At 45.1% G+C, this 57,671-nt stretch carries 44 protein-coding genes and 2 pseudogenes (2 of these 46 running past the window's edge); 8 read left to right on the top strand and 38 right to left on the bottom strand.

The features are described 5' to 3' along the window. The 7 genes from ACZ1GZ_RS01755 to ACZ1GZ_RS01785 form a co-directional block, all read right to left on the bottom strand. Positions 1-339, bottom strand: the 5' portion of a protein-coding gene (locus ACZ1GZ_RS01755) for a response regulator transcription factor (protein WP_472666705.1). The gene continues 144 nt to the left of window position 1, outside the view; the window shows 339 of its 483 coding nt (coding positions 1-339); the start codon lies at positions 337-339; the stop codon falls past the left edge of the window. 355 nt (positions 340-694) lie between these two features. Further along, positions 695-2,500, bottom strand: coding sequence for a serine aminopeptidase domain-containing protein (locus ACZ1GZ_RS01760; RefSeq protein ID WP_472666706.1), 1,806 nt, complete (start codon positions 2,498-2,500; stop codon positions 695-697). Between the two features lie 402 nt (positions 2,501-2,902). Further along, positions 2,903-3,541: an SH3 domain-containing protein gene (locus tag ACZ1GZ_RS01765; RefSeq protein WP_472666707.1), complete on the bottom strand. Its 639-nt coding sequence runs from the start codon at positions 3,539-3,541 to the stop codon at positions 2,903-2,905. A gap of 12 nt (positions 3,542-3,553) precedes the next feature. Then, positions 3,554-3,883, bottom strand: a complete 330-nt coding sequence (locus ACZ1GZ_RS01770) for a hypothetical protein (RefSeq protein WP_472666708.1) — start codon at positions 3,881-3,883, stop codon at positions 3,554-3,556. Next, complete coding sequence (locus ACZ1GZ_RS01775) at positions 3,880-5,283, bottom strand: hypothetical protein (RefSeq protein ID WP_472666709.1); 1,404 nt, start codon at positions 5,281-5,283, stop codon at positions 3,880-3,882. Before ACZ1GZ_RS01775 ends, ACZ1GZ_RS01770 begins: the two co-directional genes overlap by 4 nt. A 1-nt stretch (position 5,284) precedes the next feature. Continuing rightward, positions 5,285-5,875: a hypothetical protein gene (locus ACZ1GZ_RS01780; protein WP_472666710.1), complete on the bottom strand. Its 591-nt coding sequence runs from the start codon at positions 5,873-5,875 to the stop codon at positions 5,285-5,287. Beyond that, positions 5,872-8,889 (bottom strand): vWA domain-containing protein, encoded by a 3,018-nt coding sequence (locus ACZ1GZ_RS01785; RefSeq protein ID WP_472666711.1) that lies wholly within the window; start codon positions 8,887-8,889, stop codon positions 5,872-5,874. The genes ACZ1GZ_RS01780 and ACZ1GZ_RS01785 overlap by 4 nt, the downstream gene beginning before the upstream one ends. Positions 8,890-9,003: 114 nt before the next feature. Here ACZ1GZ_RS01785 and ACZ1GZ_RS01790 point away from each other — a divergent pair, with 114 nt between their 5' ends. Then, a complete protein-coding gene (locus tag ACZ1GZ_RS01790) occupies positions 9,004-9,534 on the top strand; it encodes a hypothetical protein (protein WP_472666712.1) in 531 nt (176 codons plus the stop codon). A 328-nt stretch (positions 9,535-9,862) separates the two neighbouring features. On the opposite strand, the gene ACZ1GZ_RS01795 is transcribed toward ACZ1GZ_RS01790, so the two are convergent. Next, the gene (locus tag ACZ1GZ_RS01795; RefSeq protein WP_472666713.1) at positions 9,863-16,150 is read right to left on the bottom strand and encodes a hypothetical protein; all 6,288 of its coding nucleotides are present in this window, start codon (positions 16,148-16,150) and stop codon (positions 9,863-9,865) included. 376 nt (positions 16,151-16,526) lie between these two features. On the opposite strand from ACZ1GZ_RS01795, the gene ACZ1GZ_RS01800 reads away from it, so the two are divergent. Together ACZ1GZ_RS01800 and ACZ1GZ_RS01805 are read left to right on the top strand one after the other, a co-directional pair. Further along, complete coding sequence (locus ACZ1GZ_RS01800) at positions 16,527-17,978, top strand: diguanylate cyclase domain-containing protein (RefSeq protein ID WP_472666714.1); 1,452 nt, start codon at positions 16,527-16,529, stop codon at positions 17,976-17,978. 606 nt (positions 17,979-18,584) lie between these two features. Continuing rightward, on the top strand, positions 18,585-19,247 hold the full coding sequence (locus ACZ1GZ_RS01805) for a response regulator (protein ID WP_472666715.1): 663 nt from the start codon (positions 18,585-18,587) through the stop codon (positions 19,245-19,247). Here ACZ1GZ_RS01805 and ACZ1GZ_RS01810 read toward each other — a convergent pair. Together ACZ1GZ_RS01810 and ACZ1GZ_RS01815 are read right to left on the bottom strand one after the other, a co-directional pair. Then, positions 19,233-20,969, bottom strand: a complete 1,737-nt coding sequence (locus ACZ1GZ_RS01810; RefSeq protein ID WP_472666716.1) for a sensor histidine kinase — start codon at positions 20,967-20,969, stop codon at positions 19,233-19,235. The genes ACZ1GZ_RS01805 and ACZ1GZ_RS01810 overlap by 15 nt on opposite strands. Next, positions 20,962-22,266, bottom strand: coding sequence for an MFS transporter (locus ACZ1GZ_RS01815; protein ID WP_472666717.1), 1,305 nt, complete (start codon positions 22,264-22,266; stop codon positions 20,962-20,964). Before ACZ1GZ_RS01815 ends, ACZ1GZ_RS01810 begins: the two co-directional genes overlap by 8 nt. Positions 22,267-22,432: 166 nt before the next feature. Here ACZ1GZ_RS01815 and ACZ1GZ_RS01820 point away from each other — a divergent pair, with 166 nt between their 5' ends. Then, entirely contained in the window at positions 22,433-24,874 is a 2,442-nt protein-coding gene (locus tag ACZ1GZ_RS01820) for an autotransporter outer membrane beta-barrel domain-containing protein (RefSeq protein ID WP_472666718.1), read from the top strand. Here the strand turns inward: ACZ1GZ_RS01820 and ACZ1GZ_RS01825 are convergent. Genes ACZ1GZ_RS01825 through ACZ1GZ_RS01845 form a run of 5 tightly spaced genes read right to left on the bottom strand, consistent with a single transcriptional unit; the run spans position 24,851 to position 27,308 of the window. Next, positions 24,851-25,150 carry an FAD-dependent oxidoreductase gene (locus tag ACZ1GZ_RS01825; protein ID WP_472666719.1) on the bottom strand — a complete coding sequence of 100 codons (300 nt, stop codon included), beginning with the start codon at positions 25,148-25,150 and terminating at the stop codon, positions 24,851-24,853. The two genes, ACZ1GZ_RS01820 and ACZ1GZ_RS01825, sit on opposite strands and share 24 nt — an antisense overlap. An 18-nt stretch (positions 25,151-25,168) precedes the next feature. Then, complete coding sequence (locus ACZ1GZ_RS01830; RefSeq protein ID WP_472666720.1) at positions 25,169-25,492, bottom strand: 2Fe-2S iron-sulfur cluster-binding protein; 324 nt, start codon at positions 25,490-25,492, stop codon at positions 25,169-25,171. A 24-nt stretch (positions 25,493-25,516) separates the two neighbouring features. After that, positions 25,517-26,317 (bottom strand): 3-methyl-2-oxobutanoate hydroxymethyltransferase, encoded by an 801-nt coding sequence (locus ACZ1GZ_RS01835; protein WP_472666721.1) that lies wholly within the window; start codon positions 26,315-26,317, stop codon positions 25,517-25,519. Continuing rightward, on the bottom strand, positions 26,314-26,952 hold the full coding sequence (locus tag ACZ1GZ_RS01840) for a sterol desaturase family protein (protein WP_472666722.1): 639 nt from the start codon (positions 26,950-26,952) through the stop codon (positions 26,314-26,316). The genes ACZ1GZ_RS01835 and ACZ1GZ_RS01840 overlap by 4 nt, the downstream gene beginning before the upstream one ends. Continuing rightward, positions 26,952-27,308, bottom strand: a complete 357-nt coding sequence (locus tag ACZ1GZ_RS01845) for a hypothetical protein (protein ID WP_472666723.1) — start codon at positions 27,306-27,308, stop codon at positions 26,952-26,954. The genes ACZ1GZ_RS01840 and ACZ1GZ_RS01845 overlap by 1 nt, the downstream gene beginning before the upstream one ends. A gap of 119 nt (positions 27,309-27,427) precedes the next feature. Here ACZ1GZ_RS01845 and ACZ1GZ_RS01850 point away from each other — a divergent pair, with 119 nt between their 5' ends. Beyond that, positions 27,428-28,351: a LysR family transcriptional regulator gene (locus ACZ1GZ_RS01850; RefSeq protein ID WP_472666724.1), complete on the top strand. Its 924-nt coding sequence runs from the start codon at positions 27,428-27,430 to the stop codon at positions 28,349-28,351. Positions 28,352-28,639: 288 nt separating this feature from the next. Continuing rightward, the gene (locus ACZ1GZ_RS01855) at positions 28,640-28,849 is read left to right on the top strand and encodes a response regulator (protein ID WP_472666725.1); all 210 of its coding nucleotides are present in this window, start codon (positions 28,640-28,642) and stop codon (positions 28,847-28,849) included. Between the two features lie 301 nt (positions 28,850-29,150). Here ACZ1GZ_RS01855 and ACZ1GZ_RS01860 read toward each other — a convergent pair whose 3' ends face one another. After that, on the bottom strand, positions 29,151-30,659 hold the full coding sequence (locus ACZ1GZ_RS01860; protein WP_472666726.1) for an aldehyde dehydrogenase (NADP(+)): 1,509 nt from the start codon (positions 30,657-30,659) through the stop codon (positions 29,151-29,153). Between the two features lie 147 nt (positions 30,660-30,806). Between ACZ1GZ_RS01860 and ACZ1GZ_RS01865 the strand changes: the two genes are divergently transcribed. Next, on the top strand, positions 30,807-31,106 hold the full coding sequence (locus ACZ1GZ_RS01865) for a Dabb family protein (RefSeq protein ID WP_472666727.1): 300 nt from the start codon (positions 30,807-30,809) through the stop codon (positions 31,104-31,106). Between the two features lie 14 nt (positions 31,107-31,120). Here the strand turns inward: ACZ1GZ_RS01865 and ACZ1GZ_RS01870 are convergent, their stop codons facing one another. The 22 genes and pseudogenes from ACZ1GZ_RS01870 to ACZ1GZ_RS01975 form a co-directional block, all read right to left on the bottom strand. After that, positions 31,121-32,287 (bottom strand): Gfo/Idh/MocA family protein, encoded by a 1,167-nt coding sequence (locus ACZ1GZ_RS01870; RefSeq protein ID WP_472666728.1) that lies wholly within the window; start codon positions 32,285-32,287, stop codon positions 31,121-31,123. Continuing rightward, positions 32,284-33,333, bottom strand: coding sequence for a sugar phosphate isomerase/epimerase family protein (locus ACZ1GZ_RS01875; protein ID WP_472668212.1), 1,050 nt, complete (start codon positions 33,331-33,333; stop codon positions 32,284-32,286). The genes ACZ1GZ_RS01870 and ACZ1GZ_RS01875 overlap by 4 nt, the downstream gene beginning before the upstream one ends. 8 nt (positions 33,334-33,341) lie before the next feature. Further along, entirely contained in the window at positions 33,342-34,931 is a 1,590-nt protein-coding gene (locus tag ACZ1GZ_RS01880; protein WP_472666729.1) for an isochorismatase family protein, read from the bottom strand. A 36-nt stretch (positions 34,932-34,967) separates the two neighbouring features. Continuing rightward, positions 34,968-35,816 (bottom strand): N-acyl homoserine lactonase family protein, encoded by an 849-nt coding sequence (locus ACZ1GZ_RS01885; protein WP_472666730.1) that lies wholly within the window; start codon positions 35,814-35,816, stop codon positions 34,968-34,970. Between the two features lie 21 nt (positions 35,817-35,837). After that, on the bottom strand, positions 35,838-36,722 hold the full coding sequence (locus ACZ1GZ_RS01890) for an amidohydrolase family protein (protein WP_472666731.1): 885 nt from the start codon (positions 36,720-36,722) through the stop codon (positions 35,838-35,840). Further along, a complete protein-coding gene (locus ACZ1GZ_RS01895) occupies positions 36,719-37,831 on the bottom strand; it encodes a vWA domain-containing protein (protein WP_472666732.1) in 1,113 nt (370 codons plus the stop codon). The genes ACZ1GZ_RS01890 and ACZ1GZ_RS01895 overlap by 4 nt, the downstream gene beginning before the upstream one ends. Further along, positions 37,828-38,709 (bottom strand): AAA family ATPase, encoded by an 882-nt coding sequence (locus ACZ1GZ_RS01900; RefSeq protein ID WP_472666733.1) that lies wholly within the window; start codon positions 38,707-38,709, stop codon positions 37,828-37,830. Before ACZ1GZ_RS01900 ends, ACZ1GZ_RS01895 begins: the two co-directional genes overlap by 4 nt. Positions 38,710-38,793: 84 nt before the next feature. Continuing rightward, a pseudogene (locus ACZ1GZ_RS01905) lies at positions 38,794-39,804 on the bottom strand (xanthine dehydrogenase family protein molybdopterin-binding subunit); the annotation flags it as partial. Between the two features lie 535 nt (positions 39,805-40,339). Further along, a pseudogene (locus ACZ1GZ_RS01910) lies at positions 40,340-41,752 on the bottom strand (xanthine dehydrogenase family protein molybdopterin-binding subunit); the annotation flags it as partial. Then, the gene (locus tag ACZ1GZ_RS01915) at positions 41,753-42,247 is read right to left on the bottom strand and encodes a (2Fe-2S)-binding protein (protein WP_472666734.1); all 495 of its coding nucleotides are present in this window, start codon (positions 42,245-42,247) and stop codon (positions 41,753-41,755) included. Positions 42,248-42,252: 5 nt separating this feature from the next. After that, complete coding sequence (locus tag ACZ1GZ_RS01920) at positions 42,253-43,053, bottom strand: FAD binding domain-containing protein (RefSeq protein WP_472666735.1); 801 nt, start codon at positions 43,051-43,053, stop codon at positions 42,253-42,255. A gap of 20 nt (positions 43,054-43,073) precedes the next feature. After that, positions 43,074-43,511, bottom strand: a complete 438-nt coding sequence (locus tag ACZ1GZ_RS01925) for an SRPBCC family protein (RefSeq protein ID WP_472666736.1) — start codon at positions 43,509-43,511, stop codon at positions 43,074-43,076. A gap of 6 nt (positions 43,512-43,517) precedes the next feature. Then, entirely contained in the window at positions 43,518-43,955 is a 438-nt protein-coding gene (locus ACZ1GZ_RS01930; protein ID WP_472666737.1) for an SRPBCC family protein, read from the bottom strand. Continuing rightward, positions 43,955-47,023, bottom strand: coding sequence for a flotillin family protein (locus ACZ1GZ_RS01935; RefSeq protein ID WP_472666738.1), 3,069 nt, complete (start codon positions 47,021-47,023; stop codon positions 43,955-43,957). The genes ACZ1GZ_RS01930 and ACZ1GZ_RS01935 overlap by 1 nt, the downstream gene beginning before the upstream one ends. A 34-nt stretch (positions 47,024-47,057) precedes the next feature. Beyond that, positions 47,058-47,882 (bottom strand): phosphoenolpyruvate hydrolase family protein, encoded by an 825-nt coding sequence (locus tag ACZ1GZ_RS01940; RefSeq protein WP_472666739.1) that lies wholly within the window; start codon positions 47,880-47,882, stop codon positions 47,058-47,060. A gap of 19 nt (positions 47,883-47,901) precedes the next feature. Continuing rightward, positions 47,902-50,094 (bottom strand): Tm-1-like ATP-binding domain-containing protein, encoded by a 2,193-nt coding sequence (locus ACZ1GZ_RS01945; RefSeq protein ID WP_472666740.1) that lies wholly within the window; start codon positions 50,092-50,094, stop codon positions 47,902-47,904. Next, entirely contained in the window at positions 50,087-50,905 is an 819-nt protein-coding gene (locus ACZ1GZ_RS01950) for an ABC transporter ATP-binding protein (protein WP_472666741.1), read from the bottom strand. Before ACZ1GZ_RS01950 ends, ACZ1GZ_RS01945 begins: the two co-directional genes overlap by 8 nt. Continuing rightward, positions 50,902-51,981: a branched-chain amino acid ABC transporter permease gene (locus ACZ1GZ_RS01955; RefSeq protein ID WP_472666742.1), complete on the bottom strand. Its 1,080-nt coding sequence runs from the start codon at positions 51,979-51,981 to the stop codon at positions 50,902-50,904. The genes ACZ1GZ_RS01950 and ACZ1GZ_RS01955 overlap by 4 nt, the downstream gene beginning before the upstream one ends. 4 nt (positions 51,982-51,985) lie before the next feature. Next, positions 51,986-52,999 carry a branched-chain amino acid ABC transporter permease gene (locus ACZ1GZ_RS01960; RefSeq protein WP_472666743.1) on the bottom strand — a complete coding sequence of 338 codons (1,014 nt, stop codon included), beginning with the start codon at positions 52,997-52,999 and terminating at the stop codon, positions 51,986-51,988. A 267-nt stretch (positions 53,000-53,266) separates the two neighbouring features. Further along, positions 53,267-54,094, bottom strand: a complete 828-nt coding sequence (locus ACZ1GZ_RS01965; RefSeq protein ID WP_472666744.1) for a helix-turn-helix domain-containing protein — start codon at positions 54,092-54,094, stop codon at positions 53,267-53,269. A 248-nt stretch (positions 54,095-54,342) separates the two neighbouring features. Beyond that, a complete protein-coding gene (locus ACZ1GZ_RS01970; RefSeq protein ID WP_472666745.1) occupies positions 54,343-55,476 on the bottom strand; it encodes an iron-containing alcohol dehydrogenase in 1,134 nt (377 codons plus the stop codon). A gap of 64 nt (positions 55,477-55,540) precedes the next feature. Beyond that, positions 55,541-56,806: an ABC transporter substrate-binding protein gene (locus ACZ1GZ_RS01975; RefSeq protein WP_472666746.1), complete on the bottom strand. Its 1,266-nt coding sequence runs from the start codon at positions 56,804-56,806 to the stop codon at positions 55,541-55,543. 330 nt (positions 56,807-57,136) lie between these two features. Here ACZ1GZ_RS01975 and speB point away from each other — a divergent pair, with 330 nt between their 5' ends. Then, positions 57,137-57,671 carry the 5' portion of an agmatinase gene (gene speB, locus ACZ1GZ_RS01980; RefSeq protein ID WP_472666747.1) on the top strand. The gene runs 440 nt beyond the window's last position, so only the first 535 of its 975 coding nucleotides appear in the window; its start codon is at positions 57,137-57,139; the stop codon falls past the right edge of the window.

Below are 57,671 nucleotides of genomic sequence, written 5' to 3' on the forward strand. Positions count from 1 at the left end.
GACAGCTAATTGTCCGATAACTTCGCTTTCTCGTGGACTGAGCTGATCCATAATTGAAGCTGGCTTTGGTATTTTACTCTCTCGAAAATTGAGATTATTTCCCAGCAACTCTTCAAAACGCCTATGGGTAACGAGGCAAAAAGAGCGCAAATTCTCAACCTGTGGCAAATGCTTTTCTTCAAATGCGTCTCTTTCCAGACCCGTGCCAAGATTAAATCCACCAAATTTGGGAGAGTGGCGCAACCGCATAGGTATGCCCAAACCAGATTTAAATCCAAGACGTTCTGCACCTTTAATTAGTTCCATTGCCGATTGTGGCAAATAAGGATAGTCAGGCAAATATGAAGCCCCGGTTTTGGTGACAGAATAGTTTTCGCAACAATAATGTAAGAAAGGGTCGTACGGATTTTCAGTATCTTGATGCAAATTCAAATTTGCATGTGCATATAAAACGTGCTTGGGAGAAGAGGCATACAGATAGATAAAATATTTAAACCCCATTTCCATTATGGATTGTTCAAATATCTTCCATACTGAATCCAAATCATCACATTTTTCAATTTTTTCAGACGCCGAGAGCAAAGAATACAATTTTTATAAACCTTTAAAACAAGCAGATGTAATCTATACGGATTATATCGGAAACCGTTCACTCCATTTACAACAAAATCTATATTAATTTTCCGATTAGCAACTAATTGCCATCTGATAAGAGACCGATTGGCCCTTTCAACAGGCGAGAGGTAAGTTCTGATTGGCCCTGGACACCGATTTTTTCATAAACTCGCTTGAGATGTGTGCGGGCCGTATTAATGGAAATTCCCAGTTGCGTCGCCATCTGATGAGGCGATAGACCATCAATAATACAACACGCAGCCTCCGCTTCCTTAATTGTTAAACCATAGGCAAATTGAATAAGCTCTTGGCGCAAATCATGATCTTCGTTCTTTTCCGATTCGGGTGGGCGAAGAATAAGGACGCCTGACGCACCGCCGCGCTTCAAAGAAGTTTGTTTCAATGCTTGCGGCCGAAAGTGAAACCCGACCGGTGTCTCATCTAGCACCAGCAGCGCTTCGCCCGCTTTTGTCTTACATTGACTTATAAATTGGCTACTGATTTGCGCCTTAAGCAGATTTGAGAGCTCGTCTAAATCAGCACTATTCTCCATGCCATCAGAGATAGCACTAAAGTTTTTGAAAAACTGATCATTGGCGTAAGATATGGTCATATCATCAGATACGATTGCCATTCCGATGCTTAATCGATTAATGACATTTTGCAGCACCGCCCCGAGGGCAGCAGATTGCATAACCTGTTTATTAAGCTGAAACGAACGTTCCCAATGGGGCATAATTGCAAGCAAAATTGCTTCAAGCTGTTTTTCATCCAACGACTCGTCGGTCGAAATCGCATAGGCAACCCGATAGAGGGTTTCTATCCAACGACTTTCATTATCAATGGCATCGTAACATAGCTCAACCAGTTCATCAGCACTGAGTTCAGCATCAAAACTTTGTAATCCAAGTTTATTTAAAACATTGGATGTGATTTCAGTTAAGTTACCTAAATCATCTTTAAATTCGGTATGAAGACAACCCGAGACCCACTGGTGAATAATGGTCGAAATTCCAAATCTTTCTTCTTCAATGACCAATCCTGATCGGCCATTTTCAACACAGTGAGCATCAACGTTAGATATGCCCATATCGATGAGATGTTCTCTCATCTTGGCAACAAATTTGCCATTTGCAGTCACCGGATCATCTCCGCCATATAAGATAAGTATAGATGTTCCATCTTTAACAGAAACCTTGTCTGGCCATTTCCACGCCTGATCAATACCCCGAAACATTTCATGAAAATAACCCGTGGTTGGCGTGGGCCATGCAAACTCATCATCAAGCAACATATCTGTAATCTTGCGATCACTTGAAACAACATCGATCAAGCGTTCTCTATCAGCCAATCTTGCACCAAAAAAAGAGTATAACTGATTGAGAATTAATTCATCCGGAGCATCAACCGGATGTAAATGCGATCTAGCTTTTGCAAAACTGCGCCCAAGCTTTAACAGCGCTGGCTGGTTGGCAGGAGGGGTTACAAACACAATATGTTTGGCAAGGTCTGTCCAGGTTTTTAATACCTCTATTGTCAACGGAGCACCAATATTTGGAGCCACTACTAAACGATCTTCCCAACTGGTTCCCGCAAAAGCGGTTTCATATCCAAGCCTTAAATCGTCAACTAATAAATCCCACCCGGAATTTAAGTCCATATGGGCGAGCGGCGCCCGTGGACCAGAGGAAAAACCATGGCCTCTTAAATCAGTGCCATGAACCGTCCAGCCTTTTTCACAAAGCCCGAGCATTGTTGGTTTCAAATTAAGCGTATGTTGGGCCTGAGAATGCGTAATAAATGCAACTTTTTCTGATTGATCACCCAAAAACATTCGGTGCATCAATGCAATTCCATCTTTTGTTACAACATTCTTAGTTTGCACATTATTCTCCTATTTGCGCAAAGCTTAGATTATCACCTATGAACCGCAGATGAATAGTACATTGATTTTTATTGCCATTTTTTTATTCAAACAAGTTGCAAGTAAACTAGTTTATTGAAAATCTGTTCTAATTTGAGCTTGTGAACCTAATACGCATTTAGGCAATATGATATTTTTGTAAGAAACCACACAAAAACTATGGAGACAAGCACGAGAATAACAAATCGATAGACGAGTGCAATTATCTTCACCCCAAAAGGTTTGGGCTGCTAGTGTTTAGCAGCCCATCAAAGAGTTCTCATATAAACAGTTTGCAAAATAATGGATAGTAGAATTTTCGAAGTTTTACAAAGCAATTAAGAGCCGAGCCGTCACACAAATTGGATGAGACCCCAGATAAATCTATTTCAAATATTGGGAAGATACCCAGCCAATTATCTTGTTTTGTCTGATCAAACACCAGCCACTGTTACAACTTCCAATTTTTTCAATGCCGCAGCTATTGGCAGTGAGGAATCCGACTTTTCCAGCCGCACTCGATGGTCGTGTGCGAACATTTAAAAAACTGTTCACGCCTGTAACGCACGTCCCTTTTGCCACAGGTGGCTGGGGTGCTGGCCCGCTCGAAATCCTTACAAAATTAAGATTGGCATTTGAACCATCATAAGTATTGTTCACAATCCGGCAACTCACATTTGAAACGACCGGAGCTGCGCCCTTCAGTTTAAAATCTCTTCCGGGGTACAAATCCCCATAGACATAGTAATCGACCTCACCACAATTTGCATTGAAGATGCGGGCCTGCCCATCAAAATATCCGTCTTGTATGCGTCCATTTACAAGCAAGGTTCCCGGCCTCACTCCCACGCCTTCAAGACCAGGTCGTGGTTTTTGATAAAATATCTGCACCTGATCACCATTGACTGAAAGTTTCATTTCTGAGCCATTGTGAAGGTAGTTATAGGTTTGAGCAAAACCCGTGCTAGTTACTATAAGTAAGAGAATATTGGCTAGAAAGCCTGCAAATAATTTACAACGCATTGGAAACTCCCACTATTCTGGAAATAAATATCGCCCGGGCACCCAGCCAGCGATCTGAGAATTTGTGATTTGGCACCAAACAGATGATAAAAGCCGGATGCGAGTATTTTGGTCTGCCTCTTGAAATCTGAGTGAATCGATATCTGGCGTACATGCCATCATGTCCAAACCAGCTGCATTTGTAGAAATTTCGCCACTCACACCTGAATTGCGGTTTGGTTCAAGTCGGAGCTTAATTGATCGGTTAGCTGGCACTTGGTGGAAACTATATTTAACCGAATATATCCCAATAGCTGGGACATCGCCCACATCTTTGGGATCAACACCTCTTATGGGTTTCACAAGCTCGATGAGGAATATTTCATTGTCAACAATAAGGGTGCCAGTTGCGTTACCCGCTGACACTTTTCCGGCAATTTCAAAGATAATTCGTCCGGACTTTGTTTCTCCTGATTGGCCTGCATAAATATCCAAATCGAATGCAAGCGCTTCATCTGTTTGCGAGACAAGAGTAAAGACTGTGTCATGATCTGTGCCAGTTTCAAAAAAACTCTTAACATGCCGCTGGCGGCAATATCGTTGCCATCTGGCGACAATATTATTGTTCCCAAATTTTCACTTGTTTCATCTAATATTACAAAGCTACCGCTCATGCTGGATGCATTTGGTAAAAGATGCGGAGGCATAGGTGCACAGCAATCTATATTTAGATTGTGGCTAACTTCAATATCATTTGGCAAGTTGATTGTTCTCACAATATATCCTTGGTCAACATTGCCGCGATATTTGTTTGGATTATTTTTGACATCCAAAAAAACAGCATCCTGACATTGTGCATTTACACACAAATGCGGGCGTCCATTTGCATAGGCAGAATAATCGTAGCCGCGATCTTTGTGATGAATTGATGCACCGAAGTAAGTGGCTTCACGGTTCAGCCGTAGAATACGATCATTGCGGTCACCCGGCAGGCGGAAAGTTGCCTCAATTGTCTCACCAATCTGGCCTCGATTTATGATTCTAGTACCGGTTGTTTGCACATCGATAAATCCTCGGTCATTAAACTTGCCAATAAGCTCTTCACAAAATTCAGCATGCATGACCGCGGGGCAATTATGTTCAGACCCACGATAAACTGAAATATCAACGCCTGCAGTGTTTGATCCTTCATAATGAATGACCTCAACTTCAATATCATAACTCTGACCAAGGCCGGACAGTGAATATCCACCATATAAAGCACTAAGACCTGAACGAGCGTTTTGGCTAACGCCTGTTCCAGAGCCTACAACCGCATCGATCCATCTTTGAACGTCTTTTTCGGTGAAGTTTGGATCGCCTGTGGGATAGACAACCACAGATGGCCGTGCAAATTTAAAAGCAGATGTGCGAGACCGTTCTCTGGCAGCCGTCCAAGCTTTGCCCGAACTTGCATTGGCCAACGCATCTTTAGACCAATTCCAGGAACCCTTTATTCTTTCGCCGGTTTTAATCCATTCAATTGTACCCCACCTGCCATCATTATAAACAAACACTGCACGCGCTTTGGAGCCATCTGCACTGACTTTGCCTTCAATAACACCTCGATTTTGATAATCTCCATAAAGGCGCTCACCAGTTTGTATAAGGCGCAACTGACCAAAATTTGAGTTCCAGTCGCCAGTCCAATCATTGGCAAGCGCAGATGTCATGAGCGAAATGATCAGACAAAAGGCCAGCATGATAGATTTATAAATATGCATTTTATCGTCCATATTGAATTGTTTCATTATCGATATATTGGGGCGCGGATGGCTCACCATTTGGATATGCCAAAATGGCTTCAATGACATTTGTCCCATTTGTTAATTGACGGTCGACGGTTAACTCTCCATCTGGGCTCACGCAGGCATAAAGCAATGAGCAAGTCTTACTATCGGGTAAGCAGGCTTTGAAATGCCCGTCCCCAATCGGGGAATAATCCATACCTCCTTGCGCTCCTATCGGGTTTGGCGTACCGGGAGCGCCCTCATGCATCACACAATTTTCAGGCTCACCATCCCACTTAGAACATTCCATCCAAGACTTGAATTGATACGGATTGCCATCTACCGGAGCGCCCAATTGCTTTAGCCAAATTTGTCCGCGCCCGGGAAAAACAACTGGCTGCATCAAACATAGGTTCTCACCAATATTGCCAACTGTTTCAAGACTTTCATGCCCCTCAATGAGCGCATAGATACCCAAGGGCCGTGGCAATTCAGATATTTTATATTGTTTCGTTGATCCTTCTTGTGCCTGCCCATAGGTACACGACAACATCAAGACAGTAGAAGCTAATAAATGTCGCATCATTTCAAACCGTCCTTATAGATATTGTTATTTTTGTCGTAACCAATCCCAATCTTGTTGCCATCGTCACGCGTGATCATGAGCTCATATAAGACTTTACCACCGGGCATAATCTGGTTTGCATCAAGCTCACCGTTGGGATGAAAGCAGGATGCAGCAATAGATTTTTTGCCGTCAGCCATGGTTAAGTCATAGTGATTGTCTCCCATGAGAATTGATGTGAAGGACATTGCATCTTTTTGCCCAGTCGCAAGGTCTTCAATGGAACAATCAAATGTTGAACCTGAAACCTGACAATTGCCAAGTGCCGCCGTTTTAAACGGATTTTCATTTTCACTCTTTGGCGCTTCAAATTTTTTAAAGGCAATCGTATGATCAGGATAAATTATAATCGGTGCGCGCTGGCAGGATTGCACATGTAAAAAATCACTTGTGATATCATCAATCGATGCTCCACTGCCATCAAATCGAAATATACCAAATACTCTATTGACCTTATCGGTGAGTGACACCTTTTCAGTTTTTTCGCTTGGAACAACTTGTGGCGAGGTCGGGGCAGGAATATCTGAGCCTTGACCGCCAAGCGTAAGCTTTTCAAGCAGATCAAAACGAACACGGCTGCTAGAATTCTCCGTCACCCAAAAGGTTTTATTGTCGCCAAAAGTTTCAAATTCCAATCTGTAACGCCCAGCACCAAACGAAGCTGATCGATAGCCCTCGAGAACCAAATTTTTGATTTTTTCCAAAGGCACGACGAAGCTATCGGGATAACAGCCCTCGCGGCCGCACCATCCATCTTCCAAAAGGATCGTGACATCGTCTAGCCCGTCCATCACAACAATTTCTACAAGTGGTCTTTTTTGCGCATCTCCGAATTTAAGAGATATGCCAGATCTCTTCTCAGGATCAGCCGGAGCAACCGGTTCTGGATCAGTCTGAGTTTTAGGTTTATCAAGTTTTATACGGTCAAAAAATGTGAGTTGCGTACGCGGATATCCACCACCACTTATGGTTACTTGTTTGTCATCTCCAAAGCTCGCAACATCCAGAGTAAATGCATTCAGACCTGCTCGTTTGGTAACAAAGCTGTTTTCCAACAAAAGATCCCAGAATTTTGCAGGCTCACGCCAAACATGTTCCTCGCAATCTGCTGTTCCACACCATTCATTGCGAAGAATAACATCAGCCATTCCTGATCCATCTTCATTCTCGAAAACAACAAACAGTTGCGGCTCTAAATCAGTATCTACGAAGACATAAGCCGTACCGCTAAGGCCATCCAAATCCTTTTCCCAATCAGAAACAATTGCAGGTGGCGTTATATCATCGTCCTGTTCATTTGCAGGCTTATCAGTATCAAGGCTTGAAAAATCAGCTTTTTCAACCAAGCATCCATTGCGCGTGACTTTCAAAATCTCAACACAGGGACTATTGTCAGGTTGGCTAAAATAGCCCTGATCATCCGCATCTAAAGCGAGACTTTCGCCCACCTCAACAATGAGATCTTCAAAATCACCAGGCACATTAACAACTACTTCACTACGACGCTTGCCATAACCCTCGCCACCGACATTGGTGATGAAACTACCTGTCGGGAGATAAAATGGCGTTAGCTGATCTTCTGATCGACCACCACCGCTGACCCAATAATTACGCCCCGAAGGCACCTTGTCATACCAATAAGTTGTTTGACGTTTCACCGGTTGCCCGCTTGTCTCACGTGCATCGATAAAAACCCGTGTGGCATCAAAGGAAAAATCAAACTCTGTCTGTCCACCAGCCGTTAAATTAAGAACCCGCTCGACAGAGGTACCACTATCAATATTGCCTCTTATTAAATAAGAACCAATCGATAAAGGTAGGGAAAGATCAGATGTTTCAGTGAGTTTAACAAGCGGGTCTTGTGATGTTTCACCGCCCTTAAGAGGAAAAATCTCTAAATTAAAACGCGGTCTTGATCTGCCAACAGCGGTGGGAAACGCATCGCCCTTCACCCACGCAAGTTTTGGGTTGATGAACAGATTAATCTTAACCGTTGAGCCCAAAATAGCCTCAACGACAAATTCTCCCTCACCTTCAGGGATATCAAAAGCATAGGTGATATCTGTTGCTGACGCATCATTACGATTAAGGCGTGCAACATAACTGCCCGGCTCAAGTAATCCAGTAGCTGAATTTCCGTTCGCTTCAGGATAGCTGAGTTGAAAATTTTCATTGGCAATATCCGTGCCATCATCACGTTCCAGATAACCAGACAACTGGCGGATACCAATCAGGTCTCCGCCCTCAACATCCCTAAATAGAAATCTAACATTACGCTCTGCGGCAATTTCAGGACCAAAATCATCATCACTATAAGGGATAGGTTGCACCTCAACAGTTTGCTGAAGAGCGTCTTTCAATTCATCGGCATTTTGTGCCGGCAGATAAAGCCCGCCCGTATTGTCGGCAAGGCATTGCACCTGACGGCCTTCTTCTTCCGTTAATCCAAAGCCAACCACATGGGCGGTAAAACCAACACCTGCACTTTCAAGTTCATTAGCTAACGCACAAGGGTCGGCGTTACAGGTTTCAATGCCATCGGTGACCAAAATCACAGTGGCTGCATTTTCGGTATATTTTAATTCTTCCGCAGCAATGCGCACAGCGTCAGACAATGGTGTCTTACCTTTGGGTAAGAGTGCGTTGGCAACGTTAATCATCTGAGGAACGGATTGATTGGCAGGACCAACAGGCACAACGGTTTCAATGTCCGCACAAACGCCTTTTTGCCGGTGACCATAGGCAATCATCCCAATTCGGTTTTGTGCAGGCACTTCGCTCAAAACACTTGAGAGAGTCTCACGAGCGATCTCAATCTTTGCCTTGCCCTGAATTTGCCCCCACATGGACCCAGAGCCGTCAAAAACAACTATTGTATCAGCAACACTACCAATATCTTGAGCATTGGCATTTGAAAAAGCATTTAGTGCTGCCGCTATAAAAAACGGCACAGCAAATCGCGCTGACGTTCGCATTTCTCATCTCCATGTTTTTGGTGATGCTTAGCAAGCAGTCAAAGCAGGCAAGTCACTCATATGGGTGACTGAAGCGAGAATTGGCGTTGTTATATTGGCCAAAAAGGAAAAACAATGAAAATTTTTAAATCAACTAGAACAATAATTGCGATTGGCTGCTTTATGACTGCACCTCTTGCTGCTCAAGATCTTTTAACACCACTTGGGCCAGGATCTAGTTTGCAAATCGGTGATATTTTGCCCGGGCATATTGCACAAAACAAAACTCTTCAAATAGAATTTTCCGAACTTGAGCAGAATTCATTTGTTCTTGAAGCCAGTTTCACTCAGTCAGGAGCTGAATTTGATCCAATCATGATCACAATCAGCAACAATGAGGCGTTTGTAATGCCTTCAAGTGATACAATCACAAACATGAAACAAGCTTTTGGCGAAAAATCTACTGGTCATTTGGATTTTGACTATGGCAATGACATGCTATGCATGGGCAGTAGGGAGGAGCTGTTATCAATGTGTATTGTAGATGAAATGCTCGTTTCTCTTCAATCTGACCAGCAAATCGGCACCCAAAACACTTATGATCAGATCAAAGAGTTCATGTTTGAATTCCAAAGCACGATAAACGATCATATGGAAAAGTCCTAATTTCTATTTTCCAACATCGATTTTCTAGCACAGTCCTAGCACAGTAAAAACAACCAATAGAAAACACAGAGCAAAAACGTAATCACCATATTTGCCAAGGTTAGGGTCGGGCGTTCGAATCGCCTCGCCCGCTCCATTTAATTATCTGATTTAATTGAATTTTTACCAAAAAACGTGTAAATTTTAATTGGCATAGCCAAATATTAAGCGATTTTTGCCACAAACCTCTCAAATACCGACCTTCTCCTAGAATTGATGCCATTCCCGATTTAGTTTTTGATCAAGCTAAACTGCTTTCAGGCACGCCCGATTTCCTAGAACTGGCTCTCTAGAAATTCATACTAAGTTTAAGACCGCCCTTGTGGCTGATTGTCGAACTTGAAAAAGCGCCTTCATAATCAAATCTGACATTGAAATTGTCCTCGGTGACAATGTGAAGTCCAGCTCCAATGATGGCGGACACGTCTTCGCGATCAATCTCCAATTCCATTTCGGTCGATGCTAGATTGCTATCAATCAGAAATGAAGCCTGCTTGTAATCATTGAGCGCAAACCTTGCACCAGCATGCAGATAGGGGCGCAGTGCGGTTCCATCATCGGTCTCAAATTGTGTTGATAAGCGGAGGGTTGGCGTTAAATCAAATAGGAAGATATCATTCTCAGGCACGTGTAGATTGGCCGTGCCTGCACCGGTTTCGGTATAGCCAAAGTCATGGATCCATTCTGCATCAAAATCAATGGTTGGTCGTACAAACAAACCACCAAGATCGAACTCCCGCGCCAGACGTGCGCGCGCAGACACGGAAAGTGCGCTTTGGTCAGAATCAGCTTGAACGAGATTGGAGAAAGAATTGACGTTGCGGATGCCATCAGCCCAATCATAAGCACCGGACAAAGACATGGATGCCAACCATTGGTCTTTATTGTACTTTAAAACAGCCCCAGCGTGAACACGGTGGCCATCACTAACTGATGTCGGAGCCTCAAAAAATGTTCTCTCATAGCCAAAACCGACGCCAAAACGTAGCCTGTCAGAGATTGCACGTTGGGCTCCGCCGACAACGCCAAATTGCCAGCTTTCGGTAGCATCGGAGGTGTCACGACGCCAATTGCTCACACCGCGAAACCAATTGCACTCGCCTTCAGCAATGACCGCCCAAACACCAGTCGATACGCCGCAGCTTTGCAGACTGTCCATCATGTATGATGTAGCCACTGAATGGGTGTTAACAACACTGTAGTGGCTGCTTGCATCAATCATGTGAAGCGCATCGGATAAGCCATCCAGCGAGTAGGTGTTGGCAGCTTCAATAAGCATGGACTGAAGATGGTCCTCCTCAGAATCATCGCCGGTCTTGACTTCACCATTTAGCCAAAGCTGCACATGTTTTTCAGCCGCCTCGGCCAATATACGATCATTTCCAGTCAGCCCCGCATCCAAGAAACTAACATCAACATCCGTGACCGATACGCTGTTTGCCACGTCATCTTGCATAAGTTTCATTGCCACCGCTAACGGTGTGACTAATTGATCATGGTCGATATCAAGCGCCTCTTTTGTCCTCAGCACTTCAATTGGCTTTGATAATTTGTCAAATGAGGATATTCCAAGCCGAACTTCGCCCTGACCAATATCCATGGTGCCAACGGAAATCGACTGGCCGGTGCCTTTGCCAGGATTAAGCATAAGGTAGTGCTTGCCCTCCTTGCCCAGCGTGTAATCATTAATCCCTGTCACATTCCCCCAGATATTACCCGCATTTTTCAGGTCGATATTATCAGCTGATATGCCGTGGATACCGCCATAGACATGGCCGGTTGCTGCAACATCAATGATGCCATAGGAAGCTGCGTTCATTGCGATGGCGTTGCTTTTGACGTCGAGATAGTCATCGATGGCAACGGTGCCAGAAATGGTCAATTCGGCAGCCCCCAAAGCATCATGAATATCGATGAGGGGCGTATCTTTATCTTCATGGTGGCCGAGCACTTTGCCGTTGTTTTCAACAACCACGGATGTCAGCACATTCGTTTTAGGGGCACCATGACCAGAGCCATCTGTGATGGCATTGAGTGTTTTGATGGCATGGGACTGCTCACCAAAAACTGATATGTTACCATCGACAATAATATCAATTCCTTTTGCACCAGTTTCCCGATTTGCCGACTGCGCTTCAATACCATGAGACATGGTTCCATAGGTTTTGATATCACCCATTTGGCGAATGGTCACAGTGCCCACATCCAAGACGTCATCTTCATCAATATAGGAACCACCCAAGACACCTTTGCCAGTATCCGTTTGATAAAGCACTGTCGCACCAAGGCCGGTGAAACCATAAATGCCATTGGCGAAATCGCCCTTTGTAACAAGATTTCCAGCCGACACGATGTCGATATCACCACCGCTTTCATTGGGATTAGGTTCACTATTGAACTCGGTAGAAAGATCAGTTGCGCCATCAAGCAACACCAAGCCGCCCCCGCCGCCAACTGATTGGGCGAATATGGCATGGGCGCCATCGCCGGCAGTGGTGACATCAAGTGCTGAAGGCATATCGTCTGATCCGATCGAAATACCCCCACCATGACCTCGCCCAGTGGCGTTTAATGACAATTGTACGGCTGTTTCATCGGATTGATGTGAATGGGTCACTAAACCGCCGCCACCACCAACTGATTGGGCTAATACACCGAAGGCATGATCGCCCTGAGTAGTAACTATTCCACTTGCCGACACAGTGATATCTCCACCATCAGCGGTGGGGTGATGACCGTCTGTCTCGAGTTCAATACCAAAAGCGATATCCAAATCAGCGCCGGTCGATTGCGTGTGACTGGTACCACCGCCCGCGCCCACCGATTGCGCGACAATCCCATGAGACAGAGCACTCTGAGTTTCAATTGACCCTGCACCACTGATCTCAACGGTGCCACCAGCACTGCCTAAAGACTGCGTGCCACCCAATAAGATATCGATCTGTCGATCATTCACAAACGTCTCTTGGGCCGCATAGCCGCCACCAGCTCCAACCGACTGAGCAAACAATCCAATAGACCCAATACCAAAGGTTTTAACAGCAGAATCATGATCGATCATAACCGCTCCACCATCACCAGATGACCCTGAGCTGCCAGCGAGTTCGGTTTTGGCGCTGAACGACACATCATAGTCAATCACTGGGATGCCAACTGTGAAAGGCAAAACGGCACCAGCTATACCACCGCCCCCGCCGACAGACTGCGCAAAAATACCCAAAGCCGCATCACCTGATGTCTGAATTGCTCCATTCCCGGCAAGGCTTGTTACAGAGACAGCGCCCCCATCCTGGCCATCACTACCTGAACCTCCCAACTCAATTGAATGTCCTTTGGTGATCGACGCATTGTCATATTCCCTTACCGATCCACCAATCCCACCACCGCCGGCAACAGACTGTGCTACAATGGCATGGGATTGATTGCCCGTTGTTGTGATAATTGCATTGCGTTTTACATCTACATCAACTTCACCAGCTTTGCCTCCGCTACCAGCGCTACCGCCGATACTCAGTATCAAATCATAGACGCCACCGGATTGTATTGTCGTGTCAGTAGCACTATCTTCACCATCATCATCATCGCCACCGCTCACACTGGCAGAACCATAACTCACAGCTGTCGAATTGCCACCTTCACCACCACCGCCACCAATCGACTGGGCGATCAGACCATAAGACAAATGGCCCGCAGTGTAGATGTTTGCGTCATTGTCTAAAGTAGCCGTAACTTGACCGCCATCACCGCCTTCGCCGCCGCTGCCACCCAAGGCCAAACTTCCTGTGAGACTAGTAGCAGAACCACCTTCACTGCTTTGAGCACGTGACAAGGACAGCGATACAACGCTGCCGCCCGAACCGCCACCGCCGCCAATCGACTGCAGCAAGACACCATGGGAATTGTCTCCGAGTGTCACCACCTGACCAGCCTGATTAAAAGTCACGGCCCCGCCATTGGATGCAGTGCCACCTGCCCCGCCCAGGGAAACATCCGCAGTGATCGAACGTGCGTCACCCTCATCTCCAGCATTGGCAAATGAAAAATTATAATCGTGAACGCTGCCGCCACTGCCTCCGCCTCCACCAACAGACTGGCCCACGACACCGTGGGCGCGCGCGCCGGTGGTACTGATGTGACCTGAATTATCCAAAGTCACTGTGCCCGCCAATCCACCATCACCACCATCACCGCCATGCCCCAGACCAACATTGATTGTTTGCTCACCATATACAGCTCCCAAACTGGTGGAGTTGCCACCATGGCCACCGCCACCGCCAATGGATTGCGCTAGAATACCCGTGGATTGCGCACCAAAAGTGGAAATATCACCTTCATTGGAAGTGGTGACATTCATGCCGACGCCACCACTGCCGCCATTCCCTCCTAAGGTGAGCTGAGCATTTGTGGATATACCTTTGCTGGCAGCACCTGCCAGCCCCCAAGCCGAGCCACCGCTTCCACCGCCGCCGCCCACCGATTGTGCAACAATACCGGCTGAATTGGTACCAAAGGTACTAAGGCTGCCAATATTCGAAACGTCTACCAAGCCGCCATCACCACCTTCTCCACCATCCCCACCGATGGTTGCTGTGATGCTAATGGCAGAACTTTCATCTGCCGATACAGCGACAGCGACACTATTGCCGCCGCTGCCACCGCCACCGCCGATGGATTGCGCCAAAATTGCTGCTGAATTGTGGCCTTGCCCAATGCCATCCTCATCGATTGTCCCTGTACTGATCGAGCTATTCGCATCGACACTGACCATGACAGCACGCCCATCCCCGCCATCACCACCTGAACCACCGATAGACAATGATGCGCTGACCTCGGATCCACCTGAAAAAGCGGCTGCTTGGCCACCGTGCCCACCGCCGCCGCCCACCGATTGGGCCATAAGCCCTGTCGAGTGATCCCCTTGGGTTGTAATATGGGAACTACTCAGGGCCGTGACATTAGAAGCACATTCTATGGTTGGCGTATCTAAGTTTAGGCATGGGTCAGCGGTAAAGAACGAATCTCCCACGTAAAAATAGTCATTTAAGCCTCCATCACCACCGCCACCGCCAGAACCACCAATAGCTCCTGAAAAACCCAAACCAACTGATGATGCATCACCACCTCGGCCACCACCACCACCAATGGTTTGATTGACGATCCCTGCAGCATGATGACCTGTCGTGCTAACGCTTGCATCAGTCAGATCGATATTAGTTTTACCGCCATCGCCGCCCGTACCGCCAGAACCACCAATGGAGAAAGCAAGCCCTGAAATACTACCACCATCCCCACCATTGCCACCTACACCGCTTGCACTAACACCAGCGGAATGATCACCCGATGTTTTTATGTGGCCGCCGTGCAAAACCTCTATCTCACCCGAATGGTTGCCATCTCCGCCATCACCGCCACTGGTCCCAATGCCATCTCCGCCACTTCCAACACCACCATCACCACCGGTGCTGGCAACATGAATACCATCACTTGCGTTGCCTGTGGTTTCAATGCGCCCCATGTTCTCGATAAAAACATCACCGCCATCACCACCAATACCACCATCCTGACCATCGTGTAATGTGCCAGCGTCCCCAGCATTGCCGCCTCGTCCGCCGATTGATTGGGCAAAAATACCGTCTGAATCAAAACCCGATGTGAGAATATTGGCAGCAGTACCATTGAAGATCGCTATAGAACCTGCCTTGCCGCCATGTCCGCCATCGCCAGGGCTACCATTATCACCACCATTGCCGCCACGCCCGCCGCGAGAGGTGGCCCAGATGCCATATCCAGATGCTTCCATCTGGTTATCAATGTTACCTTGATTGACGATGACAATATCACCGCCCAGACGGCCTTGGTAACCATCGTCCGCGTCTTTATCTAAAAAGTCATCACCATTTTTACCACTATCCCCATCGCTGCCGATCGAATAGGCGCGAATGCCTGCTGTCAGCGGTTCTGTAAATTCAGATGGACAACCTAGCTGACTGGTGGCGCATTCACTCTCCACACCCAGCGCTCCAGTGTTATAAACAGTGATCATTGGCGTGGGTGATGCATCGTCAGGATTAGAAAAATAATCGCGAATATTGTCAACCGGGTTGTTCTCTATAATGTTGGCTAGATCACTATCATTTTTCTGATCAATTTCGCTTTTTTCTGAAACCGTGTCGTCGGAGATGATGCCGCCAGTGGTAATATCGATCGGACCAAGAGCGTGCGGGAAAATATCAACTGGCACCGGAAGGGTATCATCCGTCACATTAGCAGCGATATAAGACGCCATTGGGATGCTAAATGTATTGTCTACATTATTGTTCACTTGTACAACTGGAATTGTCGTAAGCTGGTCTACATAGTCGTCGGGAGGGGTGTATGAATCGCTATATCTGAGGTGGTAAGCATAATTAACGAACATACTGGATGAGTCAAACACGTAAGTATCTTCATCGCTTGCCAAATGGTTTGGTGGAGTATCATCATAGGCCATAAGAGCAGTGGGCAAGAGGAGAGAGCTTGCGGCAACAGATGACAAAAGCGCGATGCGTGAGCACTTAATTGCAGTAAATATACCCAATTCAACCCCTCGTACCGTAAATATACGGAACACAACCCGAATCACAACCAAAAGTAACGTAGCTAAATCACCAAGCAATCACAATGGATGCCAGATCGCAATTCGATCATCAAATTCAAAGCTGAAATGAAAACAAAAAAGGGAAAGCCTCTCTACTTATTTAGGGTAAATCCACCTACCAGATATATCATTGTTACAATAGATTAAGTTCGAAGCTCGTATTATGCTTATGTAGCAGAAAACAAATTTCCTTGATCCATCACATTGTTTAAACGAACACAGACTTTGAGCTTATTAAAATTTTGCTAACCAACAGAATTATCCGATATTTCATTTCTTTGTTTTATCGTTGCTCCACTGAAAAAGGGGCAAAGTGATGCGTTTAACAAATTCAGGATCATATAAAAAAGCCATAATGCCGCTAATCGGCCTATCAATCGCAATTTTTGTTATATTTGTGGTCAGTAATCTTTTTGTACTTAATACGGCAAGCAAAGTTGCATCAGATATTCGATTGATATCAGAACAGAATTTGGTCAATGGTGAGCTTGAGCATCACATGGAAATTTTGGCGCATGATCAATCAAATATTTCTCATTGGGATGAGACGGTCAAAGCTATTCAACACAAACAACATGATAGTTTCATGCGGGAAAAAGTTGCAAGTTGGCTGTGGGAAGATTTTGGTGTTGAGTATTCCATCATTGTCTCGCCCGATAATAAATCAAGCGCATTCGCTTTTCAACACTCTGTACAGGATGCCTCCGATGGGCAAGCTATCGTAGATGAGAATTTGAATTTAATTACGCAAGCACAGGATAACTACCTCACAAACCGTGTTGCTGATGAGGCAGGCTTTCATTTGAATGCGCACCCAGTTCATTCTCAATCGTCCATTCATACAATTGGGATTAGGCAGGTAAATGGTGTTTTGGGCATGGTTGCTGTCCAGGCAATTGTTCCAGACAATGAGCTTAGACTGGCAGATGGAAAAGTATCCACGTTGTTGACTTTCAAGCCGATCACGTCGGCGATGATTAATGATATTGGTCAGAAACTGGAATTGAACGGCTTCAAAATTCATTCATCAAAACTCGGAGCATCGGATAGATCATATCTGGATCTGCATACGACTGATTTGAGTCCAGTTCTTGTTGCTAGTTGGACAACTAACTCACCTTGGTACAATATTTGGAGTAACACAATAAGTGTTGCATCAGGCTCACTGGCAATTATGACTTTAGTGTTGGTATTGATCTGCATCATGCATGGGAATGCGCATCTAAGATTACATAAGAGTGAAGAAAATAATAGGTTCTTAGCGCAACATGATCCTCTAACCTCTCTGCCTAACAGATTAAATTTTGACACCGTGTTGGCGAATATCATCAATAATCATAGGTATGATAGTTGCGCTGCACTTTGTATAGATCTGGACAAATTCAAATTTGTAAATGATACCTACGGTCACCAAGTTGGTGATCTGGTTTTAAAGACTGCGGCTAACCGTATTAAAAGCGTTGTCGAAGAAAAGGGCATTGCAGCTCGCGTGGGTGGCGACGAGTTTACGGTGTTGCTTCCAAATATTGATGATGCTGAGCAGATCAAACTCATTAGTGAAAAAATCATCGAAAGTGTTAGTAAGAAAATTCCATTTGAGGGTGGCGATGCATTGATTGGTGCTAGTGTTGGTGTTTCGCTCTGGCCCAGAGACGCGTCTACAATTGAAGGCTTGATGAAAGCCGCTGACGAAGCTCTTTATGAGGCAAAAGATAGTGGGCGCGGGAATTTCAAGATATATAACTTTGATTTAAAAAAATGCGCATAAGCATGGCTATTTAACAAGTGAGCAACGAAGCGCTTTTTGCTTGTTAATTTTATCGAGTTAAACATTGCGACAGAGCCCGTTTTTAAGGTCGGGATAAGTCAACGGTGCTCAGATGTGCGGCTACAATATAGTTTTCAAACTAATGGCTACGCCCCATAAATACACGATTTCTAGCACACCGGTAGCATAGTCACTGAACCTTGCACTTTTTAAGAGCGCGATATGTGGTTTGGTTTTCATTGTTTGGTTTCGGATCTTGCTTGTGTGCTTTTTCGTTCAATGCAGACTTATTGATTGCAAATGAAATGTCGCGCTCTTGCCAAAAGCAGAAACTGTACGACCAAAATCCCCCGATTGAATGTTCTCTTCAAGTCGCAAATAGCGTTGGTCGGCGTTCAAATTGCGAATTTAAACTCACACAAACGTGTATTCACTCATACTTTCGTGTGGTTGCAGAGCATTGCAAAAAACATTAGTGATCACCACGCGAGCAAGCTGGCTCGAATTAGGCCTATAAATACAATAAAATGATCGGTTTAAAATGAGGGAAATTTTTAGCATAAATCATTCAAGAATTCTGGTTCCCGATATATTGTGGTCGGTATGATGAGTGCCTCAACTAAAATTGCGATCATTGACGATCATGAGATTTTTGCCGAAGGTCTTTGCGACGTGGTGCGCAATATATCAAACACCTATCAGCCAATCAGCTTTACGAATGCGAAGGCTTTGATTGAAAAAATAAATTCTGGTCAAAAGTTTGACTTGATCATTTCTGATATGGCGATGAAAGGTATGAATGGGCTCGCGCTCATAACTGCATTACGGGCCAATGGTAACTTAACACCCGTAATTATCACGTCAGGAATTATCGAAGATAATTCATTATCTGAGGAAAATCTGGTTAAAATGGGAGCATCAGCATTTGTTCATAAAACGGCTGGGATTGAAAAATTTAGTTTAACCATCCGTACTTGCTTGCGCAGCATTAATTTTGACACCTTGGCAATTAATACAATTATTGCCCAAAAATGTCCTCATGAAACCTTAAACTTAAATTCATCTGCATTAAAAATTCCATCTCTGGGTATGCGCCAACTCGAAGTTTTAAAATTAACTGCAGAGGGGCTGAGTAATCGGGAAATTGCGCAATCATTATCGATTTCTGAGAACACTGTGAAATCCCATTTGCAGTCTATATTCAATGAATTTGGTGTTAAAAAAAGAACGGCATGCGTTAAGCGTGCAAGGGAACTAGGTATTATTTAAACCTGCCATAACTTCTTCGGTATATTTTTTGAATTCAGACACTGAATGATTAGCTGGTAAGTGGGTTACATTAAGATCAGTGATTTTTACTTCGTCATTATCGCTATCAAATATAATGATTGGGATGTCTTTTTTTGCCATCCCTTTTATATCCCTGATACTGCTAGGGTCAAAATTCTTATCAGCAAGATTGTCAATGACGATCAAATCGGGAACGAGGTTTATGGTCGATAAAAGCCCTTCGACTTCGCCCAGATTGTCAATCTTAAAACATCGCCATAGCCAAATTGAAGTGACGTTTTCCCAACCACCAAATTCTTTCCTTTCATTTTGCCCGATAACAAGGACCACAGGGGTTTTAACAGCAACTTCAGGCCGCATTTTTTCATAGCCTTGCGCAATTATATTTTGGTCCAATTTAAAGTAAAATCTTGTTCCTATCCCAGCTTCGGATTGTAATGAAATAGACCCATTTAAAATTTCAGCAAGTTTACGTACAATTGAAAGTCCCAAACCAAGCCCTGAAATATTTTCATGGTTTTCAAGTCTGAAATATTCCTTAAATATATCTTCTTGTTCATGCTCGGCAATTCCTGGCCCGTTGTCTGCGACCATAATTTGTATGCCATCGGGCTCAAGTTGGCAGGTCAGCATGATATGACCACCCACCGGGGTGTATTTCATCGCATTAGACAATAGATTTCGCACAATACGGGTTACCAAAAGTGGATCAGTATTTACTTCACAAGGCGTGAGTTCAATTTGAAAATTAAAAGCCTTTTCCGTTATTCGATTAGTAAATTCGTCAGCCAATTTTTCTAGGAGTAACGAGAGTTCAAATACTTCCTTTTTAACAATAATCTCTGAACGTTCCAATTGGCTATGTTCGACAAGTTGCCGCAACAGTTGCTCCTGGCTATCATGCACGTCCTCAAGCTTTGCGAGTAGCTGTTTTTGATCATTTGTCTTGGTTTTTGCACTTAAAGAATCTAGAAAATGTCGCTGAGCAATCAATGGCTGCGTCATGTCATGACTTATAGATGCCATGAGCCGAATTTTCTCCTCATTCAGGCGCTTAATTTCCTGCTGATGCTCAATAAGCTTTTGTGCAGCATCACGATTAATCTGTGCCACAACGCCGTCACGAACCACGCTATTCATCGGCCTGCTCATATAATAACCAAAGGCAAAATAGATAAAATATCCAAACCCTATGACCTTGGCGTGCGCGTCACCTTCCAACATTAGATAAAGCCCGAAGGGAATAAGTGCGGGAACCAATAAAACCACATATCCTGGCCTATAGACAGCACCACGCATCATACCGCCCAAGGTAATGCAGATAATTGAAAAACTGGAAATAAGAATATGAAACGGCGACATTGGGTCCGTGGTATATATAGCAAATGCGCCCCATACAGCCCCAGTTGTAAATGTTAGCATTAAGTGCCAACTCAGATAAGATCCAACATTTTGCCGATTGATGCCATCAACACACATAAATCGGGCGTAAAGAACTGTGATACCGATCATCGTAGATGCCGCACAAAACCATATCACAGCTTCTGGCCAGCGTTCAGATAGCAACAATAATATTGTCGTTGCGATCACGATATACATCACCATGTTTGCTGATCTTAATGCGCCACCCTTTAAAAGCCGAGCTTCTTCAACACGAACATCAGTTAAATCATAATTATCAAATGGGGTTGTTTCAGCCATTGTGTAATGTCAGTTCTGCCGCCGTAATTGGAGTTGCTTTGATGACCCATAGGGCTGATAACCTAAGAGCAATTGGGATAGCTGCAAAGAAGATAATTAACGTTAAAATTTGACCCGGATCATTTTGTTGCTCTTTTTGAAATCCAACATATTCGAGCATGGGAAATGCTAAACCCATGGGTACAATGAATGTAAGTTTAGATGTGGCGTTTTTGATGGCTAAAAATGTGCCGCCAAAACGGTTCTCTCCATCTCTTTCGGTTTCAGATACTATGTCTGCAAGGATAGATGTGGGCATGATTGCATCACACCCAAATGCTGCGCCGATAATGATGCAAAGGATCATAAAACCAATAGTGTCACCTGCACCTAAGAAAAAGGAAAAACCCAAGCCAAGTGAGCAGAAGATGATTGATATCATCCATGATGTCTTTTTGTTAAATCTCTTCGAGAGAACCACCCATAGAGGTAAAAACAAAGCTGTTGAAAGGAATAATAGCCCAAGAAATGCGCCAATCAATTCGGGTTTTTCAATAACATGTGTCACATATAAAACCATAAGGCCGGCGGTCAGAGCATTCGCGGATTGAATGACTACAAAAGAGCTAACCAAATATCGAAAAACACGGCGCTTGAGAACAAACTTACATCCATCAATGAAACCAATTCGAGGAGCTATAACAGAACGTTGATTTCGTGGGACAAAGAGCAAAAATACTAAAAGTCCCATGATTACAAGGACGATGATGATTTTTGCAATGAGGTCAAGTGACATAGGAATGGTAAGAGCTAAAGCAAATGGAATTGAGGCTGCAGCAATCGCCCCAATGACTTGAAAGACCGCTTTTGAACTCGCCAGAAGTGATCTCTCATGCACCTTTTTTGAGATTTCCAAGCCTATGGATGAGTATGGAACATCAACAATTGTATAGAAGAAAAAATAAGCAGCACTCACAAGAACAAGATAAAATAATCCGATGTCATTTGGAGGCGATAACAACAGCCATACAGATAGGCAAAAAAATGGTGCGCCAATGATCATCCATGGAATTCTAGGGCCTAGTTTTGATCGTGTTTGATCACTAAAATGCCCAATCATTGGGTCTGTCACAACATCAAATACCCGTCCAAAGACAAAAATTGCGCCAACCGCAGTAAGGCCAAGCCCCAAATCAATCGCATAAAATGTTGGGATGTAAATCACCAATGCCAGCCCGCCCATGGCTAACGGTGTGGTTAAAACACCAAAATATATGAGTTGCCAAAAAGACAGCTGTTCTAACTTTGAATTTTGCATAATTCCCCCGAAATTTATGCGCAAAACTATTAACCATATCCCCAATTGGCAATCACTTTATTAAAAAACTTATCTAACTCATACTTTCGGGCAATTGATGGCTGAGTTCGCACGCGATAATCCAACATTATTAATTTGTTAAGCTTATTTCGGGGGCGAAGGTATCGTGACTATAACAACAAAAAAAAGACAGATATTGCTCAAGGCATCAACAGCGGTTGCTCTTATAATATCGGCAAAAACAGTGTTTGCTGGAGATGTAACTGTTAATATGCCAAATGTCTCCATATCTTTAAACGATGGCGACAATCTGATTGTTACGTCTGGCGGAAGCATATCAAATGGCTCAGGTGACGCAGTTGGAGCTGGCACATCCGGGCCAACTGTTTCGATCAATAACAATGGCACAATTGAGTCAACATCTTCTGATCGCGAGCACGATGGCATTGATACCCGAGGTTCTACATTAAGCAGCTTAGTAAATTCGGGTTCAATAACATCGGTAGGGGGAAGTGGGGTCCATTCATATGCCATTGGTTCTTTCTCAAATTCCGGTACAATCAGCGCCGCAATAACTGGTGTAGCTGCCTTTGGTGGCGTGACTACTTTTGTCAATGAAGTCGGAGCAACAATTAGCGCAACTCAATATGAAGCAGTGCACTATTTAAACGGTGGTTCTAGTCCCGATAAAACGTTTACAAATCATGGAAATCTATTCGGTGGACTTGTTGGGTTTCAAGATAAATCTACAGGTACGTTTACTTCATTCAACAATAGTTCGACGGGTGTTATAACAGGAAAAACAGGTGTAATATTTGACGGCGGAGTGGTCGAAAATTTTGTAAATTCTGGGATTATTACTGGAACTGCAAATCACGGAATATATTTCGATGTAAACATAGGCAAAATCGTCAATAATGCCGGCGCTAAAATCGAAGCCGACGCAAAAGTATCTGACACACAATATGCCATATATGTGAATGGTGTTTTATCTACTTTGGAAAATGCTGGCACTATTACAGGTGGTGAGGATGTTGACTATGCCGCAGTGCGGGTAACAAAGGGTATTGGACAATTAACAAATACTGGTACTATTTCAGGTCACACTGGTGTGAGTAGTGGCAGCTATATTACGAGTTTAACCAATTCAGGGAAGATTGAAGGAACGACAGACTTCAGTATCAACGCGTCTTCAGAAATCAAATCTTTGACAAATGAAAAAAGCGGAGAAATTGTTTCTAACAATTTAGGTATCAGAACGTATAGCGGGGGTATTGAGAACCTAAACAATGCTGGAACAATTCAGGCTAAGACTCCAATTTTTATATCTCGTGCTACTGATGCGACGAACGCCACGATCACCAATTCGGGTGCAATAACATCCACAAAAGGTGCGTCCGGTACAGCCATCTACCTTGGCAATTCAGCTGCAGACACAATTAACATCGAAGCCGGATCAAGCATTATAGGTAAGATTGATTGGGATGGAACCAAAGACACTGTCAATTTTGCTGTAGGTTTGAGTAACACACTAGAATTTACCAATACGCCGGATAATATCAAATTTGCATCTGCCCTTGGTGCAGTTGTTGATAAAACAGTCGTTCAGGCTGACACATCGTCCATCAATATTATTGATGATGCTGTTGCTGATGTGGCTTCTGCGGCATCATCGCTGGTTGGTGCACAAGCGGGAAGCATTTTCCAAACACCTGAAAATGCAAGCGTTCAAACACCAGAAGACATTGATGGTTTTGGTTATGGTGTCATGAGTAATTTTGTTGATCGTAATGCTTGGGTTTCCTTGTGGGGTGCAGGTTCCTTTCAAGAAGAAACCTCAACGCTTGCTGAAACAACAGCCTATTCCGCTGGCGTTTTGGGCGGCATTGATTGGCGATCATCAGATGGTAATTTATTTGGTATCCATGCTGGCGCGGGCCTCGGTGAAATCACGGTCAATGTCACCGATGGTCAGACTATCGACTCCAGCTCATTATTCGGCGGTGTTTATGGCCGCTATCATCAAAATGAGATAGCTGTTGATTACAATATCACGGCCGGCATGATGCAATTTAATTCAGATCGATCAATTTCTGGTGGCAATGAAACTGCTAAAGCAGAATATAATGGTTATTTTATCCAGCCAGAAATAAAGTTCTCCAAAGAAACAGACATTGGCGACAAGACGTTCATCCCCAGTGTTGGCTTCGGTTATAAAGGTGTTTTTCTTGATGAATATTCTGAAACGGGATCTTCAAGCAACGTGTCGGTAAATGCGCGTTCTGTTCATTATGCACTCGCCAATGCGCAGATCGATTTGATTGCAGATTTTAATACAGTAAACGGTGATACAGTTATGTTTCGACCTTATGTCGGAGCAGAGGGCTCTTTTATAATGGGTAAAAATACCGCGACTGCATCGCTTTTGACAACAACGACAACGTTTGACACTGGTGGCGACAAAAATGTTGTTCGTGGATTTGTTGGCGCAAATTTTGCAAAAAATCTTGATAAAACAACAAAGTTATTTGGTGGCGGTGAAGTGAGTTATAATAGCGCTAAAAACACTGCATTTAATGTGCGCTTAGGTATTAGTAAATCCTTTTAAAGCACTTAAAATTTGATTTGAAAACTGTGCTATCTCAGATGCAATAGTATCTAGTATATGCAGTTGTCCGTCATCCCAATACTTAGAACTTCGCAAATACATGCGATTAACAGGCATCTGACCCAACAGATACGCTTTTGACAGTGGCGGACGTTGATAGGGTTCAGCGGATTCTTCGCCAATCAAAGTAATATTGTCTGCGTACCCCAAAGAACGCAGTTTACCAGCCAAGGATGAACCTGTTTGACCTGCACCAACTATTACAACTCCACCCACACTAAAGTCCTTTTCAAACTACATTTGAGTTTCAGGTAGATGGATGTCCATACCATCCATTTCGTCGACTACTTTAATCTGACAAGACAGGCGCGAACGTTGAGGATCGCGATCGATAGCAAAATCAAGCATATCTTGTTCAGCCTGATCCATTAATGGAACAATCTCTTGAAAAGTAACGTCAAGATAAATGTGACATGTTGCGCAAGCACATGCGCCACCACACTCCGCTTCAATTCCTTCAATGTTGTTCTGACGAGCTCCCTCCATAAGAGTGGACCCCACTGGTACATCGACAATTTTTGAGCGACCATCGTGCTCAATATATTTAATTTTTGGCATTTTTTATCCTAGATAAATTAACTGTCAGGATTGGCTATCGATAGCTTTTTGAAACAATTCAAGATCATCATTTTTCATAAATATTTGGTGTTTCTTCTCAGGAAACGATCCATTCTGGACATCCGAAATATACTCGCGATAAGCATCTATTCGCTCGTTTTGCAGACGCTCACGTTCTTTTGCAAAGTTACGATACGCTTTTGCATGACGCGGAAAATGTCCGGTATTTTCTCCCAGCAAGTCAGCAGAAAACAAATATTGAACATCACATTTTGCACCGGATCCAAGCGATATTGTTAACATCTTTGTACGTTGAGTGATTAGCTCGGCAAGATCCGAAGGCACGACTTCCATCTCAACTGCAAATGCACCTGCATTCTCAAATGCTTTGGTCTCAGTCCAAACCTGGATGGCTTGATCGTAGGTCTTTCCAACGGCTTTAAAACCACCGGTCCACGTGGCTTTTGGAGGAACTAAGCCGACATGTGCAATTACCGGCACCCCCTCACGCGCAAGGACTTCAATTATTTGAGGGCTCATGGCACAATAGATAGATTGCGCACCAGCTTCCATCGCCTCCATTGCGCCTCTTAAGGCTTCAGATTCATTGGAATGTTGTCCCCATTTCAAACCATATTGAAAATGAGAATTAGGAACAGCGCGGGCAAACTCACTTGTTTCGGGACGAAAACCCGTACCAATCATATCAATACCAGCAGTGCTGGCAGCAATGGCCTCTTCAATACGCGCAACCTGAACGAAAGAGATTTGTTGAACACCTTTTAACGCCTTTAAATCGTATACTGTTAATGCCTTGGAACTCATTTGCCCATAATCCTTATTCGACGTTCTTTCATTTTTTCATTGGCTTCTTTTGTTCCATCATGAAACGAGCCAAACACAGCATCCCACGGCACTTCCAAACTGCCATAGTTACACTCAAAATAGCGGTGGTGCATTTGATGATGAAACGTTCCAAGATTAAGGCGATTTTGATCCTTAACCACTAGTCCTTCAAACCCTGTATGCGTTGATGCGGCTGTTAACACGATATATTGCAGATGATACAAAATATGGACAGGATTTGCGGGTATGAAAAAGTGGATCATCACAGAGCCGTAATAAATGATTTGCTCGATCGGGTGCATGGAATTACCTGACCATGGACCCACATTAATGTTGCGATGATGGACAGAATGCACACGCTTATAAAGAGGTGGCCAATGCAATAAGCGATGAATCCAATAAAAATAAAAACTTTCCCAAAGCGGTATCAAAGCAAATAAAGCGACAAACCAAAATGGGTTGGCTGCCCATGTAAGAACAGGTGCATATCCATTGCTCATCGACCAGAACATCAGTACTTCATAAGCTGTCCAGATCGTGACACCACTACCCAAAGACCAGAACATATTATCTCTGATTTGCCCACCCAACGAGAACTGTTTCCCGTTCACCATCAATGGGCGCTGGTCATATTTAAGTTTTTTCCCTGTGCGTTCCATTTGTAAAAATAAACGTGAAGACCACCAGCCACAAGTGTCAACAAAATGATATTTCGTGCCCAAAGCCCTACAATCCAGCCAATTTCCAGTTCTTGTGTTGTTTCCAATGTCGGCTGAAACCACAACAAGCTGATAAATGCCACAGCAACCAAAATTAGGCGTTCAGAGATTAAAAACCAACTATCCCAGATCCACCTTATGATCGCCAGTGGGCGCCATGGCCATTGAAATAAAGGTGAAATTGAAAGCGGCACTTTAGGAGTATAATTCCAACCTGGAAGTGACGGTTTTTGTTCGCTTGCATCAGACATTTAAATCTCCCTGAATGGTTTTCTATACATTGACAAAAATTCCTATCTTTGAAAAACAGTTTTAAATGACCAATTAAATCTGTTTATTAGTTGAATGATAGTTGTAAGGAATTTGAGCTATGAGTATTTCAATCAAGGCAATGAAATATGTGAGCACAGCTATGCGTTATAAAAACATAGCTGCTGCTGCTAAAGAGCTGAATGTAGCTGCTTCTGCTGTAGCGAGTGCAATAGATCACGCTGAATCTGTATTTGGCATAAAATTGGTAACAAGGACTCGCTCTCGTGGCATCATAACGACTAGCGCTGGTCGCGAGGTTCTTCAAAGTATGGAAAAGTTACTCGAACACTACGAAGCGGTTCTAGCGACAAATAGCAAAAAGCATACTCAACTTGGCGGGTTCTTGAAAATTGGTTATTACGCACCAATTTCTCCGGCTTTTATACCGGCGATTTTAAAGCCAATCTTAGAAAAAAATCCACAATTAAAAGTAATCCTTGATGAGTGTGATAATGATCAGGCACAATCTGAATTACTTAACGGAAACTATGATGCAATCTTGTTTGTTTCTGACGTGCCATCGCCTCAGATTAAAGTCACAGAACTTATTCAAGCACCTGCATATTGCCTTTGCTCAACATCCCACCCGTTCGCAAGTAGAAAATCTGTGACACTGGAGGATGTCAAAAAAGAACCTTTAATTATTCTAAATCGTCCCACAGCATCTGATTACTACCGCCAATTGCTTGAAACTACAGAGCAAACAAAACTTAATATTGTCGCATCCGTTACCCAAACTGAAATGGTGCGTTCTATGGTTGGTGAAAACTTGGGATGTGCAATACTAAACATGCGGCCACTTATAGATGAAACATATGCAAATGGACGTCTCGCATGTGTACCTATTTCATGTAACATACCCAATTTGTCTCTTTCGGTAGGTGTAATATCCGGACCTTCGAAACAGATTGTGGACTTCTTCACAGAAGCTTGTATCAATTATTTCAACAATTCCTCAAGTTCAGCAATTATTATGGCATGAACATTATCTTTACAAAGATATCAATACGCCCAATCATTTGGTACAAATAGCTTAAAGAGTATTGGATGACTTATTGTCTAACCAATCGAAATTCTCTTATACTTCTAGCACAGTCACTGACCCTTGCACTTTTTGGAGCAGGGTGTTGGGTTGGTGCCAAGAGCAGATGTTGATTGACAAACCTAGGTATTTTCCTAAGGTGCAGTTACTGAGAATTCGCGTTGAAAATAAAAGAAAACATACGTGTATGCTCGCGGACCTTTGGAGGCTTTTGAGTTGGATCAACGCGTGTATGATGAGAGTGTTGGAAACAAGGCTAATATTCTTGTTGTTGACGACAATCTAATCAATAGAAAAAAACTCAGCAGGGCGGTTCAAGCACTCGGGCACCAAGCAGAAGTAGCGGAAAACGGAACTCAAGCATTAACGATGCTATTTGAGGGCAATTTTGATGCAATTCTTCTCGATATCATCATGCCTGAAATGGATACGACGTGATTGGAGGCCAATGTCTTGCTAAGCTTCTTGCTCCTCGTCCTTACGCTGGGGATCGTATAGCACCAGCCTTGCCACCTATCACCTATGCTGAGAGAACGGATCAATAAGTATACAGCCAACCAAATTACCTTCATTCAGCTGATCACGCGACGCCTAATGCTCCGCATAGCTCGGCAACAAGATTAGTGTTTTGATTGTGACTTTACGCTCACCAACGACAGATCGTTAAGAGTTCTAATACTGGCTCAGACACATAACTATCCGCAACATCTTTTAGGTAGGATGAACTGATAGAAAATCATTATTGCAACTTAGTATATTCAATCATTGGCCAATCGAAATTTTGGTACGACACAGGGCGTAAAAAGCGCCGAATGGATAACGTTCCCACAGATGTCGCGCCAAAATTTGTTGACGCAGGATAGGGGCCGCCATGAACCATCGCATGGGACACTTCAACCCCCGTTGGAAACCCATTTGACAAAAGACGACCAGCTTTTTGCTCCAGTATTGGCAGCAACTTACGTACCAACGCTGCATCGCCATATTCATGGTGAATAGCGCAGGTCAATTGCCCGGTTATTTGACGCGCAAATTGCAGGACCTCACCCTCATCTTCCGCTAAAACAATTTGTGCAGTTGCGCCAAACACCTCCTCTTGAAGGCTTTTGTCATGTAGCCAATTCTTGACACTTGTACTAAAAATCGCCGGCGCACCATAGCGCCCCCCAGATAGACCTCGATAGAGCGTATCGACATGCGGATTATCAGCCAAACTTTGTTGCCCTTGCTGATATGAACGAGCAATTTGTGTCGTTAACATAATCTGCTCATCTTGCATGGTCACATTTGCAACAGCACTTTCAATAAACTTTTGGGTATCAGAATTTTTAATCGCAACAACGATCCCAGGATTGGTGCAAAACTGACCAGCACCCAAGATTAATGATTGAACCCATGTCGCAGCAATTTCTTCAGATTTAGAAATAAGCGTGTGCGGCAGAATAAAAACGGGATTAACAGACCCAAGCTCACCGAAAAACGGAATAGGTTCTGGGCGTGCAGCACATAAATTAAATAATGCACGACCACCAATTGTTGATCCGGTAAACCCGATAGCTTTGATATGGGGATGTTGCACAAGCGCTTCTCCAATTGAACGATCACTACCTTGGATTTGAGAAAACACTCCCGGATGTAAATTATGACGTTTGATTGCTTCAAGAATCGCCTGCGCAACCAAATCACAAACCCCTGCATGTGCTGCATGCGCTTTGACAACAACCGGGCACCCCGCGGCAAGAGCAGCAGCAGTATCCCCTCCAGCGGTTGAAAACGCGAGTGGGAAATTTGAGGCGCCAAATACGCCAACCGGCCCAATAGGACGCTGTACCAATTTCAAATCAGGTTTGGGAAGTGGCGATCTATGAGGGTCAGCTGTTTCATGTCGTAGATCTAAATAATCATCGTGCTCGATGTAGTCTGCAAACAATCTAAGTTGCATGCATGTTCGACCCATCTCACCTTCTAAACGCGTATGGGCATATCCCGTTTCCTTTGCGCCTTGCTTAATGATTTTATCCTTAAGGGATTCTATTTCATTCGCAATTGTTTTTAAAAATGCAGCGCGTTTGGATCGACTTGAAAAGCCATAACTTTGAAACGCGTCTTGCGCGGCATTTGCAGCATTATCGACGAGTTTTGAATTGCCTAATGAAAATTGATCTGGAATACCTTCAACAACCTCGTTTACAAAAGTTGAAGTCCCCTCCATCCATTCCCCCGCAACAAGGCTTTTACCGTTCAACATCGCAACACATCTCCTGTCAAAATCTCCCTGAACCTGACACAGGCAAATTGAAAAGACGAGAGGACTAGCGCTTTAATCAGACGCTGAGAAATGGTGTAAGCCTACCCATCAAAGTTAAAACAAATGGGATAATGAAGGATAGATTTCATGCATACTCATACTGTTTTCTTCTGGCTCTGGAAATCTTCATCGCAACAGGATCGCGAAACTTTTCGACAGGGTCTAAATCACTTGATGAAAGATCCAAATGTTCGCCAATTTATAATTGGTGAACCAGCTCGTACCGATCGAGATGTGGTCGACAACAGTTATGATTATGGCTGCGTCGTTAGTTTTGACAGCACTCAAGATCATAATCTTTATCAGATCGGGCAGCACCACGAGGAGTTCTTACAACGATGCAAACACTTGTGGTCCCGTGTGCAAGTCTTCGATATTGAAAACTAGCTCAAAGGTGGGTTCTATAATCGCACCCAGGATGTGTTTTGTTGATGAGAGCGTACACAAGCCTCTATAAACGAAACACCCATCACACCATCTTCTGACGTTGGAACGTGGGCAGCAGCTTCAGGGCTCTGCTTGTTTTGCATTGCACGAATTATTCGAGCTGCTTCCAAATAAATCGTCGCGAACCCTTCAAGATATCCTTCTGGATGCCCGGCAGGAATTCGGCTCACGCGCATGGCAGCATCCGAAAGAGATGGCCCACTTCGCGTTAACTTACGCATTGGCTCATTCAGCGGCGTATACCACAGTAAATTGGGCTCTTCCTGCATCCATTCGAGCGCACCTTTTTCACCATAGATGCGCAATCTAAGATCATTTTCTTTGCCAATCGCAACTTGGCTTGACCAAATCATTCCACGCGCGCCACCTTTATAGCGCAGTAGAATATGTGCATTATCGTCAAGTGCACGCCCAGGCACAAAGGTGGCCAGATCAGCAGCTAGGCTCTCTGGTTCCAATCCACTGACGTAGTTTGCCAAATGATACGCATGCGTTCCAATATCACCGATAGACCCGCCAGCTCCTGCACGCGTTGGATCAGTTCGCCACTCAGCTTGTTTTGCACCAGTTTCCTCCAACCGCTCAGACAGCCATCCTTGGGCATATTCTGCCTTTACAACACGGATGGCACCAAGTTCTCCAGATAATACCATGTCTCGCGCCTGACGAACCATCGGATAACCTGAATAATTGTGAGTGAGAATGAAAGCAGCACCTGAACGCTGCGCAATATCATGAAGGCGCTGCGCTTCAATGAGTGTATTCGTCATTGGCTTATCACAAATGACGGATATCCCTTTTTGCAGAAATGCTTCAGCGGCCGCAAAATGCATATGGTTTGGCGTTACAATTGACACGACATCAATTGTATCTTCGCGCAAAACCTCTTTCTCCGCCATCGTTTTATAATCGGGATAAATGCGATCTGGTTGCAACCCCAATTCTTGCCCAGAGACCAGCGATTTTTCAGCTGTTGATGAAAGTGCACCGGCAACGAATTCAAATTGATCGTCCAAACGTGCAGCATATCTATGCACACCTCCAATGAAGGCGCCTTGTCCACCGCCAACCATACCGAGACGAAGTTTACGCGGTGGCTGCTGTCCAACAAAACTGTTCATCGTTCGAGCCCCAACCATTTTTTGCGCATGTCACTATCAACACCCGCACCTGCAAAATCATCGAAGACATGTTCACTGGGTGGAATAATGTGATCAGATATAAATTTAGCACCTTCACGCGCGCCAACTTCTGGATGCTTAAGTGCACATTCCCACTCAAGAACAGCCCAACTCTTATAATCATACGTGGTCATTTTTGCGAATATCGATCTAAAATCTACTTGCCCGTCGCCCAAGGATCGAAAACGCCCTGCCCTATGTTTCCATGGCGCATAGCCAGAATAAACCCCTTGCGAAGGCGATGGGTTAAATTCAGCATCCTTGACGTGAAAGGCACCGATGCGCTCGTGATAAACGTCAATGAACCCAAGATAATCCATACACTGCAACAAGAAATGACTGGGATCATAATTGATCATACAACGTTTGTGACCGCCTAATTTGTCTAAAAAACGCTCAAATGTTTCACCATCAAAAACGTCTTCACCAGGATGAATTTCATAACAAACATCAACGCCTGCTGAATCAAATGCATCCAAAATTGGACGCCAACGTTTTGCAAGTTCAGTAAAGGCCTGGTCAAAAACATCATCACCCCGTGGCGGCCAAGGATAAGCAAAAGGCCATGCCAAAGCGCCTGAAAATGTAACATGCGATGTTAGCCCTAAACGTTGCGAGACCCGCGCTGCTTTGAGCAACTGATCCACTGCCCAGCGCTGACGTTCTTTTGGGTTTCCATGTAAATGCTCGGGCGCAAAGCTATCAAAGCCTGCATCATAAGCGGGATGAACCGCAATCAATTGACCCTGTAGGTGTGTGGATAGATCCGTGATCTCAACACCCGCATCAGCACATACACCTTTAACTTCATCACAATAAATGTGACTGTCAGCTGCTTTATCAAGATCAAATAGCCGCTTATCCCACGAAGGAATTTGCACACCGCGATATCCCAGATCAGCAGCCCATTTTGTGATTTCAACAAGTGAATTAAATGGTGCTTGATCGCCCGCAAATTGCGCAAGAAAAATCCCGGGCCCCTTCATCATCTCCATTAGCGTAGTGCTCCAATCACATCATCTACTCTCGTAACTTTTGCCACATTGCCCATCGCATAATTTATCGATGCATTGTGCCATTCGGCATTCATGGTCGAACAGGCATCCTCTGGCGTAATTACGAAGTAACCCTTATCGGCACCTGTCCGCGCGGTATGCTCAATCGACATATTTGTCCAAGCACCTGTATTAATAATCGTATCTCGCCCAGCACCCTTGATGTAGTTCTCCAATCGACCCGATTCCCAAGCACTCATCGTCATTTTTTCAACAACAAGATCTCCATTCCTTGGTTCAAGTCCCGAGACCGGCGCTCCACCCCATGTGCCGCGGACAAGCGCATTTGCACCAATTACCCCCTCAACCAAAGGTGAATTTTTCTTCATCGCCGGGTGCCCCACTTCGCAAATAAAATGCACGTGAATGACAAGCACGCCTTTGCTGCGACAAACATCTGCCAAACGTTGGATATTGGCGACGACATTTTGCTCTCTTGCATGCTGTGGCGAGCCACTATCAGCAAATGCACCCCCATCAATTACCACATCATTTTGCATGTCTTGGATGACAAGAACCGTTCGTGCCGCGTCAATCATCAACCCATCACCAGACAAATTGTCAGCCCCTTTTTGTGCTATTGCATCTGGAAACGCTGGCGGTGGGTTTTGACCAGCAAGCATAAACGGCTCCTGCCGCGGTAAAACCTTTGTCTCGACGGCATAAAGCGATGTTTCAGATGTCATGAAAAGCGTTTTCCAGTTCGAGCCACCCCAATGTAAATTAGCCACCATCTCGGGCACTTTGATCTTACCAATCAGCTCTCCATGAAATGAATAAATCCAAACCCCTCCGGGTGCTGTGACCCAGATATTCCCTTCCTGATCACACTTCATGCCGTCAGGCAGACCCTTGAGATTATAATCCGAAATCCCGCTTGCAAACACGCGTCCATTGATTAAGCGGCCATGCTCATCAATCTCAAAAAACCTAATATTGGCCTGTTCGGTATCATTAACCCAAATATATTTTTGACACGGCGAAAAACATAATCCATTTGGCTGGGTAAATGTGTAGCGATCAGAAACAAGTTCCGGCTCATCACCGGGGCGATGATGTGGTGACAGACGATATACACCTTGAAAACCCATCTGAGTTTCTCTGGGAACGCCAAAATATTCAAGCCGACCATATGTTGGATCCGTGAAGTAAATTGAGCCATCATTTCGCACAATCACATCATTAGGGGAATTAAGCTCCCGACCTTCAAAATGCGAACATAAAACTTCGCGTTTGCCATCAGGAGATAATTTAACCAATGACGAAGTTGAATGTTCACAAATGATCAAATTCAGATCCGCGTCAAAAGTCATGCCATTGGCTTTATTAGTGGATTGTAAAACTTCTTGAACACCAGAATGGTCCCAGCGTCTACGTTTATCCGCAGGCATATCAGAGAATAGCAAATATTGCTCCACAGGGTGCCAAATAGGCCCTTCTGTGAAGCTGAATCCAGTGCCCAACTTTGCAACTGGCGCATTAACATTCATCAAACTATTAAATGTTGTTTTTATCGCCTCATGAACCATAACTAAACTCCAAGATATCGCTTCAATATTTCAGACTTACATCGGGAACCAATTTCGTTTGGGAAGTGTTTCAATCAGTGGTCCTGGGACTTGCATACCCAGACGAGCAACAACCTGCTGGCTCTCTATTTTCGCAGGGCGATCATGTACCGGAAGCAGGAACTTATAATTTGTTAGAAGCTTCTTAATCGCTCCTTTTTCTTCACGTTTCGAACCAGAATGATTACCCGTAACGCGCGGTTCCATATAATTATTTGTAAAGACATGGTTCACAATCTGGTCGTTGAAATCATAGATTACGTCCCCACAAATACAGGCTAGTCCTTCTGCAGTTTCAACAATAACATTCATCGAACCTTCCGTGTGCGCACCAGCAGCCTCGCACCAAACGCCGGGGATAATTTCTTCCGCGCCCGTGATCTCCAAATCAAGGAAACGCATAGCTTCCTCTTCATAAATACGGTCAACCAAATGCTTGATATCTGGTTTTGGATACTGCGGATACATGATGCCAGAAACTGAGAATTCCATTTCACGACGATTGATCACAACCGTTGTATTCATCGGGAAGAGATCATCTTTACCTGCGTGATCAATGTGTAAATGCGTATGCAGTATGTAACGGATATCACCAAGTTTTAGACCATGTTTGGCAAGTTGATTTTCAATCATATTGTCATGAAATTGAAGACCGCGCATACCAAGCGATTCCATAATGGCGTTATCGCGATACCCTGTATCAACAAGAACCGGGTAAGCACCACCTAAAATTAAAAAGCCATAAACTGGAACGCGCCGTGCCCGCCCGCACTCGTGTCCTAAAACCAAAAAACTCGTTTCCAGTTCAATATCCCCATAATCAAGTACATGAATTTCTAATGCCATAATTTCCTCCGTACAAAATAACTATTTCAATTGATAAATTCGTTCAGCAGTGTCGTTAAACACCGACCTTTGATCTTCTTCGCTCAATGTGGACGCTGCTTTCTCAAAAGCTTTGAAGAGCTTCTTGTAGCTCGTCCAAAGCTTTTCAATCGGAAAGTTTGAACCATAAAGGCAACGCTCCGCGCCAAATATTTCCACCGTTGTCTGAAGCATGTCTGTGATAAATTTTTGATCGACTTTATGGTTGAATGTGCCGAAACCAGACACCTTCGAATTCACGTTTGGACATTGAGCTAAGCGTTTCATACCTCGCTCCCAGTTTCTGCGGTTGTCTTTCGTTTTATCGGTCAACATCCCCGCATGCTGGAGTACAAATTCAACATCAGGGCAAGTTTCTGCTAGTCCTGCAGCATCGATCATCTGTTGCTCAAAAACTTGCAAATCAAACGTCCAACCGTATTCGGCCAGATACTCGATATTTTTGCGTACCGTAGGGTCTGCAGGTAGTCCCCCGTGAGGAGCAAATCTGTATGATGGTTCAGCATGCCAATGAAATTGCTGACGAATACCGCGCACAAGTGGATAGGCGGCTAACTTATCCAACTGAGGGCGAACATCAGCTACTGTGAAATCAGCATAAGCAACGATTGCATGCGGCCAGCCCTGACCTTCATTATCTGAAACTTTTTGCACCCATGCGGCTTCATCTGCTGCCCAGTTAGGAGCCCAATTTGCCTGCACATAAACGGATTTTTCAATACCAGTTCCCGCAAGATCAGATTTGAATTCGTCGATCAAATAGTCCCGCTTGATATCTGCATAAGGCCCAAAAATACGTGGCTGTTCTGGACCGAGCAGCCATGGCAAATCTTTCTGAAGCCAAATATGATGATGCGCATCAATCATGCCGCTCTCCCAAGTGTAAGAAAATGCTCGCAGATTGAGGCAATAGAGCCTCCATCTGAAATGTTATTGATATAGCGGGAAGACAAAACCAAGGCCTCTGTCTGTGGAACAAAATTTCCATCACTTGCAAGAGGCGTTAGCCATTCCAAACGCCAGGATAGCTTTGACATACGATACAGACAATCGACCATCAGATCAGGGCTACCACGTTCAAGCCCATCAGAAAGCACCGCCACCACAGCGCCTCTCATAATGCCCTTATAACGAGGGACAGCTAAAAGCGCATCAAGTGCTTCTCCAATCCGCGTACCGCCATCAATATCAGCAACCAACCGACCAACTCGTTCCAGCGCTCGCTCGCGCGATTTCTCAGATAATGACTTTGTTATTCGGGTAAGCCTCGTACCAAAAGTAAAGACCTCAACGCGATCACCAACTTGTTTCAAGGCATGAGCAAATTGCAAAGATTCATCCAAGCGATCTTTCATAGATCCAGACACATCGATCAACAATACGATAGATCTTTGCCGCTGTTTGCGCTTGGTTTCGCGAAGGTCAAATATCTCGCCATCACGCTTAACTGCGTCGCGCAATGAACGGCGCATATCAAATTGCGTTCCGTTTCGTGTAGGTGTTCTACGGAGTGATTTTCGCTGCGGCCAAGAGTGACGCGCACGTCGTGAAAAATTATTAAGCGCATCTTCATCAGACATGGTTTGAATATCACGAATGGATAGTTTCTCGCCAATGCTTGCAAGATCGCCTGGCGGGTCTTCGTCCTCTTCAATCTCTACATCTATGGAACCATCTCGCTCTTCAAAAGCGTCGGTTTGCTCCTCATCGTCTGAGCTTTGGGCGGGTGCAGCAATCGTCTGACCCATAAAATACGCTCGAAATAGTGCATCATATTCTGCACGACGTTCTTTGGGGACAGCAAAAATAGCCAAACCAGCATGTTGGATTTGCAAAACATCCTTTGGTCCCAAAAGTCCAATAGCTTCGATAAATGATATGATTTGATCGGGTGAGACAACAAAACCATGCATGCGTAAAATTTGAGGAAATTCGACAAAAGGTCGTGCTGCTTGTGGCAAAGATAACATGTTCATGCAACGGCTCCTTCAATCAACGAATTCAATTGAGGCGCTACATGCTGCAAATCATCATGGTCTTTAAGAGCAACACCGATCGAGCGCTTAAACGCTTCTGGCCAATTTGCACCTTGCCCATTGAGTAGTGTCGCGGCCTCAGCCCATTCAATCGTTTCAGCCACACCCGGTGGCTTGGTCAGCATTTCTGAACGCAAGCCGCCAACCGCTGCAACAACAGAACGCGCTGTATGTTCAGCAACTGAGCTTGCACGCGCCATTACAATCTGAGCTTCAAGATCGGGATGCGGATAATCAATCCAATGATAAACACAGCGCCTGCGCAAAGCTTCATGCAGTTCACGGGTTCGGTTGGAGGTCAGCATAACCACAGGGCGAGAGTTCGCCCTTACAGTTCCTGTTTCCGGAATAGAGATTTGAAAATCTGATAAAAACTCTAACAAAAAAGCTTCAAATTCATGATCAGAACGATCGATCTCATCAATCAAAAGAACCGTATCTGATGGATTATTTAACGCTTCTAAAAGCGGACGCTCTAGAAGAAACTCATTTGCATAGATGTTTACATATTCCTCACCAGCTTGGCGAATAGCTAGCATCTGGCGTGGATAGTTCCATTCATAAAGTGCAGCGGATGCATCTATGCCTTCAAAACATTGTAGCCGTACCACTGACCTACCAAGAACAGACGCAATGGCTTTCGCCGCTTCTGTTTTACCCACGCCTGGTTCGCCTTCAAGCAATAATGGCTTACCCAAAGCCAAAGACAAATAACCTGCTGTAGCCAACTCATCATCAGCAATATATTGCGCACCATTGAGCGCATCCCGCAATTTTTGCGGTGAATCAATGCCAACTATGGAGCTGTTAACAACCATCGCTTACCAACTTCTCGACGTCTGGTTATAATTTTGGTTTTGCGAAGTTGTTGATATCCCCTGGCTAGATTGCCACGATGAACCTTGTGGCCGAGCACCTCCATTTGCCATTATTCCACGTAAGATTTTTTCAGGCGTTATTGGTAATTTATCGATGCGAACACCAATTGCGTTATAAACGGCATTTGCAATACCCGGCAAAAGCGGGTTGGCACACATCTCACCCGGGCCTTTACCGCCATAAGGCGCATCTTCCGCAGGACGTTCAAGCACCGCAATATTGTGAGGTACAATTTCACCCGGACCTGGCATCAAATATTGATTAAAATCAGTGGGACCATGATCACGGTTTGGATAATAAGGTTCTGTTGTTTCATATAGCGCATGACTAATGCCCATCCATGCACCACCAATAAGTTGTTGCTCCACCATTTTTGGGTTGAGTGCACGGCCAAGCTCATAGGCCGAATTTACTTCTAGAACTTCAACTTCACCGGTCTCATCATCTACCTGCAGATCAATAACCACCGCCGCGTGGGCAAAACACGATACTGGTGTCATCTCACCCGTATCGGGGTCAACATCTGACATTGGAATGAGAAAAATTCCACGGCCAGAAATCGTCCGGCCTTGCTTAAATTGGGCAGCAATTGCCGTGTCTGAAACAGCAATGGATCGTGATGGCGCACCTTTAACACGGATATTACCCTGACCATCAGTATCAAGATCGCCCGCATTAACCTCCAGCTCTTCAGCTGCCGCTTCAAGCATAACATTACGCGCTTCCTTAGATGCCTGGATAACTGCATTACCGACGCGGTGCGTGCCACGGGACGCAAAGGATCCCATATCGTGAGGCCCGGTATCGCTATCAGCTGTATCAACGAACACATCCTCAACTGGAACACCCAAAGTCTCCGCAGCGAGTTGACGCGTTACTGATTTCATGCCCTGCCCTAAATCGATGGCCGACAGCGTGACTTTGAACTTTCCATCTGGCGTGGAATGAACCAAAGCCTGACTGGGATCTCCACCCAAATTCATACCTATTGGGTAGTTAATACAAGCAAATCCGCGGCCTTTATGAATTGTCATTTTAGCGCCTCCTTGAACCTGAAATAAAACGGGATACTCCAGGACGTTTCGTTCCGCGTGTAAACGGCTCACTTGGCTGATAGCCACCAGAACCGTTTTCGTTTTGGGCTGATGACGGTGGTGCGCTAGATGGGTCAGCAGACAAAGCGGGTTTCTCATCAGCGGCTGTGGGCGCTGCTGATGACGGTGGTGTATAAGGCGCATTAACAACCGGCTGAACGGGTACAGACGCTATTTTTTGAGAAGCAGTGTTTGGATTTGATCCATCTGGTGTATTAGGTACAGACATCAAACCATCTGGACCAATGGCAGGTGTAGATTGCGGTGTCTGGTCATGATGTACAGGACCAACCGACTGCCCCGGCATTGCCAATTTATTCGGTTTCCCAGCAATGTTTTTCACATCCTGCCCCATAGCCATAGATGCAGAAACTGGCGTAATAGTCGATGACGGCTTACTAGATAACTGCCCATTCTTTGATGGTGCAGTATCTGCAACGCGCCCTGCTTTCCGTTCACCTATACGACCTTCTTGATCAATCTTCGTTTGCGGCACTTGTGCGCGCTCGCCACCGCCATCTTCAAGGCTAGACATTGCTGCAAATTCAGGCCCTATTGCCCAATTTCCTTTTTGCGCAGCAACCTGACAACATTCAATTAAAGCTGTGTTTTTTGCAATCCGGCGATGAGCCTTCATATCACCATCGCGATATGCATTTTTAATACGAAGCTCGATTGGGTTCATCCCAACCTTTTCAGCCACCTTGTCCATATGTGCTTCAATTGAAAAATCCACCGCAGTGATACCAAACCCACGCATCGCAGTTGCAGGCGTTCGATTAGTGTAAACACAATAGACATTGGATGACACATTCGGGATGGAATACGGCCCCGGCAAATGGCCTGTTCCTTTAATAATCGCGTAGGATGAGAGCCGTGTGTAGGCACCAGCATCAAAGAAACCGGTAAACTCACGCGCTATAATCGTGCCATCATTCATAACGCCGTCACGAATACGCCAACGTTCGGCACCACGCGGAGCACCAACTTGCATTTCCTCTTCTCGATCCCAAGTAAACTTAACTGGACGACCTGTTAAAATCGCACCTAAAAGCGCCATAGGTTCATGCAAGGAATCAACCTTGCCGCCAAAACCACCACCCACAGTTCCACCTATGAAATGCAGATCGCTTGAATTCATCGCGAGTAGTTTTGCAGATATTCCAAGTGAGAAAAACAGAGCTTGCGTGCTGGTGTGACAGACATAGCGGTTGTTCGTTTCAGGCGCAGCAATCGCACCACAAGTCTCGGTTGGCGCTTGCTCAATCGGCGACATTTCATATTCGCCCTCAACGATATGGTCAGCCTGCGCAAAGGCAGCTTCCGTATCACCAAAACGCAATTTCTGATGGTCATAGAGTTCATGATAATCAAAAGTATTGTTGGGGTATTCGTCATTGACCACAGGTGCTTGAGGCGTAAGCGCTTCTTCCACATCAAGCACATGCGGCAACACATCATATTCAATGCGAATGGCGTTGCATGCATTACGCGCTTGCAATTCAGTTTCCGCAATGATTGCTGCGACTGGTTCACCTTTATAGGCAACTTTTTTGGTTTGAATGAGCATCTCATCATCACGACCGAAGCCAATGATATCAAGCATTGTGTTCATGTTCACAGGCACGTCTTCGCCGCGCACAACACGTATGACACCGGGCATATTTTGCGCCGCAGAAACATCCATCGAGCGAATTCTGGCATGATGGTGGGGTGAACGAAGACAACGCATATGAAGCAAGCCTTCAAACAAATGATCATCAAAATATTTCGTTCGGCCAGTAACGTGACCTAGTGCATCCTGACGCTGTGTTGGTTTGCCAACCACATCCAATTCGTCGTCGCGTTCATCAGCAAAATACTCTTTGCGGAATTCGATAGAGGACATTTATGCAACCCTCCCGCCATAGGAGCCACCGCGCATTTTTTGCACCGCGGACATGATCGCATCGACAATTGGCTCGTACCCCGTGCAGCGACAAATATTGCCAGATATAGCCTCAATCACGTCGTCACGCGTTGGGTTGGGATTCTGATCAAGAAGAGACTTTGCAGCCATTAACATACCGCCGGTGCAATATCCGCATTGTGCAGCAAAACCTTCCATAAAGGCCTCCTGCAAGGGATGAAGCTCAGGCCCATTTGCAAGCCCCCCGCTCGTGTCGATATTTTTGCCCTCAACAGATTCCGCAAGCGTTATACATGATAGATGGGGTTTGCCATCGATTAGAACAGTGCAAGTTCCGCATGTGCCTTGGCCGCAACCGTATTTAGGAGAAGTATCGCCAACACCATGGCGAATAGCAGTTAGAAGATTCTCACCACCATTGACGAAAATCGCTTTGTGCATGCCATTGAGATTAAATTGAACAGGCTTTTTCATAGCGTTTAAAGCCCTCCTTCATTGAGTAATAATCTTCGTAAATGAACGGGCGCGACCTGACTGCGATACCAACCGGACGCCAAGGGATCATCCGGAGGCTGAAAATCACCAGACAAAGCACTCATCGCATTTGATACGCTCTGTTGATCCAGGTTTTGATTCTCTAATGCCCGCTCAGTATTTTTTGCCCGAAGCGGCGTAGGACCCATGGCACCAAAAGCTATGCGGGGAGAATTTAAACGTCCACCTGACTGCGGCAACCAAGCTGCAATGGACATGACCGATACGCCTTTGGGTTTGACGCGCGTGATTTTTGACCAATGGAATTCACTTGGATTTGGCCGTTTAATTGCTACGGCAACGACGAGTTCCTGCATACTATTGCGAGATGGGAAAAAGCTCTCAAGGTCATTGGACTGCCCGTTCTCAAACTGAACAGAACCATCAAGGGCTAAAAGCGCAGTTGCCAAATCTCCATAAGGATGTTCTGCAAATAAATTGCCGCCTAGCGTTGCCATATTGCGTACCGCCGGACCACCTACGGCTTTGGCAGGCGCGTGAAGAAATGACAATTCATCGGAAGATAAAATATCAGCCATTGTCAGCCCAGCACCGATGATAACTTTATCACCCCGCGTCTCAATCTGTTTCAAGGCGGGATCAGTTGATCGCACAATGCGGGTGAAATTCTGCTCGCCATAATTTAGCGCTCGCATCACCAAAGTGCCGCCTCCGAAATATATGCTACCAGCACCCAGGGCGCGATTTGCTTCTCCATTGGAAGAAAAATTTTCAACTGATATCACGTTCTAAATCCTTCCATTATTCAACTTGCAAGCCGAGTTCTAATCGCTTCAAAACCAGCTTCGTAAATATCTTTGGCGACCAAATTTGCCATTTCATCTTCGCGGCCTTGTGGCGTTGAAAACCTACTTTTCCATTGCCAGAAGGTTTGATCCCCATCGGTAACTGGATAAAGGTTGACGTGGGCCACATAATTGAAAAGCGGAACCGGCGTATCGAGCAAACAATATGAAAAACACTGCTCAACATCTGATAAAGTCAGTAATTGTTCACGCAACTCAGAACCATCCTGCAGCTTGAACCGTCGCACACATCCAATAAGATCAGATGGCAATGCACGTTCAATTGCACTTGAAGCAACTGCCGGGTGCCATTGATCATGCCCGTTAAAATCTCGAAGCAGTGCCCAAACATCTTCGATCGGCTTTTCTATAATTGTGCTACAAACAACCTGCACCATCCGGTTCTAGCCTCCGAAATGCCGCTTTAAGGCATCAAAACCGCCTTGAAAAACATTCGTTCCAATGCCGTTGACCAGATCTTCTTCGTCCTCTGCTTTACATTCAAATTCAGCTGACCATTCAACAAATGTCCGGTCTCCATCAGTTATCGGGGTAAGGCGAAATGTTGCGATATAATCCCAAAGCGGCATGGGACCTTCGAGCATTGTGTAGGAAAAGAAATATTCATGATCTGACATGCCAACCAGTTGCTCACGGATGGTATCGCCATTTTGCAATTGGAAGTTACGAATACAGCCGATTTTGTCCGAAGGATGAGCTTCCTCAATACGACTTTCTCGAATACGCGGATGCCACTTTGGCAGTGCGTTGAAATCACGCACGCGCTCCCAAACCTTGTCTGCTGGTGCGCTGATCAAACTTGATATATAAACACGCGCCATTATTTCTTCCCTTCCGTTGGTTTATTGCCGGAAGAAAGTTTTTTGCTCTCGCTCGCTGCGCGCGACATATCGCTCGCATCCCTGAATATGGTCGACTTTGAAATATTCGACCCATCAATACCGATATCTGACAACAGACTATCAACCATCGGCGCCTGCACGCGGTAACGCAACGCGGAGTTCATAACCTCATCGGTTGGGCTACCGCCACCGCCTGAACCACCATTTCCGTTACCGCCATTATCAGCCCAATCAAGCCCTTGGGTGCCTGAGCCACCCAATTGCATGATCTTAATATCATTGACCTTTTCAAGCGGTTTGGCTGAGGCAGACACAATGCCTTCAACATGCTCAAGCATTTTGCGCTTGAAGAGAGAATGACGTGCCTCATCGGTAAGGACGTTTTCTGCCTCATTGATAAGTTTTTGAGCTTCTGCTTCAACGGCAGAACGAACTTTCTCAGCTTCAGCTGCAATGCGCGCCTCATCAGCTTCTTTTTCCGCTAGAGTTACATCAACTGCTTTGCGACGTTTGGCAGCTTCTGTTTCACCCACAGTTTTTGTAAGTTCAGCAGCTTCAATTGCACGCGCTTTTGCGTTCTCAGCTTCAGCTTCAGCCGCACTTTCATCAAGCGATATCTTATAGAGCTCAATGGCTTTTTCCATCTCAGCTGATGTGACATTTTTCTCGCGTTCAATTTCTAAACGACGACGTTCGGTTTGGTGACCAATACGCGCCTCATCTAGACCACGTTCAGATGCAATCTGCGCGCGTTCGATTTCTTCTTTTGATGAAATTTCAGCTTCCCGAAGAGCTTGCATGCGAGCAATTTCGAGATGTTCAATTGCCTTTTTACGTTCAATCTGAACAGCTTCAATTTCTCGTTCTGTTGTAATACGCTCTGAATCGACCGCTTTTTGTTTTGCCAACTTTGCTGTCTCAATAGATTTATCAGCTTCAATCTTAACTGAATCCAGAGTTGCATCACGCTTGATCTCGCGGGATCGGATTTTCTCATCACGTGAAATGCGATTTTCGGTGATTGTCTCATCCGTTTCAATCCGCATTTTCTCGATCTCGGTTCGCGCTGAAATCTCACCGCTTTCAACAGTTTTATTGCGTGCAATTTCACGTTCTCGAAGATCTTGCTCATAGGCAATTCGTTCAGCAGCAACTTTCTTGTCCTTGGCAATCCGCGCAGCTTCTGTTGCTTCCTCAGAAGCAATTTCTGCCTCGCGAATAGCTTTTTCGCGGCGAACCTCACGTTCTTTGGTTTCCTCTTCACTTTCTATCCGTTGAACTGCAAGTTTCTTCTCTTGCGCTATACGAGATGCTTCAACGGCTTCGCGTGATGCGATCTCATGTTCATCAACAGCTTGATTACGTGCAATCTCCAACTCGCGCGTAGATCTTTCAAATGCAATGCGCTCGGCAGCAGTTGCTTTTTCCTGCGCAATTCGTTTCGCTTCAGTTGCTTCTTTCGCTGCAATATTTGCCGCATCAAGCGCCGCCTGGCGACCAACTTCTCGGCTCTCAGTTTCCTCACGAGATGCAATGCGCTCAAACGTCAATTGCTTCTCTTGCGCAATGCGAGCCTTTTCAACAGCTTCGCGTGCAGCAATCTCATGCTCATCAACCGCTTTATTGCGATCAATTTCAAGTTGTTGAATGGCTTCTTCCTGCGCAATGCGAACTTGGTCGGTTGCCTGGCGTGCAGAAATTTGAGCTTCTTCTAAGATACGTTGACGTTCTATCTCTAAAGAACGCGTTTCCTGCTCAGATGAAATACGTCGCGCATTAAGCTCTTTCTCTCGCGCAATGCGTGCCTCTTCCAACGATTTCTGTTGAGCAATTTCGGCCTCCTCAACCACTTGCTGACGCTCAATTTCCAATTCTCTGATCTTGCGATCTTTTGCAATCCGCTGCTCGTTGATCACAGCTTCCTGCGCGATACGCGCTTTTTCAACCGCTTCTTTTGCCGCTATGTCTGCAGATTCTGTAGATTGCTGGGTTTTAATGCGTGCTTCTTGCAAAACCTTGTCTTGCGCAATCCGTGCCTTTTCAATCTCTTCGCGAGTTTTGATCTCAGCTTCATCAATGACACGCTGACGCTCAATTTCCTTCTGACGTACTTCACGTTCAGAAAAAATACGCGCCTCGGCAATCATTTTTTCATTTTCAATTTTTGCAGTTTCAATGACTTCACGGCTAGCAATATTAGCTTGCTCCGCTTCAGATTCCTGGCGCGCGCGCTCTTTGACCAATTCAGCCCGTTGCTGAGCACGGCGGAACTCAACTTCACGCTCTTGTTCAAGACGCGCTTCTTCACTTTCCCGCTCAATATCAAGTGCCTGCTTTTCCGCTTCTAAGTTACGTGAGCGGATCTTAATCATCGCATCCTGCTCAATATTGTTACGGAGCGTTCTACGATTTTCAATTGCTTCGATGACCGTGGTTAAACCTTCTGCATCAAAACGGTTTGATGGATTGAAATATTCTATATTTGTTTGGTCTATATCTGTGATGGCAACGCTTTCAAGCTGCAAACCATTTTTGTCCAAACCCGCCTGTGCCATCTCTAAAACCCGAGCAACATAATTGGCACGATTTTCATGGATCTCTTCCATCGTCATCTCGGAGGCAACAGAACGAAGAGCTGAAATAAATTTGCCCGACAATAACGAATGAATACGTTCTGGTTCTAAAGTTCGGCGCCCAAGCGTTGCAGCTGCAATGGATACGGATTCCTTTGTTTGCTCAACACGAACATAAAACTCAGCCTCAACATCAACACGAAGGCGATCTCGCGTGATCAGCGCTTGTTCTTTTTCACGAATAACTTCCAACTGAAGTGTATTCATACTGACGGGTGTGATGTCATGAATGATTGGCCACACAAATGCGCCGCCATCAATCACCACTTTTTCACCTAAAAAACCAGTTCGAACAAAAGCAACTTCTTTTGTTGAACGGCGATAAAGCCAGTTCATGACCCAATAAAGAATGAAAATGGCGATAACTGCCAAGATCAACCACAAAACCAATTGGCCGATTAATTCACCCGTCATTTTTTCTTCCTCCAATACCCAAATTCAAAATCGGTTAACGACCGATCCGTTTGAATTTCTCAGTTTGTTCCTTCAAAGCCACTTCTGTTGGCAGGCGCTCCATTGAAGATGCGCCATAAAAACCATGACAATTTTTAGTATTTTTAAGCACGTAATCGGCATCATCTGGCATTGCGACCGGCCCACCATGAACAAGTACAATCGCGTCCGGATTAACCACCAATGCCGCCGCTGCCCATTCATCAACTATGGCGGGGCATTGCTCCAATGTAAGTGCTGTGTCAGCACCAATTGAGCCACCCGTTGTGAGGCCCAAATGACAAACAATTATATCCGCGCCAGCTTCAGCCATTGCGCGCGCATCATCTGTTGAGAACACATAAGGTGTTGTCAGCAAATCTTTCTCAGCAGCCATCCGGACAACATCAACTTCAAGCTGATACGACATCCCGGTTTCTTCAAGATTTGCTCTGAAGTTTCCATCTATCAGACCAACGGTTGGAAAGTTTTGAATACCAGAGAAACCCGCAGCTTTGATTTCATCTAAAAACTTATCCATGAGACGAAAAGGATCTGATGCGCATACGCCTGCCAAAACCGGAGTATCTTTAACCACAGGAAGCACTTCACCGGCCATTTCCATCACAACGCCATTCGCATCGCCGTAAGGCATTAAACCAGCAAGTGAGCCACGACCTGCCATTCGGTAACGACCCGAATTGTAAATCACAATAAGATCGATACCGCCCGCTTCCTCACATTTTGCAGAAAGGCCAGTGCCCGCGCCACCACCAATTATTGGCTCTCCACGGTCTCGCATGGCGCGATACTCTTTCATTAATTCTGAACGTGATTTCATAGTCTATTTAACCTTCTATCTAATGTCTTATTTTGGCCTGTTCATTTCGCAGACCATTTCCATGGAAGGAACGAAATTGGTTGACGATAAGTTCTGCAAATTCAGGATCATTGATATTATGTGGCACGCGAATAAGTTGGCGCGTGCTCGTTTGAACGACAGTCCGCTCAAGCGCATCAAACAGCGCCGCATTGGCCTTAGGATCATAAAACGCCATATCAGGTGCATCGAGCATGGAGACGCCCCCTTCAGGCAGATAAAACCGCACCTGACCACTCATCTGATTTAACCGCTCACCTATCCAAATACCCATACGTTCATTTTCCTCAGGCGTTGTGCGCATGAGCGTTATCTGCGGATTATGTTCGTATAGGTTACGGTCTTTGTATTTGTCTGGAACAGTTTCTGGTGCTGCAAAATTCACCATATCCAACGCACCACACGAACCGATATACGGAACCCTGGAACGAATAGATGCGCCAAACCGATCCTCATTGGCCGGAAAGACGCCACCCATTAATAGATCGCAAATTTCCGTTGTTGTGATATCGACAATTGCTGCTAGCATGCCACTATCCATCAACTTTTCCATGGAGCGGCCACCAACGCCTGTCGCGTGAAATACAAGGCAATCAAACCCATCTTCTATCTGCGCAACGATCTGCTGCACACAAGGTGTGGTTACGCCAAACATAGTAAGTCCAACAGCAGGCTTATCTTGGATCTTTGCTTTAGACGCAACGGAGGTAAATCTGGCTTTGACCATACCAGATAACGCATTTGCGCCGTTGGCAAGCACCTCTCGCGTGATTGAATTAATCCCTTGAACATCCGCAACAGAATGCAACATTAAAATATCAGAAGGGCCGACATATTGCTCCACCTGGCCAGAAGCGACAGTAGAAATCATGACCTTAGGAACACCAACAGGTAATGTGCGCATAGCAGGTGTCGCCAGCGCTGTGCCACCAGAACCGCCTGCTGAAATAATACCCGCAATATTCGTTTGCGAAGCAACCCAGCGTTCAAATGCAATTGTCATACCCGAAACAGCAGAGCCTCGATCACCTGTGAAGACGCCTGAAGACCCACGCGGATGAAAACCAGCAATGGCATTGGGTGGAATGTCAGCACCAGACGGCTTACCACTTGTCGACAGATCGGCAATTTGAACGTTCAATCCTTGTGCTTTGATGACATCGCGCATAAAGCGGAGTTCATCACCTTTGGTATCCATGGTACCGGCAACAAAAACGAGCGTGCCCACACTTTGGGTATTGGCGTTTAATGGTGTAACCAATCCTGCATTTGACGAACGAGTATCGTTTGAAACCGTGCGCGCCGTATTTTCAATTAAGCGCGCTGGAACATCTTTTGACCAACGTGTAGGTGTCTTTGGGTTTGATACATAAATGCGCGTAACATTGGATGTATCTTGATTAGCTTCTGGCTCATTTTGCGGCGTAGCAGCCACACCATCTGTTTCATCATGGGCATGACGACCAACGCCTAACAGCTGTTGCTGTAAATCACGGTCCGCAGCCAGAAGCCCAGAATCCATAACTCGATTAATCTTGCCATTGACCATAATCGCAACTTGATCCGAGACAGCACAAGCTACACCAATGTTCTGCTCGATAACAAGAACATCAATATCGCCTTGCTGCCCAAGCTCGATCAACATGTCAGCAACCTGATTAACGATAACAGGTGCTAACCCTTCCGTTGGTTCATCCATCACCAAAAGTCGCGGATTGAGCAAAAGTGCGCGACTGATGGCGAGCATTTGCTGCTCACCACCAGATAACTGAGCACCACCATTATTCTTGCGCTCAGCCAGCCTTGGGAAAACGGAATAAATTCTCTCTGGTGTCCAAACACCACCTTTTTTAGCAACTAATTTAAGATGCTCGTCTACTGAGAGTGACTGCCATAATCGGCGTCCTTGCGGCACATATCCAATTCCGGCACGGGCGATCTCAGCAGGTGATAATCCTGTAATCACCTGACCACCTAAACTCACAGATCCCGATGCTGTTGGCTCAAGCCCCATTATCGCTTTGCAAGTGGTCGTTTTACCCATGCCATTTCGGCCAACAACAGACAGCACCCCGCCACCAAGGGTGAGGTTTACACCTTGCACGGCATGCGACTGTCCATAGAAGACGTTTAAGTCCTTTATCTCAAGTATTGGTGTGGTGTTTTCAGCCATGACCGAGCGAATCCTCCCCACCTAGATAAAGGGCTTGCACCTCAGGATCCTGCTCAATTTCTGCGGGAGACCCTTCTTTAAAAATCTGTCCGTTATGCATCATGGTCACAGATTCAGATACGCGAAGTGCAACATCCATATCATGCTCGATAATCACATAACCCATATGTCCAGGAAGACCTGTAAGGATTTCAATTAGCTCTGAACGTTCGGTTGGTGAAAGCCCAGCAGCAGGCTCATCAAACAGCACAAAACGTGGCGCCCCAGAAAGAGCCATTGCAATCTCTAGCTGACGCTGTTGACCATAGGAGAGGTCAGAAACTTTGGTATGCATGACACTTTCCAGATGCACGACTTTTACAAGATCTTCTGCGCTCGCCATCAGGGCATTATTCTTGCCTGGTCGGATGAAAGAAAAACGCCCGCGCGATACACCGCAACATGCAAGGTAAACGTTATCTAGAACGCTTAACCCGGTGAATAAAAGCGAGATCTGATAGGTACGACGAAGACCCCGTCTTATCCGCTCCTGAGCGGGAAAGGCTGTTATGTCTTCACCGAAAAATCTTATGGACCCGAAGGTTGGTTTAAAATCACCAGTAATGCAGTTAAATAATGTGGTTTTACCAGCACCGTTTGAACCCAAAACAGCGCGTCGCTCGCCAGGTTTTACCGTAATGTTGATATCAGACAAAGCTGCTAGCGCACCAAACATTTTACCAACGCCGCGCAATTCAAGCGCATTGGATGTCCCGGTCGCACCAAGGCGATCAGATACGCTTTGTTTATGAGGATCAACAATTACATTCATAATGCATCTCCTTGCCTGTCGAGAAGTGGATCTTTTTTCCGGCTCTCTTTCACCTTATCCCAAAGCCCTAAAACACCATCAGGCGAGGCAAAAACGATTATGAGAAATATAAGACCAATCAATAGATTAAAGCGCTCGCCTGCTAGGCCTAATGATACCAAAACGTCCACCGCAAAGGTTTTCAAAAGCACATAGATAAATGCACCCACAAATGCCCCAATGGGTCTACGTAAACCACCCATAATCGCAATAACAAGCAGATCAACAACAGCACCAATACCCGCCGTACCAGGTGATATTTGAGCCGATTGCCAGGTTAGTAAAATACCGCCAACACCTGCAATCAGGGCCGCAAAAGCGTAAGCTGCTACCCGATGCGCTGTGACGTTAAAACCAAGCGCAGCCATGCGGCGCGGGTTATCTCTTACGCCCTGAAGAGCCAAGCCAAAGGGTGCACGCGATATATAAAAAACAGCAAAATAAGCAATCGCCGCGACACCAAGCGTGAGATAATAGAACGCTTTTGGACCACGCCAATCTACCCCGAATAAATCTGGTGGAAAGATACCATTGAAGCCCTGAAAACCGTTAAAAATGACATAATTCTGGCGCGTGAAATAAAAGAATGCCGATGCGATTGCTAAGGTAATCATGATCGTATAGATCCCCTCAGTTCGCACCGCCAACCATCCAGTTAGCGTTCCAAAAACCATTGCAATGAGGAGCGCCAAAGGAATGGTTATCCACCAGGGCCAACCTTGTGAAATATCAGTAATCGCGCTGTCGCCTAGGATTGCAACCATATAGCCTGCAACGCCTGCAACCGTCATTTGTACCAGCGAAACCATGCCGCCATAACCAGCTAAAAACATTAGACTGAGGGCAATGGTACCTAAAATAAATGTCCACCCCCAAATCTGAAACAAGAAAAAATCGCTGACAAATAGAGGCATGAAAAGCAGTATAACGCCCAATGTCCAATATGAAGCTGGTACCTTGGCAGCCCAAAAGCCAAGCGTGCGTTCCTTCTTGGGAAATGCGCGGCTCATTGGGCTAACGTCGTGAAAGTCTGACATGAGATCAAGCCTTCCCTAATAAGCCCTGAGGGCGGAATGCAAGGACCACAACCATGATCACAAACGTCAAAACAACAGCATAGGTTGGGAAATAAACTGATCCGAATTGCTCAGCTAAACCGATGAGCAACGCACCAAGCGCAGCACCAGGGATAGAACCCATTCCACCGACAATCACCACAACAAGCGAAGCCAACAGAAAACGGATGTCTTCACCGGGCGCAACCGATTGGAATGTGCCCGCCACAACGCCTGCAATGCCCGCAAGCCCTGCACCAAAAGCGAACACACCAACAAAAACCAGCTGGATGCGAGCACCCGTGGCAGATAGCATGTCGCGATCATCAACACCGGCCCGGATCATCATTCCAATCTGAGTTCTGTTAAGCGCAAACCACATAGCTAGTCCAATTGCTACCGAAGCGGCAAAAATAACGATCCGCACAATTGGATATTTCATATAGATAAGCTCACCCGTTGAACGCTTAACGCCTGTAACAAAGAAGGTTTGAATAGGCCCACTAAGCCAATCGGGCGGTGATATATTGAAAAAATCGCCTCCAAAACCCCATAGCATGAGATCAGCCATAACTATTGAAAGGCCAATAGTTACAAGGGTTTGACGCAAATCGTCTCCTTCCATGCGACGAAAGACAAACACCTGCAGCAAAATGCCAAATACAGCAACGACGATAAATGATACAGGAAACGCCAAGAGCCAATAACCTGATGCTGACGCAGCATGGTAGCCGACATAACCGCCAAGCAAAAACAAGGAACCGTGCGCCATGTTTACATTGCGCATGAGGCCAAATATCAACGTAAACCCACTGGCAACAAGGAAGTATAATCCGCCCAATGTGATGCCATTTAACAAGGCATTTAAGAAAATTTTCTTGCGCCCAATCGTATCAACAAGCCATTCAGGCCAAAGCCCAAATATCATCCAAACCAGAATAGCAAGTGCAACAAATATGATAAGCGACCAGATTGGGTTTCTTGCTATGAAGCTCTTCATAGTAGGCCCTCAACCATCGGCATATTTACTTGGGTGCAATACGCTGCAATTTGAATTTCGCTAGACACATATCCTCCCAAATATAAGTGTGCGAGACTGAATTACACCGATCTTAATGTAAGCATTTGGGAAGTGCCGTACCTTGAAGTCTTTCTTGAATACAGATCATCGTATTAACGCAAATATCGACGCGCAGTTTTACTACATTCAAAATAAAAGAAGACCGGGGTTTCTGCCCCGGCCAAGTCATTGGGAGAAGTTTATTCTCTATCCAGCATATGCGACACGGCGATAATCGCTCGGTGGAATTCCAACATTGGAAGTGAAAAATCGAGTGAAGCTTGCTTGGGATGAAAACCCAAGATCATTGCCGATATCCGTCACAGTCTTTTCCGTTTTCATCAGCTCTTCAATCGCACGCTCCGCACGCAAGGTATTCATATAAAGATTAGGTGTTAGACCCATTTGTTTTTTAAAGAGCTTAAAAAAGTGAGGACGCGAAAGACCGCATTCTCTCGCAAGGTCTTCCATATTGGATTCTTCAGATAAATTTTCCTGCATCAAACGGATAGCTCTACGAACACGGAAATCGGAATAGTGACGGCGTGTACGGTCAAGAAACCCGTTGTTCTCGTTTCCTTGCCAACTCAGGTTAAACGATAAGTTCATGACCTCATATAACATATCATCGCATCGTTCGTGATTTTCGTCAGACAAGAGGAAATTTGCTAAACGCGCGACATATTCCATCATACGATCATCCAGCGTCAATGAGCTTTTACCGAAGCTGAGCGCATGTTCAACTGATTTCGAATGCTCTAAGAACCACATTGGTTTGATGTACAAAACAAGCGTGACACAGGATTTGCATTTGCTTGTCAGTCCAAAACTATGAGGCTGCCATGGATTAACTGTCGCCGCTTTGTTTTTCTTAACGACATGATCCGCTTCACCCACATTTACGATAGCATCTCCACCATCAACTTTGAAAATGAGGTGTGCTTCCCGGTGCGCATGCAAGAGAATAGGTTTATCTAAATTGTAAACGGCAGCACGGCCAAAATTACCATGATGCACTGCAACTGCTTCGCTCATTTATCCCTCCCAGAATCCTGAACTAGGCCCTAATGTCTCTCCTCAATTTGGGCAATAAATCCAATGTATCCATTGTTTTATGAGTAAAAGGTTCTCTTCGAAGAGCCAAACTGTCAATACATTTGGACCTAGAAAAATACTGTCAGTTATGTTCGAAGATCATGAATTGCGTAAATCTAGTCTGAAACTTCACAACACGTAAGACACATTGGATTAAAGAATATCAATTAAAAACAAAGAGATAACTCTTAGTGCACCTGCATCGCCCCTAAACTTTTCAGGAGTGTGTTATATTCTTTTGGAAGCGCATAATAATGCGCATGGGCATTTTCACTTATCGGGTGAAATTCAAAATCTGCCCCCCCATTTCGACCATTTTTGGAAAAATTACTGAGCATCCCAAGCGTGTTAAACAGATCTTCAAAGTAACTTGCCACGTCATAATCAATCTCAAGTATTGATTTTAATTCAACCAGTTTTTCAGAAATTTCCGTGCTGGGATTCCTCAACACTTTTCTCATAACCGCATGTTTGATTTGCCCCTCTGAAAGACTATTGCCTTCGCGCGTCATCAAGAAATCGGTAATGATCGAACAAGCACCTCGTCCTTTTTCTAAAGCCAAAACTCCATTTAGATTTGCAATCATCAACTCGCGTCGACAATCTAAATCACAATCACCATTACCCAATTGCTTTGCATGATTGATAATTCGGCGCAGACCATCAATTGCTATTCCTTCCGCTGGCGGGTTAAAACCATTTGAGAGATATGCTTCTAAACACAGAACCAGCGCTTCAGCAGCGGACGCAGATAAATCGCTGGATGTATCCTTGAGTGTAAAAAGCGGATCACAAATCGCAATATCGGCCCGCAATCGGCAACTGGCAAATGAATCATACTTGCCATCTTTAAGCAGAACACGACTATATTTGCTTATACAAGGCGCAATACCAAACAAATTGGGTGCGGCAATAAAAAGCGGCATATTGCTTTTTTTAAACAGGCGCTGACCACCGGTAAATTCAGAAAATCGCTCAATACTTTCATCGCTTCCAATACAAAGCCTGACCAGTTTTGCATAATGCATAACCTGGCTGCCACCGACAGCAATGATTGCGTCACATCCATGAGCTTTATACAAATCGGCAGAACGTTTTAACCGATTTTCCTCCGGAAAAAGCGGCGCATGCGCAATTGTTTTTTCAATGTAGGAATTGTTGATTGCTGCAAGGGTAAATTCTTCAAGCTCAGACAACTCATCCCGATCTTCAAGAAGTATAAATGGGTGCTTTAACGCACACCGCTCTATCTCGGCATGAATGGCTTCCTGCAGAACACCATCCCCAAAATGTACGCGGGTAAGATAGTTTATGAGTGCCATCGATTTGTGCAGTCAAATTGAGAAAAGTCAGGCGGCCCAAGTGAGCCGCCTAACGAGTTTTCTACTATTCGTAGCTTGCCAAACAAGCGGGGTTTTCGCGACTTGGCAAACCAATTTTGTCAAATGCCGCAACATCAATACCAAGCGTTTGGTTCACATTTGGCACAATCTTCACAAGGTTGTTTGCCAAAGTGCCATCAGGTTGTGCCTGAACTTCTGTGACGAAGTTTGTACCAATTGCCTGACGGTTTGAATCCAATGTGATTTTCCCATTCGGGGCATCAAGCTCTAGTGTTGACAAACATCCACGGAAAGCTGCATGGCCATCGCTCAAATCACCACTTACGCTGCCCAAGCACTGGGCCATAGCGTTTGTCGCATTATAGTAACCTGTTGCAAGCAAAGATGGGCTTGGGAACCGATCTTCCGGTGCAAATGCATCCTGATAAGCTTTCACATAACCCTGCCATTTTGGATCATCCCAAGTATCAGCCTGAGGGCCGGAAGATGGAACGCCAATCAGGGCTTCCTTGGCTTTACCTTTTGAAGATAACACAGTGCCATCAACCATGATTGAACCACCAATTAGGTTCGCATCACCCCCGGCTTGTTGGTATTGGTTTAGGAAGTTAACAGCATCACCACCGCCAAGACCTAAATAAATTGCATCTACATCATCCGGTAGCGACGCAATGATTGAACCAAAATCTTTTGTTCCAAGTGGCACCCATAAACGTTCTGTAATTTCACCACCAGCTGCGCAGAAACCAGTCGCAAAACCAAAGACTTGCGTATAGATGAATGAATAGTCTTCACCCACAGTTGCTACTGTTTGATAGCCCTTTTCCTTGAACACGTATTCACCAAGGCCAGCTGACCATTGCGCACCATCCATATTAAAGCGGAAGAAATTGTCAGATGGTGTCACATAGGTTGTTTCCATCGCACCTGAAATACCGTTGATAAAAGTTGTTTGCGGCTGAGTTTTAGAATAGTCGCGAATTGCGATACCTTCAGAACCAGATAAAGGTCCGACAACAATATCTACCTTATCTTGCTCAACCAGCTTACGTGCACCACGAACAGCACTGTCCGGGCTTGCATCAGTTGATTGAATAATGATTTCGTAGGCCTTACCGCCCATCTGATCACCAATTTGACCAAGGGCTGTCTTCATTCCGCGAACACCATCTTCGCCCAATGCTGTGTAAGTACCTTCAAGTGTGGCAAGCACACCAATCTTAATTGGTCCATGGCCATCAGCATGTGCTGCTGTGTTAATCGCCATTGCAGCTGCGACTGAGACAGATGCTAATAGAAGTTTTTTCATAAGTTCCTCCTTGTGAATGGGCCCACCTCCCGTTGGTAATGCCCTCCCAAGAAGACTGCTATAAAGAGCCCTTAAGGTCCGTGCTTTGAAGTTCTAGCCTATAACAGAGAGTATCTTTTTCAATCAGATGCTCCGAAAATCGCGCTAGACCTGAAACACGCACGAACATAAAAATCAAAAAGACGTATTTAAGATCTAAGGCCGATGTCGAACCAAATCGTACAGGTTTTACGTTGATTTTGTTCAGACGAAAATTCATTGAATTGGCGTTTACTGTATCCTGTAAATAGCTATTATATTCAATGATCCCGACAACACATTGGAAATAATATGCAAAACAACAACCCTAAATTTCAGCCGATTTCTGGTATGAAGACACCACGTTTTGCGGATCCAGCCACATTTATGCGCCTTCCACATTTTTCCGTCGATGATAATATGGCATCTGAGATCGATGTCGGCATAGTCGGCGTGCCATTTGATGGTGGCACGACTAATCGTCCTGGCACGAGACACGGACCGCGTCAGCTTCGCGATCTTTCAACGATGATCAGAACCACTCATCCGGTAAGTGGTGTGAACCCTTTTACGCTTGTAAATTGCGCGGATTTAGGTGACGCACCTATCAATCCGATAGATGTGATGGAAAGTTTGGATCTGATAACAGCCTTTTACAAAAAGTTGGTGGATCAGAAAATAACCCCGTTAACGGCAGGTGGTGACCATCTCATTTCTTATCCGATCTTAAAAGCATTAGCGGCTGATAAACCTGTCGGGATGATACATTTTGATGCCCATACTGACATGAATGATAGCTATTTTGGCGGCAGTAAATTTACCCATGGCACGCCTTTCCGACGCGCAA

This window comes from Lentilitoribacter sp. JB5-8, from assembly GCF_055693385.1.

Coding starts and splice junctions, on each gene's coding strand:
- ACZ1GZ_RS01765 (WP_472666707.1), bottom strand. CDS start 3,541: ATGCGTTGTAAATTATTTGCAGGCTTTCTAGCCAATATTCTCTTACTT.
- ACZ1GZ_RS01775 (WP_472666709.1), bottom strand. CDS start 5,283: ATGCATATTTATAAATCTATCATGCTGGCCTTTTGTCTGATCATTTCG.
- ACZ1GZ_RS01780 (WP_472666710.1), bottom strand. CDS start 5,875: ATGATGCGACATTTATTAGCTTCTACTGTCTTGATGTTGTCGTGTACC.
- ACZ1GZ_RS01785 (WP_472666711.1), bottom strand. CDS start 8,889: ATGCGAACGTCAGCGCGATTTGCTGTGCCGTTTTTTATAGCGGCAGCA.
- ACZ1GZ_RS01790 (WP_472666712.1), top strand. CDS start 9,004: ATGAAAATTTTTAAATCAACTAGAACAATAATTGCGATTGGCTGCTTT.
- ACZ1GZ_RS01800 (WP_472666714.1), top strand. CDS start 16,527: ATGCGTTTAACAAATTCAGGATCATATAAAAAAGCCATAATGCCGCTA.
- ACZ1GZ_RS01805 (WP_472666715.1), top strand. CDS start 18,585: ATGAGTGCCTCAACTAAAATTGCGATCATTGACGATCATGAGATTTTT.
- ACZ1GZ_RS01810 (WP_472666716.1), bottom strand. CDS start 20,969: ATGGCTGAAACAACCCCATTTGATAATTATGATTTAACTGATGTTCGT.
- ACZ1GZ_RS01815 (WP_472666717.1), bottom strand. CDS start 22,266: ATGCAAAATTCAAAGTTAGAACAGCTGTCTTTTTGGCAACTCATATAT.
- ACZ1GZ_RS01830 (WP_472666720.1), bottom strand. CDS start 25,492: ATGCCAAAAATTAAATATATTGAGCACGATGGTCGCTCAAAAATTGTC.
- ACZ1GZ_RS01835 (WP_472666721.1), bottom strand. CDS start 26,317: ATGAGTTCCAAGGCATTAACAGTATACGATTTAAAGGCGTTAAAAGGT.
- ACZ1GZ_RS01840 (WP_472666722.1), bottom strand. CDS start 26,952: ATGGTGAACGGGAAACAGTTCTCGTTGGGTGGGCAAATCAGAGATAAT.
- ACZ1GZ_RS01845 (WP_472666723.1), bottom strand. CDS start 27,308: ATGTCTGATGCAAGCGAACAAAAACCGTCACTTCCAGGTTGGAATTAT.
- ACZ1GZ_RS01850 (WP_472666724.1), top strand. CDS start 27,428: ATGAGTATTTCAATCAAGGCAATGAAATATGTGAGCACAGCTATGCGT.
- ACZ1GZ_RS01860 (WP_472666726.1), bottom strand. CDS start 30,659: ATGTTGAACGGTAAAAGCCTTGTTGCGGGGGAATGGATGGAGGGGACT.
- ACZ1GZ_RS01865 (WP_472666727.1), top strand. CDS start 30,807: ATGCATACTCATACTGTTTTCTTCTGGCTCTGGAAATCTTCATCGCAA.
- ACZ1GZ_RS01870 (WP_472666728.1), bottom strand. CDS start 32,287: ATGAACAGTTTTGTTGGACAGCAGCCACCGCGTAAACTTCGTCTCGGT.
- ACZ1GZ_RS01875 (WP_472668212.1), bottom strand. CDS start 33,333: ATGAAGGGGCCCGGGATTTTTCTTGCGCAATTTGCGGGCGATCAAGCA.
- ACZ1GZ_RS01880 (WP_472666729.1), bottom strand. CDS start 34,931: ATGGTTCATGAGGCGATAAAAACAACATTTAATAGTTTGATGAATGTT.
- ACZ1GZ_RS01885 (WP_472666730.1), bottom strand. CDS start 35,816: ATGGCATTAGAAATTCATGTACTTGATTATGGGGATATTGAACTGGAA.
- ACZ1GZ_RS01890 (WP_472666731.1), bottom strand. CDS start 36,722: ATGATTGATGCGCATCATCATATTTGGCTTCAGAAAGATTTGCCATGG.
- ACZ1GZ_RS01895 (WP_472666732.1), bottom strand. CDS start 37,831: ATGAACATGTTATCTTTGCCACAAGCAGCACGACCTTTTGTCGAATTT.
- ACZ1GZ_RS01900 (WP_472666733.1), bottom strand. CDS start 38,709: ATGGTTGTTAACAGCTCCATAGTTGGCATTGATTCACCGCAAAAATTG.
- ACZ1GZ_RS01915 (WP_472666734.1), bottom strand. CDS start 42,247: ATGAAAAAGCCTGTTCAATTTAATCTCAATGGCATGCACAAAGCGATT.
- ACZ1GZ_RS01925 (WP_472666736.1), bottom strand. CDS start 43,511: ATGGTGCAGGTTGTTTGTAGCACAATTATAGAAAAGCCGATCGAAGAT.
- ACZ1GZ_RS01930 (WP_472666737.1), bottom strand. CDS start 43,955: ATGGCGCGTGTTTATATATCAAGTTTGATCAGCGCACCAGCAGACAAG.
- ACZ1GZ_RS01935 (WP_472666738.1), bottom strand. CDS start 47,023: ATGACGGGTGAATTAATCGGCCAATTGGTTTTGTGGTTGATCTTGGCA.
- ACZ1GZ_RS01940 (WP_472666739.1), bottom strand. CDS start 47,882: ATGAAATCACGTTCAGAATTAATGAAAGAGTATCGCGCCATGCGAGAC.
- ACZ1GZ_RS01945 (WP_472666740.1), bottom strand. CDS start 50,094: ATGGCTGAAAACACCACACCAATACTTGAGATAAAGGACTTAAACGTC.
- ACZ1GZ_RS01950 (WP_472666741.1), bottom strand. CDS start 50,905: ATGAATGTAATTGTTGATCCTCATAAACAAAGCGTATCTGATCGCCTT.
- ACZ1GZ_RS01955 (WP_472666742.1), bottom strand. CDS start 51,981: ATGTCAGACTTTCACGACGTTAGCCCAATGAGCCGCGCATTTCCCAAG.
- ACZ1GZ_RS01960 (WP_472666743.1), bottom strand. CDS start 52,999: ATGAAGAGCTTCATAGCAAGAAACCCAATCTGGTCGCTTATCATATTT.
- ACZ1GZ_RS01965 (WP_472666744.1), bottom strand. CDS start 54,094: ATGAGCGAAGCAGTTGCAGTGCATCATGGTAATTTTGGCCGTGCTGCC.
- ACZ1GZ_RS01970 (WP_472666745.1), bottom strand. CDS start 55,476: ATGGCACTCATAAACTATCTTACCCGCGTACATTTTGGGGATGGTGTT.
- ACZ1GZ_RS01975 (WP_472666746.1), bottom strand. CDS start 56,806: ATGAAAAAACTTCTATTAGCATCTGTCTCAGTCGCAGCTGCAATGGCG.